This is a genomic window from Bacillus sp. M6-12 (assembly GCF_002860285.1).
Classification (GTDB): Bacteria; Bacillota; Bacilli; order Bacillales; family DSM-1321; genus Peribacillus.
This window is the reverse complement of the sequence record NZ_PGVF01000022.1, coordinates 1-56,399: the sequence shown is the minus strand read 5'-3', so window position 1 is coordinate 56,399 and position 56,399 is coordinate 1. Positions and strand designations below refer to the sequence as shown.

Sequence of the window (56,399 nt, the reverse complement as noted above, 5' to 3'; positions counted from 1 at the left end):
TGTGTTTGGCTTTTTTTATAAAAAATGGCTGGAAGTGAAAGGCATCAAAATACATTCATCATTTTCATGTGTGCTTCAAGATAATCGGGCAGTGAGTGAAAGATTTCTTCCGGGTTGGAGAAATAAAGATAAATAGCGCCCATGCCACAAAGTTCGTTGATTAGGGTTAATAGGTTTAAAAATTGAATACCTTTATAAAAATATCCATGTTAAAATTATGATTATTAAATATTCAGAACGAGGAAGAGTACATAATGTGGGTATTGGCAGCATTGACAACAAGTATAGGTTTTGGAATTAATAATGCTATTTTCAAATGGAGTACATCGGACGGGAAGACATATTCCAAGCTTCATATTCAGTTTTTCTTTTACTTGGCAGCCTTTTTATTGACTGCTGGTTACGGAACATTCAGCGGGAGGGTGCATTTGAGCTTAGTTTCTGTTCTGTTAGGGGCATTGATAGGCATTTTAAACGCAAATGGGAATATCCAAATGTCAATGGCTTTTGAAAAAGGTCCAGCTAGTTTAACGGCACCTTTGATTGCCGCTAATGCTGTTTTTCCTATACTGACAGCTGCCCTGTTCTTCCATGAAAATATTACAGGCCTTCAGCTAATCGGCATAGTTTGCATGCTGGGAGCGGCTTTAGTTATCCAATACACACCTAAATCCAAGCAACTTTCTAAAAACTATTTGCCTTGGATGCTGCGGGTTCTATTCGCGATTTTGTCGTTTGGGATACTTGGTGTGATGATGAAAACGACTTCTTATCTTCATTTGAACTCAATGGATGTTCTGACTTCCATGTACGGAGGAGGAGGACTTTATCTTGGCGTTCGAATGGCTTTTGAGAAAAATAAAATTTCAAGCCCTGAAGTGAAAATAGGAACCTGTGTAGGAATGATCAGCATACTTAGCTACAGCTGTTATTTTTATGCTTTAAATACCGGGATGGCAAGCATCGTTTTCCCGATTGTCAGCTTAAACTGTTTAGTTGTTGTGCTGGCAGGCTGTTATTTATATAAAGAGTCACTAAAAGCCTACCAGATAATCGGAATAGCAACAGCGTTACTTGGAATCGTATTGACAAAGATATGAAGAATAGTCTGCAGCATTAAAAGAAACAGGCCCTTGAGCTAAGTGCAGGCCTGTTTTTTTGAATTACTTTATTTCTCTGCCGTTCCCGGCTTCAACTTTAAGGTTTTTCCGCTGTATTCTTTCATATTTGTTTTGTGAAAAGTACCATCCGCCCAGTCTTCCATCTGGTTATGGTACCAATCACTTTTTACATGGCCAGATTGTCCTGGTCCAACAAGGTGATATCCTTGAGTAAGATTGTCAGCGCCAATGACAAATCTCCAGGAGCCCCCATGATCGACAAGACCATCGTCTGTGAACGAAGCTGCCTGCACTGTGACGCTGCTTCCGCCTACAGGGATGCCACCTTTGCTGTTAAATAAGTAATTTAGCGGCGATACTCTTGAGAGCGGATGATTGAACCGGACTTGGTGAAATTCTCCCCATTGCCATTTTTCTATGTTATCCCCTTGCAGTTCTTCGGCTGCTGTTAAGGTTCGCTTGAGAGATTTCAGCAATAGTACTTTTGTACCTCCCTGTTCCTTAATCCAAGGCCCCGGATTTCCTTCAAGTCCTCTCCTGATAAGCTCATCAACGGCCTGCTTTCTGCCGCCGAACATTTTCATAGCCTCTTCTGAAATTTGATCTTCAAACAGCACTTTTGAAATATTGGCCATCCACAGATTAAAAATGAGCGGTGCAGCCTGTTTCTTAGAATCAATAAAATTCCATTTCTTTAAAACTTCAAGCGCTTTTGCTTCTTTCTTGCCGCCTGAACCTTCTAAAAGCTTAACAAATTGCGGTACAAATTCTTCAGCCTGAAGGTTCTTCTTATCCATCTGCAGTTCCTGCATATCTTTAATTGTTAGCTTATCATTTGATTTCAGGACTTCCTGGATTCTCATTTGCCTGTACGGCTGAGCCCAGTTGTTACTGATATGGTATGGATATTCATCTGAAATTACTTTGTTATTGGCCGTCGATACGAATCCTTCAGCAGGATTTACGGTTTTCGGAAGCTCATCAAACGGGATAAATCCTTTCCACTCATATTCATCTGTCCATCCGGGAACAGGAACCAGACTGTCTCCTTTTTTCCTTATCGGAATTTTCCCGTTTGCCTTATAGGCGATTGTCCCATCTTTAGAAGCAAATACAAAATTTTGAGTTGGCGTTTCAAACTTAAGCAAGGCTTTCTCAAATTCATCCCAATTCTTTGCTTTGTTCATGTTCAGAACAGCTTCAAGCTCAGCGGATGGATCTAAGGCCGTCCAGCGTAAAGCAAGTACCATATCTTTCCCGGATTCTGCCGCAAACTCGGAAATGACAGGACCGTGCCTTGTTTCCGTCACTTCAAAATCAATTGTTTTAGCATCCTTTACCTTGATTCGTTCCTTAATAACTTTAGCTTTTTCCCATTTTCCGTTATAGTGAAATTCCTGCTTATTTTCAGGATTTCTTTTCTCAATATATAAATCCTGAACATCCGGCCCTGTATTGGTTACACCCCAGGCAATATGCTGGTTGTGGCCAAGAATGATTCCCGGTATTCCTGCAAAAATAACACCGCTTACATTTACGGACGGTGCCTCCAAATGCATCTGATACCAAATGGACGGTGTAGCCAAAGATAAATGCGGATCATCGGCAAGGAGCGGTTTACCTGATTTTGTTTTAGAACCGCTCACGACCCAGTTATTGCTTCCGTTAAATTCGTGGGGAACAGCAACTGCTGCAAAGCTTTTTTCGATATTTAGCTCACGCTTGCCAATAATAAAAGGGGCTTCCTTCGGATAGGAAGGAAACAGGTCATAAGCTTTTTCCTTTGGGAATTCCTGAAGTAAATACTGTCTGAATGCCTGGTCCTCCCAGTGCCCTCCTAAATCAAAGGCCATATATTTTCCGATTGTCAGGGAATCTACAGGCGTCCATGGCTCTGGCTTATAGCCTAGGAACGTAAATTCAGCCGGCCACTTACCGCTTTCCTTCAATTCTTCGATATAAAGGTTCACACCAGCGGCATATTGGCTGAGTACTTCTCTTCCGGTGGAGGAATACCTTTGGTATGAAGCTTCAGCCGCCCTCCTTAGTCCGAGGGCACGAAAATACTTATCATTTTCCACAGTGGCATCACCAATAACTTCACTTAGCCTACCAGAAGCCTGGCGCCTGCTTAAGTCCATTTGGAACAGCCGGTCCTGGGCTTGAATATATCCCTGGGCCAGAAATAAATCCTGTTCATTCTCAGCTTTTATATGAGGAACCCCATATGAGTCCCTAACTACCTGAACAGGTTCCTTTAAACCCGGCAGGTTAACCTCACCCTCTGTTTCCGGAAGCCCGCGTGCCAAAAATAGGTTGGCCCCAATTACACCCAACGCTATAAGAACGAGCAGTGTTGCCCCTATCCAAATCAGCCTGCGTTTCCATTTCCCCTGTGTTTTTCTCTGTGCAAGGACTGCTTCCACATTCTAACCCCCTTTTGCTTAACAGCTTTTCCTGCCCTAGTATTAATCCAGCTGTATGCTGCTACCAATATATTCTCTCTTTCCTAATGTCTTTCCTGTATTAGTGACAAAAATGAAACTAGGAATAGGGAATAATTGAAATACCAACCTAGTTTTGGCAAGAAAAAAAGCACTTCCTTTTTTTTTCGGAAATGCTCTACTATTTATGCTGTGGATATTTACCAACGACGTGGATAGCACTGATAATTCTCTTATTAATCCATTTTCGGTTTTCAGTTGTATTGAGCTGCTCAATAATTCTTTCCCGTCCGTCTGCCGTTGTAACATAATGATTCGGAAGCGTATTTAGGCTTAGAGCAATAATATCTTTCCGGCATTTATGACACTTGCAGAAGGTTTGATATTCTGGTCCAGTCATTAAGTAGTTAACGATTGTTTCAACTAGCTCTTCCATTACATTAACATAATCTCTGTCCATGTTACCCTTCTCCCACTCTCCAACAGTCTTGGCGAGTAAATAAAACTGATTAATATATAATAATTATAAACTTTTTTAGAGAGGGATGCCATATCGCAAGCAACATGGGAAAAAGTGGGATGATAGTAAAAGGCGCCCCAGGACATGCTAATGTCTTACATATATAATTCGCGTTCCACAGTTGCATAATATTGAATGCTTTAATTGTTTTGCCAGATTTCCGCATTTAGGACAAGTGACGTTTTTCATAGCCCGGTCTCCTTTCAGCCTTTCCTTTTTTAACTATTCAAGGGTTTGTGAGCTTGGCTTAATTGCCTTGAAATTTAAACCGCAGATAATATTCAATGCAGAAGTGTTCATTATTGTGCTTGATATCAGGTGTTTCATAACATTAATTATACATGTTTTATTTATATAATCAATATTACTTTATAATTATTTTAATTTAAAACATCAAAAACTTTTGATTTTCTCATTTAACTTAAATCTGATGGATGGGTTACCTTTAAAAATTAAGGGAATACATATCGTAAAGCGTTTATTTTTAAAAGAAAGGTGTGAATCTAATGGAAAAAGGCAGACCAAGTTTTATGGACAGCCCATACTTTGTAGATGAACCTGGCAATTGGCATTTAACGCCTGAAGCTCCCGAAGAACTGCGCAAGGAATTCGAAGCATATATGCGGGATGCCGAGGAAGAGAATGCATCCGGTACGATAGATGGTGTCCGGATTCCTTATCCATACTCAGCAAATGAGTGAGAAGGCAAGGCTTATTAATCACACTTATCCCTGCTGATCCAATGTGCGGTCAGGGATTTTTTTTCATGCCTGAATGGCATATTGAAAACTAAGTATTCATACATAATTAGTTACCTTAACGATTTTACTAATTAAGTCACATATTCGGCTGAACTTCTTTATAATTAATAATAGAAAATAAAAACACAGGGGGGAATGATAATGTCAGATATAAAAGCGATGAGCCTGACAGAACAACAGGAGCTGGTTTATCAAAAAGTACAGCATAAAAAGCTGCCTTTCAGCAAGCTCATGCAAAGGATCCTTTTAATTACTGCCGGTGCTGTGCTGATGGGTGTAGGCCTTGAAATCTTCCTCGTGCCAAACAATGTAATTGATGGCGGAATCGTCGGTATTTCAATTATCCTTTCGTATATCACCGGCTGGAAACTGGGTCTCTTTATCTTTTTGCTGAATATTCCCTTCTTCTTTATCGGCTATAAACAAATTGGAAAGACCTTCGCCTTTTCCACTCTTTATGGCATCTCTATTCTTTCGATTACAACAACCCTATTACACCCGGTTCCCCCATTAACTAATGATGTTCTTTTAGCAACTGTATTTGGCGGTATTGTGCTCGGCATTGGTGTCGGGATTGTGATCCGGTATGGCGGATCACTTGACGGAACTGAAATATTGGCAATACTTGCGAATAAAAAGCTGCCTTTTTCGGTAGGTGAAATAATTATGTTTTTTAATTTATTTATTCTTGGATCTGCAGGATTTGTCTTCTCCTGGGACCGGGCAATGTATTCACTGCTGGCTTATTTTGTGGCCTTTAAAACCATCGATATTACAATCACCGGGCTTGATGAGTCTAAATCTGTATGGATCATCAGTGATCACTTTCAGGAAATCGGAGATGCCATAATTAACCGGCTTGGGCGCGGAGTTACATATATGAAGGGAGAAGGCGCCTTTTCAGGAGATGAGAAAAAGGTTATCTTCTGCGTTATAAACCGGCTTGAAGAAGCAAAGCTGAAAGATATCGTAAGCGAAAACGATCCCAACGCTTTTCTGGCGGTAGCGGATATAGCAGAAGTCCGCGGCGGCCGATTTAAAAAGCGTGATATTCATTAAAAGCTGCTTTAAACATTTTATATTTTCAAAAAGGGGCCGATCCAATTTTGGATGTCGATCCCTTTTTTTCCTCATTCTTTTTGCCTTCGGGCAATCATCATAATTTCGTAGCTATTTACCTTCAATGGTGTTTTGCCAAAATTCCCGGCGACACAGCCATATGCGGCATTAACTTCGAACCCTTCGCTTTCAAGTAACAGCTTCAATTCACGATATGTAAAAGCAGTGGTGTATATAGGGACCTTCTTCGTTTTTCCTTCGGGACTAGTAATGGTCTCCTTATCTATAACTGTGCAGGAATATGGATCAAATTCAGCATCCTCGGTTAGATTTCTTGCAAGATTAAGGGCATTTATAACAGTTAATACAAATAGAGAGCCTGGACGGAGGGCTCTATATACCCCTTTTAAAACTTTGCGGTGGTTTTCTTCATTGCCCGCCAGACCGAAAGCTCCCTGACAAAGACAGATTGCTCCATCAAATTCTCTTTGATAATTTAATTCACGGGCATCCGCTGCGAAGAACTCTGCTGGTAAATTTTGATCTTCAGCTTCTTTATTAGCATATTTAATGAATTCAGAAGAAATATCAATACCTACTGGCTGATATCCTCTCCGTGCCAATTCTAGAGAGTGGCGGCCCGTTCCACAGCCAATATCCAGAATACGGGCATCTTTCTGAAGCTCCATCAGTTTCTCTAAAAAATTAACCTCCTGGTCAGTGCCTTTTGTAAAGCCATAGTTAAAATAATTCTCCCGAAGAAAATCACCTATTTCTTCATAAAATCCGCCGTTATATTCAAGTTCATTGGAGGTATTTTTATCTGTGGTCATATTAGTTTCCTCTCTTTGCACTATTTTCACAGTTTATTTCGTTCATTTTTACAAAGAAAGAGGGTAATTCTGACAGGATATTGTTTCCGCATGAAAGAGGGACTGATTAAGATCAGCCCCGGCAGATGTGATTTTTTAGTTCCAGCTCATAAACAAAGTGGCTTTGGCAAACCATGTTCGTTTCACTGCAACTGCTCTTTTAGATTGATAAAACCTTCACTATACGCCAACCTTCTGATTCACATGAAGAATCTCTTCAAAATGCTTTACTGCCAGCATTTCATCATCTACATGTTCAGTAAGCCGCCACGTATCGTTTAAAAAAATGCGTGCTATAATCTCTTTTCTGCTTCCTCCAATAGCCGCATCCTTTAGAGCGATAATGCTTTCATATAGCCTAACCATTAATTTTGCGGCTCGCTTACAGTGATAGGTTTGCATATCTTCATTTCCACTTGAAAGCGCGAGCAGCAGTTTATTAAGCTGGACCAAACCTGTTTCAATCGGGTCAGCATAAGTTTTCAAGTCATCTGGCAGCTTATTGAGCTCATCCTTAATATGCTGCATAAATAGCTGATGCACCCCATACTTTTTGATCAGGCGCAGCACTTCGAGTCCAAGTATATTGGCTGTACCCTCCCAGACGGTCAGCACCTGTGCATCCCGCAATAATCTAGGGGTAACAAAATCCTCAATATAGCCATTGCCGCCATGCAGCTCGATTGCTTCATGGGAAAAATGAATCGCTTGCTCCGCTGTCTCCATCTTTAATAAAGCAATCAGCAGCCGGTTCATAGCTTCTTCTTCCTTTGAACAGATTTCTGAAGCGCTCATTACCTTGTCAAAATCTGAAATCAGTGAAAATACAGCACTTGTCTCCACTTCCTGCTTTGACGCTAGCTTCGCAAGGGTTTCCTTGACCATCGGAAAATCTGCCAGATAACTTCCAAATGTTTGCCGGTTAAAAGCATATTTTTTCGCTTCTGAAAAAGCCCGCTGCATAATGCCGATCGAGGCAACAGCATTGCATACCCGGGATAGATTAAGAGCTTCCATCATATAATAGAACCCCTTATCGGCATCCCCTACCAGGAACGCTTCCGCTCCATGGAAGACTACCTCTCCTGAAGGAACAGCCCGGACACCCAGTTTATCCTTTAATCTGCGAATCTCAAGATTGTTCAGCTCACCACTCTCTTTCCGCCACGGTATGAGAAACAAGCTTAGCCCCTTTGTCCCCGGAATTGCATCCTCCCGCCTTGCCAGCACCATAGCCACCCCGCAGGCACCTGCATTGGAAGCAAAGTATTTTTCACCATAAATCCTATATCCGCCGCTTTCATAGATAGCTTTCACTTCATTTGAGCCAACATCAGAGCCGCCCTGTCTTTCAGTCAGAAAGGTTGCGCCTTCATACAGCTCTGTTTCCCCGGTTGAGATTACATGAGGCAGGTATTTTCGTTTCAGTTCTTCTTCTCCATAACGGTCAAGCAGATAGGCAGTCGCCATTGTCAATGTTACCGGGCAATAGAAACCCGGTTCTGTCTGTGACAACAGGTATCCTTGGGCATAGGAATACATATAGTTTCCTTTTCTTTTTAATTCAGGAATGTCTTTATGGACATAAGCTACAATGCCTGTTTGATAGGTTTGGGCAATCGTTTTTTTATAGCCTTCGTTAAGCCATACATGCGATATGTCATTACCCATTTTGTCATACTTAATCAGACGGGGCTGACCCTCTCTGTCCGTATGCATGGCCCTTTCATCTATCTCTGTGCCGCATAGCGCCCCAAACGTGTCCAATTGCTTTTCTGCGTAGGCAAATAAATCTTCACTTAAATACTGCTTTAGGATAAATCGCAAATTCGGGTCTTCACGATAAAAGTTCATGCTTAAGCGCCACCTCTCAAACTGTTTGATGCTGCTTTCTTAATACTTGCTTTAATATTTTGCCTGTCGCATTCCGCGGCAGCTGATCAATAACCTCATACAATCTGGGAATCTTATAGCTTGCTAATTTATCTGCCAGGAAACTGCCGAATTCCTTTTTCGGGTCTTCCACAGCACCCTTTGCCACGATGAATGCTTTTACCGTTTCTCCCCACTCAGGATGTGGCACTCCCACAACAGCTGTCTCGGCAATTTCTGGATGAAAGGAAAGCACTTCCTCGATCTCTTTTGGAAAAATATTCACTCCGCCTGATATGATCATGTCCTTTTTCCGGTCGACTACCCATACATACCCCTCTTGATCATATTTCGCCATATCCCCTGAATATAGCCAGCCATCTTTCAAAACAGCCTTGGTTGCTTCTTCCCCCTTGTAATACCCTTTCATGACACCTTCACCTTTAAGGACAATTTCCCCTACCTCACCAGGTTCAACCGGTTGACCGCTATCGTTAAAGATGGCTACTTCCGTTCCAAGAGCACCCCTTTTTCCGATACTGCCTGCTTTGGTATCATGTTCCTCAGCGAGCAGCAGAGTTCCGCTTGGTCCGGCCTCCGTTAATCCATATACACAATACAGATTGCTTGTCTTGAATCTTTCTTTTACAAACTTAACCTCCGGTTGGCTAAGGGGTGCACCGCCATAGACCCAGTATTTCATGGAAGTTAAATCATATACTTCAATATTCGGCTGTTTAGCTGTAAATAAGTATGCAACCGGCGCTCCAAAGAAATGGGTAGCTTTTTCCTGATCGACTAATTTCAAAAGCAATTCGGGTGTAAAGGAAGGCGCTAAAATATGGGAAGCCCCCACATAGGTACCGGCTACCAGAAATAAATGAAGCGGGGCTGAATGGCTTAAAGGCATTAAGTGAAGAATTCTGCTTTCCGGCTTCATCGCCATTTCAACGGCCATCATAATGGCAGCAGAAAGGATATTGCGGTATGTGAATAGTACACCCTTAGGATCTCCGGTCGTTCCAGAGGTATATAGAATGGTTGCTTCATCATCTTCAGTCAGCATGCATTCCACTTCCAGGTCATGCCCATTTTTCCATAGCTCATCAAAGCTTTCCCATTCATCCTGCTTTTCCCCAGTTTTATAAAATTGCAAATGGATGGATTCAGGCATTGCTTTTACTTGTCCGAAAAGCCATTCGTCTGCAAATAAAGCCTTTGCATCACAATGATTTAGAATAAATGCCAGTTCTGGGGCTGTTAGCTTGGCATTCACCGGAACGATTATCGCTCCGATTCGCAATACTGCAAAATAGGTAATTACAAATTCGATTGTGTTTGGCATATATAAGACAATCTTGTCTCCTTTAGCCAGTCCTTTTCCTATCAAAGCGTTTGATAATTTATTAACTCTGCAGTTTAGTTCCTTATAATTGATTCTTTCGCCCTCTGTTATAAGTGCTTCCTCTAGCGGGTACTTCCTTGCATTACGGGCAAGCAATTCAGAAATGTTCATAGACTACTCTCCCCTGTTTCAGATAATCGCCGTTCAAAATCACTCAGCATTTGCTCCATTTCTTCCTTGATATCAGTCAGTTCGCCGATCAGGCCTTTCACCTCCTTAAGTTTTTCATTGCCGAATTCAATCGTACGTTCAAGCTGTTTTTTACCGGTGCGGTCCTGGTCAAACAAGTAAATCATTTCCTTAATTTCGGCCAGCTGGAATCCAAAGCGCTTGCCGCGGAAAATGAGTTTAAGCCGGGTTAGGTCTTTATTGGAAAAAATTCTTCTGCCGCTTTTATCCCGTTCTGGATTCAGTAAACCCAGTTCTTCGTAATAACGGATTGTTCTTGTGCTTACCTGAAAAAATTCACTCAGCTGTGAAATGGAGTACATATTAACCACCTGTTTTAATTTTCTGAAAATTATTATACCATTTACGCTAACGTAAACTTCAAGTATGGAAGTAAACTAATAATCTATTTTCTATTCATTACTTTGCCAATTAAGACATACAATGGATGTAGCGTTTAACTGCTTACGGGAGGGAGAAACATGCAGATTCATGTCATTCAGCGGGGGCAATCCTTAACCGGCATCGCCCAGGCATACGGAACAACTGCGGAACGGTTGATCAGCACGAATCAAATACCAAATCCAAACGATTTAGTAGTCGGCCAGACACTGGTCATTCCGATTACCGGGAGTTACTATTGGGTGCGGGCGGGTGATACATTATGGTCTATCTCCAGAAGAGTCGGCATTCCCGTAGAGGAAATTGCCAGAGTGAACCGTATTACAGCCAATCAGACTCTTTCCATCGGACAAAGGCTTTATATACCTCCTCGTCCGAAACGGGATGCTGAATTTAATGCCTATGTGGAACCTAGAGGAACTACTGTTGCCCCTGCTCTCGAACAGAGTGCAAGAGAGGCTGCACCTTACTTAACATACCTTGCCCCTTTTAGCTTTCAGGCTTTAAGAGACGGTTCTCTCAAGGAGCCTCTGCTGAATCAGTTTCCAGCTATCGCAAGAGCCAATAATAATGTATTAATGATGGTCATTACAAACCAGGAGAACGACCAATTTAATGATGAATTAGGCAGAATCCTTTTAAACGATCAGGCAATCCAGACCCGGTTTCTTAATAATATTGTTGCTACCGCTCAACGATACGGTTTCAGGGATATTCACTTTGACTTTGAATATTTGCGCCCTGAGGACCGCGAAGCCTACAACCGCTTCCTTAGAAGAGCAAAACAGCGCTTCTCACAAGAAGGATGGCTATTGTCAACCGCCCTTGCCCCCAAAACAAGCGCTGGTCAAAAAGGACGCTGGTATGAAGCTCATGATTACAAGGCACATGGGGAAATTGTAGATTTCGTCGTAATCATGACCTATGAATGGGGCTACAGCGGTGGCCCAGCAATGGCTGTTTCACCGATTGGTCCTGTCAGGGATGTACTCGAATACGCCATTACCGAAATGCCAGCCTCGAAAATTATGATGGGACAAAATTTGTATGGCTATGATTGGACATTGCCTTTTGTTCAAGGATCAACTGCCAGGGCAATCAGCCCACAGCGGGCAATCATGATTGCAGCCGAAAATGATGTCGCAATCCAATACGATTACAGGGCGCAGGCTCCTTTTTTCAATTATACAGACCGGGCCGGAAAGCGGCATGAAGTCTGGTTTGAAGATGCCCGTTCTATTCAGGCCAAATTTAATCTGATAAAAGAACTAGGCTTAAGAGGAATGAGCTACTGGAAGCTAGGTCTATCCTTCCCGCAAAACTGGCTGCTGATCACTGACAACTTTAACGTAAGAAAAAGGTAAACAGTAAAGCGCAAGCGCCCTGGAGCTAGACATCTGTACTTACTAGAAAAGTTATACTTTCTTATCTTAGAACAAAAATTGAGCAATTAGGCTTAGATTGATAGGTGTTATTCTGGGTATATGAAGCATAATGACCCATTAATTAAATTATTTATTGCTGCCGAGGCTGACCTTTGAAACCTTTCTCCCTACTCATACGTCTATTATGTGAGGAAAAAATTCTGCAACGGAGGAAATCTTACCAATGAAAAAAATCCTGATTATCGTGCTGGCAATTATCTGTATTTCCCCTTCGTTTATGGATGCCGCTCCCGATTCAAAAGCCGATGCTGCGCCTGAACCAAAAGCCGAAAAACACTCAGCCTTTTTTAACAAACTGACAGAAACAAGCAAGGGATTGGCCGTTGAAGCAGACTACATTGAATGGTATTTTGGCGAGCAGGCAAATATAGAAGCAGAAAAAGACAATGATTGCCTCATGGAAGATGATAAATGCATTGCCCCGGATGGTTATTATATTAGAGATACAGATTCAAAAGTTCGTAAGCTTCCAGTTGCAAAAGATGCAAAGGTCATTATGCAAACTTATCAAATTGAAAAGACCAATGAAATCCAGTGGGATCAGGAAGTAACGCTGGAGGAATTTATTAAGGAATTTAAAAAATCGGACCGTTTGCAATATGTTCCTTATCACATTGAAGTAAAAGATGGAACCATTACGAAAATAACAGAGCAATACGTCCCCTAATAGAAAAGTGCAAGCACCTCCTTATCTTATTAACTGAGATTGTCCCAAAAGTGAGCGTAAGGGACAATCTTTTTATATTTGGCCAAATAAAATGAAAAAACGTCCAAATTAATTAGGTTTTTGTTCCAATAAATTTAAATCTGGACAAATTAATTCGATTTTTGGCCAAATAAATTTAGATCTGACCAAATTAATTAGGTTTTGGCCAAATAAATGTAAATTTGGCCAAATTATTCTTCATTCGGTTTTGGGACCATAAATTCTAATCTTAATCCATTATTTCTTGTTCAAGTTCTGTTATAAGCGACTGCCCCAAACTAACAAAATCTTCTGAAACGGGAGCATCTGCATCTGCAGGTTCCTGGAATTGGTTAATGGAAGCTGAGAGATTCCCTACCCTGGCATCATCGTCAAGACTCTCCTGATATTTATGGGCCAGTAAGAATGGTTTGCCAAGCCGGACTGTGACACCCCGTTCATCCAGCTGGCCATCCGCCGCTATAAAAGGTATCCGGAGAAACTGATACCCGTTTTGTTCGTTAATCTTATAATCAAAATAGCCGCTGTCATACTCCCAGCCCCCGCCAATATTGTATCCTTTAGGCTTGAGTATTTGTTCAAGCTTATAAAGCTCCATAACTTTCCCTTCAAACTTTGAAGCAAGTTCAATCATTCAAAGCACCCCTTTTCTGCCAATATTTTTCTTTAGCTTCCCCAAAGCTTTGAAAAAAAACAGCAAACTGGATAGGGAACTTTTGATATAAAAAAATCTATTATTAGGAAAGAATCTGTAAAATAAAAACCAGGCTGGAGATGAAAGACTTTTACAGCAAGCAAAAAGACACTCAATCGAGTGCCTTCCTAACTATTATTATTTTAAACGCTTTTCAAGCTCTGCTTTCTTTTCTTCGAATCCAGGTTTGCCAAGGAGTGCAAACATGTTAACTTTATATGCCTCTACTCCTGGCTGGTCGAATGGATTTACCCCTAAGAGATAACCGCTCATTGCGCATGCTTTCTCAAAGAAATATACCAGGTAGCCGAATGTGTAGGCATCCATAGCTGGAATGCTGACAATCAGGTTTGGCACTCCGCCATCGGTATGGGCAAGCAGTGTTCCTTCAAACGCTTTGTTGTTTACAAAGCTGACTGTCTCGCCTGCCAGGTAGTTCAAACCATCCAGATCATTAGCTTCCTCTTCAATCGTCAAGTCATGACGTGAATTTTCAACTTTGATGACTGTCTCGAACATGTCTCGGCGCCCTTCCTGAACATACTGTCCAAGCGAGTGAAGATCAGTTGAGAAGTTTGCGGACGAAGGATAGATTCCTTTCTGGTCCTTTCCTTCACTTTCCCCAAATAGCTGCTTCCACCATTCTGAAAAATACTGAAGGCCTGGTTCATAGTTGATCAGCATCTCAATCGTTTTGCCTTTGTTGTACAGCACATTTCTGACAGCTGCATATTGATAGGCGGCGTTTTCATCCAGCTCTGAAGCGCTGAAATCTTCCCGTGCCTGTGCTGCGCCCTGCATCATTTTTTCGATATCTGCCCCGCTTGCGGCAATTGGAAGCAAACCAACTGCTGTCAGAACGGAATAGCGTCCGCCGACATCATCTGGAATAACAAAGGTTTCAAAACCTTCTTCAGTTGCAACGGTCTTTAATGCGCCCCTTTCTTTATCCGTAGTTGCGTAGATCCGGTTTTTAGCCTCTTCCCGGCCATACTTTTCTTCGAGGAGCTTACGGAAAATCCGGAATGCCAGTGCAGGCTCGGTTGTTGTGCCTGACTTGGAAATGACATTGATTGAAAAATCCTTGCCATCCAAAAGATCCATTAAGTCTCTCATATATGTAGGGCTAATATTGTTACCGACAAAAAGAATTTGCGGAGTGTTCCGCTTTTCTTTCGGCAAGGCGTTATAAAAGCTGTGCTGCAGCATTTCAATCGCTGCACGGGCGCCCAGATAAGAGCCACCAATTCCGATTACCAGCAGTACATCGGAGTCACTTTTAATTTTTTCCGCAGCTTTCTGAATCCGCGAAAATTCCTCTTTGTCATAATCAGCAGGGAGATCGATCCAGCCCAGATAGTCACTGCCTGCTCCTGTTTTTTCATGTAATGAATGGTGCGCTACTTTTACCGCATCCCGTAAGTATGTAATTTCATGTTCACCAAAAAAAGTTAATGCTTTTGTATAATCGAAACTTACATGTGTCATGTTTGTTCCTCCATCTATTAAAGATTACCCTTCCACTTTAGCGAATGATGCATTGATAATCAAGGATGCACTTGTATGTAAGCGTACCCAGCCAAAAAAAAATTATAAAAGTTAGGAACTGTTTACCTTTGCGGCGGAAACGGAGCTAATTTTGCTATATATCCCTTTACACTTCTTAAGGATATGCCAAACACTTCTGAACAATACAATACTGTCATTTTTCATAAAAAAAGGTGCACTAGGCACCTTTTTCAATAATGTATAATTACAGGGAAGCCCTCAGAATAGCCAGTACATCCTCACGATTCAGCTTTTTGAAGTTACCGAATTCTCCATAAACCATTGCTTTGTCAGCCATTGTTTCAATCTGAGAATCATCGATGTCGTAGTCAGCAAGGCGGCTTGGTGCACCAAGGCTGCTCCAGAATTCACGAAGTTTTTCAATACCCTCCAAAGCAACCGCCTCATCAGTCTTGCCTTCAGGATTTACGTCAAATACCCTAATAGCCATCTGTTTAAATCGATCTGCGTTGACAGGAAGTACATGCTTCATCCAGTTAGGGAACAGGATGGCGAGCCCGCCGGCATGTGGAATATCATAAACAGCCGAAACTGAGTGCTCAATATTATGAGTAGCCCAATCACCGCGATAGCCCATTTGCAGATAACCATTAAGTGCGATGGTACCGGAATAAAGAATCGTCTCACGGTGTTCGTAGCTCTCCAGGTTTTCCAGCAGCTTCGGAGCTGTTTCAATCACTGTACGGAGCAGGGATTCACAGAACCTGTCCTGAAGCGGGGCGTTCGTCGGCTGATGGAAATACTGTTCAAATACATGCGACATCATGTCAACCATTCCATAGATTGTTTGGTCTCTTGGAACTGTGAAAGTATTTTCCGGATCAAGAATGGAGAATTGCGGGAAAGTCAGCGGGCTTCCCCAGCCGTATTTTTCTTTTGTTTCCCAGTTCGTAATAACTGATCCCGAGTTCATTTCAGACCCGGTTGCCGCCAGTGTCAGCACAGTTCCGAAAGGCAACGCGCTTTGAACCTGCGCTTTTTTTGTGACAATGTCCCAAGCATCTCCATCATATTTGGCACCTGCAGCAATTGCTTTCGTACAGTCGATTACACTGCCGCCGCCAACAGCGAGGATAAATTCAATTCCTTGCTCCTTACAGACCTCGACCCCTCTGCGGACGGTTGAAATTCGCGGATTTGGTTCAACGCCTGACAGCTCAAATACATCTGCTTTTATTTCAGAAAGCTGAGAAAGGACACGATCATAAAGACCATTCTTTTTAATGCTTCCTCCCCCGTATACAAGAAGAACCTTTTTTCCATAAACCGGAATTTCCGTTTTCAGCTGCTCCAGCTGCCCTTTTCCAAAAATCAATTTAGTCGGGTTTTTATATGTAAAATTCTCCATTATATTACCTCCTTTATTCTATTTTCTATTATGCCTAATCCATCATTCAAATACAAAACATTCGATTGAAAGATACATTGTATATTTTATTAAAATTAACCCACCTTAAGGAGTGAAAAACAATAAAGGAGGATTTCTTTATGAGTGGAATTCAGCGAATAGCACTGGTTCTTACAATTATTGGGGCAATAAACTGGGGATTAATCGGCTTTTTTCAATTTGACCTGGTAGCCGCAATCTTTGGCGGCGCAGATACCGCTATGGCCCGAATCATTTATGGTCTTGTTGGAATTGCCGGCTTAATCAATCTTGGCCTTCTGTTTACACCAAGCGAAGAGACTTCGAGAGAACCGGAAACTTCTTCTACACGCTAATAAATAGTGCAGGCTCCCCCAATCGCTCTAGTCGGTGAGTCTGGATGGGGAAGGGTGCTTTCTTCCAAAACTTTTACGTATAACTGCAAAAAGCTCTGCCTCTTTGGCAGAGCTTACTTTGATTTCAGTTTGCAGGCTAATCCCTTTATATTAGCTTAATACCTTTTGAATCCTTTCAATTGCCCAGTCGAGTTCTTCCTTGCTAATGACAAGCGGAGGAGCAAAACGGATGACTGTATCATGAGTCTCCTTGCACAAAAGGCCCTCTTCCTTCAATTGCTCACAGTATTTACGGGCAGGTTCATTCAGTTCTACACCAATAAATAAACCTCTTCCGCGTACTTCCTTGATTGCAGGATTGTTGATTTCCTTTAGCTTATTCATAAAATATTCCCCTAGTTCCTGAGAACGTTCGGCCAGTTTTTCATCCACCAAAACATCAAGCGCAGCTACTGATACCGCACAAGCCATCGGATTTCCGCCAAATGTAGATCCGTGGGAACCTGGATTAAACACCCTAAGAATTTCTTCATCAGCAACAACACATGAAATTGGGAAAACGCCTCCGCCCAAAGCCTTGCCTAGAATATACATGTCGGGAACTACTTCCTCCCATTCACATGCAAACATCTTGCCTGAGCGAGCAAGTCCGGCCTGAATTTCATCTGCAATAAATAGTACATTGTTTTCCTTGCACAGTTCATTAGCGGCTTTTAAAAAGCCTTCTTTAGGTATTACAATTCCTGCTTCACCCTGGATCGGTTCAATCAGGAATGCTGCTGTGTTAGCAGTGATAGCACCCTTCAATGCTTCTAAATCACCATACGGGATTAGCTTAATTCCCGGAAGCATTGGACCGAAACCGCGTTTATACTCTTCCTCGGAGGAAAGAGAAACAGCTGTCATTGTCCTGCCATGGAAATTGCCGATACAGGCTATGATTTCCGCCTGATTTTCCGCTACGCCTTTCACATCATATGCCCAGCGGCGCGCTGCTTTAATTGCAGTTTCAACTGCTTCTGCACCTGTATTCATCGGAAGAGCCATTTGTTTATCCGTTAATTTACAAATCTTTTCGTACCACGGACCGAGCTGGTCATTATGGAATGCCCTTGAAGTAAGGGTTACGCGGTCAGCCTGGTCCTTTAACGCTTGAATAATTTTTGGGTGGCGGTGGCCTTGGTTTACAGCAGAGTATGCACTAAGCATGTCCATATATTTATTGCCTTCAGGATCCTTTACCCACACTCCCTCAGCATCTGAAATTACAATTGGCAGCGGATGATAGTTATGTGCTCCGAATTTTTCCGTTTGTTCGATTAGTTCAGCTGATTTAGTTTTAGAATTATTCATACTAGTGTCCCCTTTCAGACGTACATTTCTATTTTTCAAGAGATAACTCTATACGTTTTCGTTTATTATATCATGCAATATCTGTGCCAAATATTTTGATTCAGCTGAACTTTTCTATTTGGTTGTTACATATCATTAAACCAGTGATTTACTATATACTTTCAGCCTTTGCAGGAAAACACTTCATTCCAATCAAAGGAAAAATTACGGTGAAATGCAAAAATATTTTGCGGATGGCAGTGCAAAAACGCAAAAACCCCTTGCGTCCTTTCAGCTTCATTTTTTACAATAGTTATGAAAAACATTAAGGAGCAGCCAATGAAAAGTAATCTTAATGAAATACAACTAATCCAGATTTATCGAAAAATCCTTGATGAGATCGATAATGGGATTCATGTGATCGACGGTGAAGGAAATACGATTATATACAATAAAAAAATGATGGAAATTGAAGGAATGAACATGGAGGATGTCCTCGATAAGAACATTCTTGATGTTTTCTCTTTTAATAAGAAAGATGAAAGTACACTTATTCAGGCTCTTCAAAAAGGAAAGGCCACAGAAAATGTTAAGCAATCTTATTTTAACAATAAAGGCCAGGAAATAACTGCGATCAATAAAACAATTCCTATTACGGATGGCCCTCTCCGGATTGGTGCCATGGAAATTGCCCGTGATGTAACCAGGCTTGAAAAGATTATCCGCGAAAATATCCTGCATAAAGGCAATACCCGATATACATTTGACAGCATTATTGGCAAAAGCCCGGAAATACAGGAAGTCATTGAAGCAAGCAAAAGGGCGACCCGTACAAGCTCATCTGTGCTGATTACAGGCGAGACCGGCACCGGCAAGGAGTTATTTGCCCAAAGCATTCACAATGGCAGCAGCCGGTCTGGGGCCCCCTTTATTTCACAAAACTGCGCAGCACTTCCGGATTCGCTTATTGAGGGTATCCTGTTTGGGACTAAAAAAGGTGCTTTCACCGGCTCAATTGATCGCCCGGGGCTATTTGAACAGGCACAGGGCGGCACACTGCTGCTGGACGAAATTAATGCACTTAATCCATCCCTCCAGGCAAAGCTCCTAAGGGTGATTCAGGAAAAGACTGTCCGCCGCATCGGAGATACAAAGGATCTGGCTATTGATGTAAGAATTATGGCTACGATTAATGAAGATCCCATCGATGCGATTGCTTCAGAACGGTTAAGAAAGGATTTATACTACCGGCTTAGCGTTGTATCACTCTTCATCCCGCCACTGCGTGATCGTCTGGAAGATCTTCCTGCACTTGGGGAGTTCTTTATTAAAAAATACAGCCAGTTATTTGGAATGAATGTTAAGTCAATTGATGCTGATGTGACTGAACGATTTCTTTCGTACGATTGGCCCGGAAATGTGCGGGAACTGGAACACCTTATCGAGGGATCCATGAATCTGGTCGAATATGAATCAGCTATTTCCTTTGCGCACCTCCCAATTTCTTTTCGAAAAAAGTCTCAATTCAAGCATTATGTAACGGAAACGACCGATGTCCCCAATAGCAGTCAAAGCGGCAAATCCCTTGAGGAGTACATGGCGGATGCGGAAAAATACTACATTATAAAAGTTCTTAAGCAGAATGACTATAACATTACGAAAACAGCTGAGTCACTTGGCATGAGCAGGCAGAATCTGCAATACAGGTTAAAAAAATGGCAAATCCATCGTCCTTGATTATGGAGACATTCTTCTAGGATAGCGGGAGTATGCGTGCCTGGGGTTCAACAAATATTGATGAAAACGGACAAGCTTATCGAGAAAAACCAAGAGTTAAACGATAAAATCGGAAAGTTGACCGAAAAAAATTAAAAGTTAAACGATAAAATGGGAAAGTTAACACATACCTATTGGGAAATTGAGATGTACGGGGGGTATAAGAGGAAAGAGCAGACGATAAATACAGAAAGTTGAATGAAAGGCTGGAAAGGATGTTAGATAATTCCGCAAAACACGATGATAAAGTTAAACGCCTAAAAAATGATGTTTAGAGGATTTAATTTTAGCATAGCAATGGACGGATTCTTATAAAAACCACACTAGAATTCCAACATTTATTCAGGTTTGCCGTAAGATACCCCCGCCCGGTAAGGGCAGCTGGTTCTGCATGCTCCAAGTTTACCTGGACCTATCAAAACTGCAAATAAAAAACCAGATACTGCAGCAGCACCTGGTTAAAGCGGGATTATTTTTTGATTAAATCGTCGCGCTGTGATTGGTCGATCCATTCTTGAAGCTTATCTTTTAATGTGTTGAAGCCTTCAGTGGATTCAGTTGTAGCTTTTACAGCAGCCTGGCGCTTTTTAGGAGCTTTTTTCGCCTGTCCAGCTGGACGTTCAGGAGCTTCTTCTGTTGCACGGATTGATAATCCGATTTTCCCTTTTTCTTCATCAACAGAAAGAACTTTAACGTTTACTTCATCTCCAACTTTAAGGTGCTCGTTAATATCCTTTACATATCCGTGAGTGATTTCTGAAATGTGCACTAGTCCTTGTGTAGACTCATCCAAAGCAACAAACGCTCCGTATGGCTGAATGCCTGTAATTTTACCCGTGGTAACTGTTCCAACTTCATATTTTCCTGACATGGTAACACTCCTAATTTAAATGAATTTTTTCGTCTTTTTCACACAATAAAATATTATATCATATTAATGCTTTTTAATCAAAAACCCTTATCACACAGTTCTGCTATTTTTCGCCCTGCTGAAAACGGAAAAAAGAGGAACCATCCCTTAAGATGTTTCCTCCTTCCACCATGTTTTAAACATTAATACTACTTTAGCTCCGGAATTGGCAGCTCTTTAGTATCGGAATCTCTTTCTGCAGTAAATGATGCTTTTTCGAGTTTATTATAGTACTGCTCAATAAACTTTGCGGTTTCTGTATCTGGATAATTCGATAATACGTGCTGCCAGGCCTCCCTTACTTCTATTTTAATTGTCCCTTCCTCAGAAACAACAGGTGTGTTTGGAAGCCCCTGAAGAAATATCCCATAAAACTTTTTATAGTCAGACTTTAACTCTTGTTTTAGCGGGCCATCTTCCATACCTTGCATCAATTGTTCATAATCAATCAGTTGTTCCCCCATTTCTTCCCATGAAGTCAGCAATGCTCCATCTGCGAGTACAGGCTCAGATTTTTTCAGCTCCAAATAGTCCTTTATGTTAGCGGAAGAACTATCTGCTGCTTCCTTGGACAATGTTTCGTAATCTATATCAACACTTAACATTCCTTCTCCTCGATCGACAAAATGATAGCCGTTCTGTTTAATCCCCTGCAAATAACGGTCAAGTTCTTTATTTGATACGGATACGCCACCTTTATTTAGGATGGCCAGCCGCTCATGAAAATCCTGGCTGATATTTTCCCTGGAAATCAATGCTTCCATCTGGCTAATACGATCGTTATAAAGAGGCAAAAACCGCCGCAGCTGCTCTAGGTATTCAACGAATTTGCCTTCAAATTTTTGTTGATTGTCCTGTCCGTACTCTGGTTTATATTTTACCGGCGCGGTTAGGAGCCTATCAATTTCAGCTTTTAATGATGCGATTTTTTGAAGCAAAGGCTCGCCTGTAAGGTTCTCCTGCTTGGCTGTTCCGATCGCTGCCTGAACCCCAGCGGCCAGTTCAGTTCCAGAAAAATTCACAATGCCGGCTAAATTCTCTGTTTCTTGCTCCTTTTTCGAAAAATAAATCTCCAGTTCCTCAAAATTCTTGATCTCATAGGCTGGGGCGGGCTCCGGGTTTTCTTCAACCTGTTTAGGAGGGGTATCACTAGGCTGGCGGCTTTCATTTTCTTTGCTGCTTTCCATGAAAAACATGGCAAGAATAACTGAAATGAGTGCTACCCCCGCTAAGCTTGCTGCGTATGCAATAAATGGGACGGGCCTATATCGCTTCCTGGAGCTTTTCTTGACGGCCGAAATGATTGCTTCCGGATCCGACAATAATGGCATCTTATTATAGGATTGTTTGAGATTTTCCAATTTTTGATCTAGTATTTTGTCATCCAACTTTGTTCCCCCTCCTTTTCTCCAGCTTGCTGCAGCCGTTTTTTCAGCGCTTCCTTTGCTCGCATAATCCTGACTTTAACAGTGGACAGGTTAAGCCCTAAAATATCTGCAATCTCCTCATATTTTTTATCATGGAAGTAGAATAAAATAATTGGAACCTTATATTTTTCATCCAGGTGCTGAATGCATTCATGCAGCCTTTTTTCTTCTTCCCCTTTCAGGGCGTATTGCTCTGAATCAAGTGTCTCAGGAGGACGTTCCTTTTGCAGCCGCAGCAGTTTTTTAAAGTAGCCCGTTTTTTTGCGCGAATAGTCCTTAGAGGTATTTAAGGTTATTTTATAAAGCCATGTCGAAAATTTCGCATGGGAAAATTGGTGAATAAACCGGAAAACTTTAATGAACACTTCCTGTGTAATGTCCTCTACCTCATCCGCAGTATTTCCCATCTGATAGGCAAACCTTTCTACTGCAGGATAATACAGTCCTATCAGATCACTTAAGGCCTGCTTATCCCCAGCCTGAGCTTTGCGAATCAGCTCTTCCTCATTCACTAGACACCCCTCCATTTCCAAACAGAGTTATTATTATTTTTGATTTTGCATATTAAACGAAGCTCTCTTCATAATAGTTTCATAATATCCCGCTTTCAGATCAAAAATAAATGATATGATATGAATATAACGAATCGGAAGGGGGAGGAATCATGTCAAATCTGGCAAAAAACATTAAAGCTTGCCGTGAAAAAAGAAACATGACACAGCAGGAGCTTGCAATAAGAGTGCGCTGTGGAACAAAAACAATCGAAAAGTATGAATCAGGTGAACAAATCCCCGATATGCAAACTGTCATGAAGCTATCTACCGTCCTTGATATCCCCGCATCTGAATTGCTGGAGCAGGAATATCAGCCTGCTGCTTCAGGCATCGACCCTGAAATCGAGAAGCTCGTACAGGAAATCGGAGTAAAAAAGGCTAAGCTGTTCCTGCGAAAAGCGAAGGAATTCAGCGAAGAGGACCTGCTCCGCGTTATGCAAATGCTGTATGAAATTAAGTACGGCGAAGGAGTAAAATAAAGACCGACAAAAAAGGCTGGCTGTATATGCTGTTTTAACCCCCAGCAATACAGCCAGTCCTTTGCTTGTTATCCAATAGATTATTTGGTTATTGCTGCTGCCGTTTACCTTTGGTTTTAGAGAGTTTTTAAATTCAATATTTATCTGAATTCCCGATAAAACCACCAAAAAACAAAAAATTTCAGCAAAAACCGAAACGCCTATTAATTTAACCAAACGAGTAAAAGGAGCAGAATCCTGCTTAAAAACTCACGGACTTATAAATTAAATCATTTCCAGCGCTTTTTTCGTCGAGGCACCGACAATGCCGTCTGCCTTTAGTTTATGGGCAGCCTGAAAACTTTTTACAGCGAAATCCGTTTTGCCTCCAAATATACCGTCCACCGTTCCGATTGAGTAGCCGAGGGAAATGAGCTTTCTTTGCAGTACTTTCACTTCTTCTCCTCTGCTGCCTTTCTTCAATGAAACGGAAGCGGAAGAGCTCACTAATTTCACTTCAGGACCAGTCGCTTTATAACCATTTGCTGCCGCAAGCGAATGGAAAGATTTTTTTACAGAAGTTATAACTACTGGGGTATTTACTTTAATTTTCGAAAACAGCCATTTTACTTCCTCATTATGCATTCTGATACAGCCAGAACTTACATATTTTCCAATTGATGCAGAATTGTTATTGCCGTGAATAGCATAGGTGGTACCCCATGTTCCGCGTGCATTTATACCAAGCCAGCGTGTACCAAGCGGGTTGCGCGGATCTCCGCCTGGAATTTTCCCTTTATAATAAGGCCTGTTGACTATTTTATTAACAATTTTAAACTTTCCTTCTGGTGTGTAGGAAGCCTTTCTTCCCGTAGCCACCCTGAACACCTTGACCATTCTGCTGTTTTCATAGAATGCCAGCTGGTTAGTGGATTTATTGATAATGATTAATTGACCGCCAGAGGCCATTACCGGCTTTGAACTAAACCAGAATAAAGAGAGCAGCGCCAGACAAACTAATATTTTTCTCATTGTATTTCCTTCCCTTTTGCACACGCTTTTTTTTGAATCCTTACATCGTATGCAATTGGGGTAGAAAAACATACCCTCTTTTTGATAGAGAAAAATACTCAATTTTCTTCTGCGAAATTTATCCTTTCTCTTCACTCCTATGTATAAAATGGCAGCGATCTGTCAATGCTGTATGTAAGCTTTCTAGGCAAACCAACCGGGTTGCCTTCTCAAAACGGTATATTTCCATGTTGTGGCACATATCCGTTTTTCGAGTATTCCCCCCTTTTTGGTGGACAAAAACAATCGTTTTTGTCCATTTTTTTTTTGAAAAAGCGGAAGCGCGCTGGAAGAGGAATATCGACTACATCCGCCACGTCCTATGGCATCGATGCCCTGACCCACATTCCACGAAGCTGTCGCTTTGTTTCGTGCGATGTATCGCTGCCGCAGTGTTCCTTGTCCTGTGCGTTGGTGCTGGAGCTAGTCATCTGTACTTGTTAAAAAATTTATACTTCGTATTCAAATAAAAAGCCCAGATCGTCTTTGATCCAGGCATTAGCTCTGAGAACTATTTAGTTACTGCACTAGTATACTTTTCTGCAAATCTGCCTATCTTTTTCACCGCTTCTTGCAGCTGATCGAGTGAAGTGGCGTATGAACAGCGGATATGGCCTTCTCCGCTTTCTCCAAATACATTGCCCGGCACGACCGCAACCCTTTCTTCCATTAGAAGCTTTTCTGCAAATTCCTCTGAAGTTAAACCAGTTGAGCGAATGGATGGAAATGCGTAAAAAGCTCCTCCTGGCACGTGGCAGTCGAGCCCGATTTCATTAAAGGATTTAACGATGTAATTTCGTCTTCGCCTGTAGCTGCTCTTCATTTCTTCCACTTCCGAACTGCCGCTCTTCAGTGCTTCCAAAGCGGCATATTGGGCCATTGTCGAAGCGCACATCATCGTATATTGATGGATCTTAAGCATAGCAGAGGCTATCTCTTCCGGTGCGCAAACGAAGCCAAGGCGCCAGCCAGTCATAGCGAACCCCTTTGAAAACCCATTAATAACAATAGTCCGCTGCCTCATCTCTTCAATCGCTGCAAAGGAGGTATACGCTTCTTCATATGCCAGCTCTGCATAAATTTCGTCAGATATAACGAGCAGATCATGCTTTTTGACAATATGGCTCAGTCTAATCAAATTATCCCTGCTAAGCTGGGTCCCGGTAGGATTGTTTGGTGAACAGAGCATTACCGCTTTTGTTTTAGGCGTAATCGCCTCCTCAAGCTGCTCAGGCATCAGCTTGAATTCGTTTTCCTTAACAGTTTGAATTGTTTTCGGGATTCCGCCTGCCAGCGTTACAATCGGTGCATAGGAAACGAAGCTGGGCTCTACGACCAGCACCTCTTCGCCGGGGTTCACAATTGCTCTTAGTGCAATATCGATTGCCTGGCTTGCACCGACAGTTACGATGATTTCATCCGCTGGATTATATGTTACCTGAAAGGACTTTTGCATATAACCGGCAATTTCCTTCCGAAGTTCAAGAAGCCCTGCATTAGCTGTGTATGAGGTATGCCCCTGCTCGAGTGAAAGGATGGCAGCCTCCCTAACAGCCCATGAGGTTATAAAATCCGGCTCGCCCACCCCTAAAGAAATGACCCCTTCCATATTTGCGGCAAGATCAAAGAATCGCCGGATTCCTGAAGGTTTTAACTCTGAAACCGTTTTTGAAATATAACCTGTTTTGATCATGGGGACACCACAATCCGCTTATCTTCTTCTGCCTGGTCAAAAATCGTGCCGTCGTGCTTATACTTTTTCAAAATAAAATGAGTTGTGGTGGAGATAACGGAGTCCAAAGTAGACAATTTTTCGGAAACAAAACGTGCCAGCTCGTTCATGGAGCTTCCTTCGACGATTATAGATAAGTCATAGGCACCTGACATAAGGTAAACTGACTTTACTTCCTTGAATCTATAAATCCTTTGGGCCACTTCATCAAAGCCCACTCCCCGTTTTGGCGTAACCTTCACATCTATCATCGCTGTAACTCCCTGATGCTCGTCAACCTTGGCCCAGTCAATAATAGTTGCATAACGAACAATAATCTTCATTTCTTGTAGCTTTTGCAGCGTAATTTCAATGTCGTTTTCAGGCAGATCAGCCATTTTTGCCAGGTCTCTGCTGTCTATCCTGCTATTGGATTCTATAATATTCAATATTTCCAATTCTTTTTCATTAAGATGCATACTCTATGTATCCTCCTTATTTACTGTATGATTAAGTGAAACTGTTAACAATCAGCATTCTCCATTTGCCATGGAAGATTAGACTGGCCCGCAGGATTTGGACACTTAAGAACTTTAAACTAAGATTTTTCATTTTCATGGATTGCAGCTTAAAAAAACCATGAGCGTTATCTTGGTTATATGGTTTGTCACAGGAAAATTACCCTGCTGCATTGCATGTAAGTCCTGATAAAAACTCAAATTACCTGAAGGATGAATGATTTTTTCTATTATATCAAATTTACCTTCCGAGAAATAAGAATTTTTAGTAAATTAACACCTCAATAATATTTCACGGGAATTTGGGGTAAAGTATGTATAAAAACAAAGGTGGGATGGCATGTGACTGCGGTTATGTCTGGTCAGAGGATGAATATAGAAGGAAACGAGTTCTATTACGAAGAGTTTCACCACTCCAACACTGCCCCTACGCTGGTCCTGCTGCATGGATTCTTGTCGTCCACTTTCAGCTATAGACGATTAATTCCTTATTTAACTGCCAGCTATAATGTAATTTCAATCGATCTTCCGCCTTTTGGCCAAAGCGGCAAAGAACAACGGTTTATGTATTCGTACGAAAATCTTGCCAAAACGGTAATTTCGCTGCTTGAACGGCTGGGAATAAGGTATTCAGTTCTGGTTGGGCATTCGATGGGGGGACAAATTGCTTTACATATGATTAGACAGCAGCCTGAACTTTTTGGTTCGTGCATTTTATTGTGCAGTTCCGGTTACGCTCCCAAAGTGAATCAAGGAATCATATTATCGAGCTATATCCCCTTTTTTCATATTTATGTAAAAAGATGGCTAGCAAAAACAGGCATTGAAAAGAATCTTCAGAATGTAGTTCACAACCACGATTTAATTGATCAGGAAATGGTGGACGGGTATCTGCAGCCGTTTTTAAAGGATGATATTTTTAGAGGTCTTGCGCGGTTTATCAGGCATCATAAAGGGGATTTATCTGAAGCCGCTTTAAAAAAAATTAAAACTCCGTGTCTGTTAATATGGGGTGAACACGACAAGGTAGTTCCGCTGCAGACAGGAAAGCGCCTGCATGAGGACCTGCCAAACTCTAAACTTATCGTGATAGAAGACACGGGACATCTTCTTCCGGAGGAAAAACCTAAAGAGGTGTTTGGGTATATGCACCAATTTTTGCAGGAAACTATAAAAAATTCTTAGCAAAAAAACAACCATCGATGTGTCCTCCCGCCTCCTGAAGCGAAATAAAATATGCAGTTATCAAAAGCTAAAGAGGCAATGTTAAGGGAAGCTAAACGATACAACTGCCAAGTAATTTTACCTTTTAATTTTAATAGTTTATTTATGCCGAACAATCAAGGCACAGCTCCGCCCTAGACAAAAACACCCGGCCTTTGCCTGGTGTTTTTGTCAGCTAAAAGGAGCAAGAGGCCCGGTTTTTAATAACCAGAAGCTCTGTTGCGATTTTCAGGCAAGCCTGAAGCTCTATCATTTGTTCAAAAGAAAATTCATAAATTCGCTGAATCTCTTCCGCCAATTTGCCAGGCTCATTAAAATCATGGACAGCCATTATTACATCTGCAATCTCCGTATCGTATGCTTCTTCTCCCCAGCCGAACGGATCCCAGTTTTGTAAGGCGATTTTCATTTCTCTATGAACGTCTTGAATTTGCATTGCAATCATCACCCTGTTATATATTTCACTCTACATGTTATCATATGCATAGTACCATAATGAATCCACGATGGGAGGCATAATGCTTTGAGCGAAGATTTATTTGAAACCCTTATTGACAGAAAAAACAGCGGTGCTGTTAAATGGGATAATCTGCTGCAGATATACGGAGAGAAAGATTTGCTGCCAATGTGGGTAGCGGATATGGATTTCCCTTCACCTGCTGCAGTCCAGGAAGCTCTGCTGAACCGGGTTAATCATCCGCTTTATGGATATACAGGCACGGGCCCTGCTGTCTACACTTCAATTCAGGACTGGATGAAATATCGGCACCAATGGGAAGTCAGGAAAAGCTGGATAACCTTCAGCCACGGTGTGGTTACAGCATTGAGCACCGTGATACAGGCTTGCACAGACCCTGGAGATAAAGTACTCCTTCAATCGCCGGTATATACACCGTTTTTTGATTTAATAAAGAGTAATGAGCGAACTGTTGTCAATAGCCAATTGAAAATTGAAAACGGGCGTTTTGAAATTGATTTTACTGACCTTGAAGCAAAGCTGAAGGATGGCGTGAAGTTATTCCTTCTATGCAGTCCCCATAATCCGGGCGGGAGAGTTTGGACTGCGGAGGAGCTTACAAGGATCGGCGACCTTTGTGAAACATACGGCGTAACGATTGTTTCGGATGAAATCCATGCTGATTTATACATAGAACCTGCTAAACATCAGCCGCTTGCAGCATTGGATGACCGGTACGCGAATATTACGATTACATGCATGGCTCCAAGCAAAACCTTTAATATTGCCGGCCTTCAGGCATCCATCTTGATTACGTCGAACAAGGAGCTCCAGGATAAAATTAATATTGTCAATCGCCGCAACGGATTCCATGGTTTAAACCTGATTGGCGTGACTGCAATGGAAGCGGCCTACAAGAATGGAGGAGAATGGCTTGAAAGCCTGATGGCATATATCAAGAAGAATGCCGAAACAGCCATTGAATATGTCAGCAAGGAAGTTCCAGGTGTCTCAGCTATGTCCCCAGATGCATCCTACCTGCTTTGGCTGGATTGCAGGAAGCTAGGTCTCTCGGACGAGGAACTGCGAATAAAGCTGATTCAGGAGGGCAAGCTTGCTCTGGAGCCAGGAATAAAGTACGGACCGGGCGGCGAAGGCTTTGTCCGGATGAACATAGGGTGCCCAAGAAGTATTCTTATGGACGGGCTTGAAAGATTAAAAAAAGCTTTTGCCTGACATTAGATGTTATGCTGTCTTGAACAGTAGGTCAGGCGATCCTCATGGAAAAGATATCTCAAAATTAACTCCCATCCGCGATTTCGCTTAATTCATGGCAGTTTTCGCATAAAAAATTTCATCCCGCTTAATTTGAGGGTGCTTTCGCTTAAATCAAGACCAGTTTCCCTTAAGCGGTCCGTTTTCGGGTACTGGGGGATTGGATCCTTTTAGAAAGACATCTGTACTTGTAAAAGGGTATAAAAAAACGGCGGGAATCCCGCCGTATCACTTTATAGAATGCTGTTTATTCCCGTTTTTTTTCATAATTTCTTCCTCAAGCTGTTTTGTTTTCAGTGCTTCCTTCTTTGAAAAGCGGATAATCAATTTCATAGTTAGGATTGCACCCACAAGGAAGAAAAAAGATGTTATAAAAGCAGGGATATATTCTGATTTATCCTCAGGGAAATAGAGGAAAAGTGCTAATACAAAATTATTTATAAAGGTCATGCCTTACATCCTTTCTTCTCTGACAGAATCACTTCTGCTATTATACCAATTTTCACTAAGGCAATTCTACTTAGAATCCTTTCTTGGAAAATATCAGCAGAAATTAGCTGCCAAATTTTCAAATCAGCATACTTGTTAGGAGAGATTTTTTATGAGTGATAGTCAGTTTCAAATCGGAGATAAAGTTACAGCCATATACAAAACCGGAAAATACATCGGGGAGATTACAGATATCAGGCCAAATGCCATTTTAGTCAGAATGCTGGCAGTGGCTAAGCATCCTATGCAGGGGGATCTGCATAATCCAAAGCAAATTGATGTAGGCTTTTTTCACCAAAGGCGTGCCCTCGCTTTCCGTGAGCAAGCAAATGTTCCTGTAAATATGGTGAAGCCATACGATGGGGATATTCCTGATTATAAGGAATCTCTGAGAGAGGCTGTCGAAAAAATGAAGGAAGACCTCGACGGCGGTGACAGCGAATGGAAAGAAAAAAGCCTTGAAATGATTAGAGGCTTGGAAGAGGATTATTTTAAGTAATAATAAAAGTGCAAGCGCCCTGACAAAAGCAGCGTCGATTATTATTCTTTATAAAGACAAAAGCCAAATCATATTAGGATGATTTGGCTTTTATAATGCTAGCTTATTTAATACCTGGGACAAATCAATCCTGTCACCAATGGTGGTCGACTGATGGTTTGTCATATATTTTTTATCTTTTTCTACCAATTTAAATATATTATATGTGGTTTGAGCATCATCCAATGCCCGATGGTGTTTACCGGTTCCTTCGCTTCCATATTCTTTAACTGCCTTCCAAAGCCCTGTCTGGTTTTGGTCTCCAAAGAAGCGTTTATATTCCATCGAAAGGTCTACCTTTTTGCCGCTTAAAGGAAATTCCAATCCTGCCTGCTGGCAATTTTGGCGAAGCACTTTCATATCCATATTCCCCCAAGTTACCACTGTGCTTGACTGAAGCTTATCATACTCGTTAAGCCAGAATACCAGTTCCTGAAAGGTAATCCCCTTGTCCACCTGTTCCTGGGTAATATTCAGGAATTTTTTGCAGCGGTCGGTTAAAACAGGAAATTTAATAGGAGCCACGAATGAAGAATATTGGTCATAGATACGGTCGCCAATAACTGATACCAATCCCACTTCGATTATTTCCGGATAGAATCCTTCCGGTTTAGCCTTCCCTTCTGGCATTGTAAATTCAAAGTCGATGAAAAGATATTGTTGTTCACCCTCCATTTGCTTTCCTCCTTTCACACTTAGTTTCTTAAAAAACTGATCTACCCGGAAAACATTGCCGGAACTTGCTTTTTCACATTATAGCAGATTTTTCACTTCCATTATTCGTTTTTTTAAATTTTCTGAAGGTCTTCCTGTATACTTATATTTAGACTTGCGAAATATTTACCAAGCAAACAAAAGAGGTGTTTACAATTCAGAAAAAAAGAAATTTGACCATTATGTGGATTTGCAATTTTTTAGTAGCTGGCAGTGCGACCATGATACTTCCTTATTTATCCCTTTACATAGATAGTATGGGATCCTATAGCGGGGACTTTGTGCAGAGATGGGCTGGATATGTGTTTAGTGTTACGTTTCTGACCGCCTTTATTTTTTCCCCTATTTGGGGCAGGTTTGGCGATAAACATGGGTACAAGCCCATTCTTATGATTACTGGCTATGGAATTGCATTAAGCATTTTTCTGATGGGATTTGCTGAATCAGTTTATGCGCTTTTCTTCCTAAGAATGATCATGGGCGTGGTAACGGGCTTTATTCCAACCTCGATGGCACTGATCGCTTCCCAAACTCCTAAAGAGACGGCCGGGAGAACTTTGGGTACTCTGCAAACCGGAACTGTGACAGGCGGTTTGTGCGGTCCCTTGATCGGCGGGCTTCTGGCCGATACATTTGGCTTCGAGTACACCTTTATCCTGACTGCGGCAGGGATTTCGCTTGCTGCCACTGCAGTAGCGCTTGGAGTTCATGAAACGAAAAAAGAAATCCGGAAAGAAAAAGAGAAAACGTATAGCAGACGGCAGGTACTTAGCCATATTTTTAAAAATCCTGTTCTCATATCAGTCATGCTGATTTCCACTTGCATGCAGGCTGCAAACTTTAGTGTACAGCCCCTTTTGGCTCTTTACGTCGGACAGCTGACCCACGCCAATACAATTGCATTCCTGGCCGGACTGGTGTTTTCTTCAGCAGGCTTTGGCAACCTGCTTTCTGCAAGGCATTGGGGTAAGCTTGGCGATCGGATCGGTTACGAAAAAGTAATTATGATGCTGCTGATTTCAGCAGCAATAATAGTAATCCCGCAATCTTTTGTTACTGAGCTTTGGCAGCTTATGCTGCTTCGCTTTTTGCAAGGCATTGCCCTTGGAGGCCTGCTTCCATGTATTACGGCTTATATAAGGCAGGCTGCTCCGTCCTCCATGCAGGGGGAGATCTTAGGATATAACGTCAGCTTCCGGTTTCTTGGTAATGTTCTTGGCCCGGCAGCCGGAGGAATCGTTGCAAGCTTGGCCGGGATATCCTCCGTTTTTTTTCTGACAAGCTCTTTATTCCTGACAGGTTTTGCATTATTATGGTGGAGTAAAAGGAAAGAGGCCCAGTCGGATTAGCCCTATCGAAGCCTGGCTGTCGAATCCGCGAATAATTCTTAATAGATTGGAAGATTAATTGTTGCGAACTCTTATAGGTTTTATGATGATTCTCCTTCTGGTTCCTTTGCTCTCGATGCTTGTCTTCTTTAGCTATAGTGAATGGGCCAATGCTCAAGGCTTCCACCAATTTTTGGACAATAAGATTGCTCTTAAGGAAATAAAGCTGCCTGAATCTAGTTTTATTACAGCTGCAGATGGAACTATCATTTCCGAAATTTCAGCTGATGAAAAACGAATCTATCTTCCGGATGATAAAATACCTGCTTTCCTTAAGGATATTTTCGTAACGATAGAAGATCGGCAATTTTATCAGCATGCCGGGATTGATGCCAGTGCCGTCAGCAGAGCACTTCTCGCCAATTCTCAGAATAATTCTATTGAGCAGGGCGGAAGTACCATAACCCAGCAGCTTGCCCGCAATCTTTATCTGACCCACGAAAAATCGTATAACAGGAAGCTATCAGAGGTACTGTATTCCTACCAGCTTGAACGAAAGCTATCCAAAAAGCAGATTCTTGAACTTTATGTGAATGAGATTTTCTTTCAAAATGGACGATACGGGATTGAAGCGGCTTCCCGCTTCTACTTTAGCAAGGAAACGAAAGACCTGACCAAGGCTGAGCTTGCCTTTATAGCTGCCATTCCGAACAATCCGGCGAAATATGACCCGCTGACCCATTACTCCGACACTAAGCTGCGCCAGGAACGAATTCTCAAGCAGCTTGCCGATCACGGCAAAATATCGGCTGAAGAGTATAAGCAAATCATTAAAGAAACTGTAGTTTTACATGTAAGTAGGCGTGAGGACAAATACCCCGATTATGTTACGTACGTTGAATCTGAACTGGAAGAGCTGGTTGCCCAATCGGAAGGTCTGAATAAGGACTTGTCCAGTCCAGGGAAAGCAACCAGGCAGCAGGCAAAGCAAAGGCTTGCAGAAAAGATTAAACAATTGAAGCAGTCCGGAGTGGTTGTCCAAACAGCACTTGATACCAGCTTGCAGGAAACGGCAGAGCAGACATTGGAACGCCGGCTGAATACAGTTCCAGTGCAGGGTGCCATTGTGGTTTTACAGCATAATACGCACCAGCTTGTCTCTTTGATTGGGGGAAAAGATTATAAATTAAAATCTTTTAACAGAGCTTTCCAGAGCTATAGGCAGCCGGGATCTGCATTCAAGCCTCTTCTCGTTTATGGTCCTTACCTGGAAGCGACGAATGCCGATATTGATCGTAAAATCAGTGCAGCCTCCTTTTGTGAAAATGGTTATTGCCCCAAAAATTATTCCGGCGGAAGCTACGGAATGGTTTCCATCCGGCGAGCCTTTGCCCATTCCTATAACACACCTGCTGTCAGGCTTCTGCAGGAAACAGGTATAGAAGAAAGCTTTCAAAAGCTGGCAGCTTTTCATTTTAAGAAGGTATACGAAAAAGACCATGTCCTTTCCGCTGCTCTCGGCGGGCTGACTGATGGGGTAAGTACGCTCGAGCTGACAAATGCCTACTCCTCTTTTCACAATGGCTACTATCAGCCTGCACGTGCCATCACCCAGGTTCTGGATAAGCAAGGGAACGTGCTATATAAGTGGCAGGATTCGCCTGTACAAGTCTGGTCGGAACCAACAGCAAAGAAAATGAAAGACCTGCTGCATGAAACGGTGACCAGCGGTACTGCACGGAAAGCGTATCTTCCAGGAGGCTATACCGGCGGAAAAACAGGTACAACAAATGATGTGAAAGATCTTTGGTTCGTGGGCCTCACTGAGGATTACACAGCAGGCGTCTGGATTGGAAAGGACCATCCTGCTAGCATGCTGAACATTCAATCCTCTACGCCCCACCTTGCAATTTGGAAGGAAGTTATGGAGCAGGTGAATTGATTATTTGAAAGCCGGGCTGGCAGCAACATTTTGTTGCTGCCAGCCCGGCCTTTTTTCAGATTTAATATAATTGTCGGGAATCCCCGGGGTGACGAAATTTGTCGAAAAATTGATTTTTTGCAAAAGATGATAGATAAAAATCGAAAAGTGAACGATAAAAATCAAGAGTTGTACGATAATTTGGAAAAAGTGGATGATTCACCCCATCCGACCAGATACCCTAGGGAGGTATAAAGCAACCTTGCATCGCAAATTGTTGAAAAAGTTAATAATAACTCAGTCCAATGTTGACGATATTTACTTAAATTTAAACGAAAATGCCCTCCATAGCATAAATTGGCACTTTAGCATAAAAAAGGCTAACTTTTAGCCAGTAATTTGCCACTTTAAAGAGCATTTTTGACTGTTTTTAAAAAACAGGCCAAGATATACCCCCTCAAAGAAAGGAAAATAGCTCGCTCCACTTTAACCTATAGCGGGAACCGTTACCTCGCCAACCCGCACTGAATCCCCAGCCTACAAATCTCCTAGAAGCATAATTCTATAACTACGACTGTGAACTTTCTTTTAATCTCCGAATACAGCAATTAGCAGCCCTCCCCGTAAAGCCTCCTTTTTACACAGGCAAACTGGCCATTATGCTGTTATACAGCTTTAGGAAAGCAAAAACGACTGTGAAAAATAAAGCAGACCAAATGAAGGTATGAAAAAAGATTAGTCCAATCAGTCCAGCGATTGAGAGGCTAGACTGGATTTTATACACAAAGTATATAAATGCGATAATCGTTGAAGCAAGAAAGATTCCGATAATGCCTGGTAAAAAATGAATGCTCAAAAGTGAAAAGGCCCCCCCAATGAAGTATATGACGGATCCAAGCCGGATGCTTTTGAGCCCCTCTCCCTCCGATTCTTTTGAAAAGAAAAGCAGAGACAGTTCAAGCGCAGTATCTGATATCAGTTTTAAGGCGGCAAACAACATGAAAAACAATATAAACAAAACAAGAAGCAGGGACAGTTTTATGCCTGCGTCCGGTACAAATTCAAGCATGCCATTATAGATCCCGACATTTTTGAGTAAAACGACAGCCTGCAATTCCATATATATCGCAAAGGATAAACTGAAAAGCACGATGGCAATCAACGGAAAATAACCAGTTAAATATGTATTTTTCATTATAATCCTCTTCTTTCAAAATGGTACTCTCCCATTATGCAAAACTTTCCTCCTTCCTACAACAAATTCCCTATTATCTTTCCGATCACTCCACTTTTTCCAAATTAAACAGCCTGCTCCTAAAATAATGGAGCAGGCTGTTTGGTTATATTTAAGAGGTTTCTGTTGCTTGCTGCAGCATTTTAGCATAAAGCGCCTTTTTTTCAGCGGCAATAGCTTTAATTGACTTTAATTCAACTATTTGCTGTTCCAATTGGATGATATGCTGATCAAGTATCTCCATACGCTTGCTTAAAATATTTTCGATTTCCGTATCCCGGACTTTTCGTGCAGCAAGACAGCCTCTTCCATGAATTTCCCGATATCTTCCAGCTTCATCCCTGTTCGCTTTAGGCCGTTAATAAACCGGATGAAGGTTAGATCTGCCTCCGTATATTGGCGAATGCCATTTTCCTTTCCATCCTGCCGGCTGGGATTTGGAAGCAGTCCCACTTTTTCATAGTATCTTAATGTATAAGCTGTAATTCCCGTTAATTTTGAGACATCACCTATTGAATACATTGCCAGACAGCCTTTCTTAATTGGTAAGGACTATTTTCCCCGCTGCGGCGGACTGCTACAGGAGTGCTTGTGCAGCTCCAGCCTTATCCAATGGAATCCTGTGAGAAATCAAAGGATTTATTTTCCGTTGTTTTAATAGTGAAAGCAAAAACTCGGCATCCTTTTGGAACCAGTCAGGGTGGTTCCTTTTTAATTCAGTAATGCTGTACAAAGAAATAGTGTTCCCTTTCTCAGTTTTACCTTTTTCTATAAAACTCGTCCAGTCTCTAATCCAATTTTGGTCGTTTTTCTCCTCCAGAATAGTTGTATATCCATATCCAACGAACCTGCCATTTTTGCTTAAGGTCTGGAGGGAACGATTCCAATTCTGTCCGCCGATAGGGTCGAAAACCGCATCTATTCCTTAAGGAATGTTTTTGTTTATCACCTCAACAAAGTCCTCATTCTTATAATCAATTGCATTCGAACCGTATTTAGTGAGGGTATTGTGCTTGGGCCGGGATGCAGTGCCATACATTTTCAATTTATAGAGACTGCCAAGCTCAAGCAAGGCAGTGCCTACTCCTCCACTGGCGCCTTGTATCAGTAAGCTTTCCCCCTCCTTAACCTTCGCCAGGCGATGGAGCATCTGATAGGCAGTCACATAATTCAGGATAACGGCAGCTGCTTTGGGAGAATCAATGCCCTCCGGTACTCTGAACAGCTGATCCTCTGTCGCATATACGTACGCGGCATAACCCCCGGTGCCATTGAAGAATGCTGCTGCCTTTTCTCCTTTTGAAAACAGTTTTACATCATGGCCCACTTCTTCAATGATCCCTACCGCATCATATCCCGGGGTAAAAGGAGGCGTTGGGGAGGAGGGGTAAAGCCCTTCTCTTCTCATAATATCCGCAATCGCCACTCCTGCACTTTCAACTTTTATGAGGACTTCTCCAGCTCCTGGCTTGCGCAGCGGTTCCTCCAAAATCTCAATGACCTCGGGCCCTCCATACCGGTTAATGACCACACGCTTGTTCAACACAGACATCTCTCCTTTTTTAGGAATTAACTGATGCCTGAATTGTACGACTTAGAGTCAACTCTAAGTCAAGGGGCTGAAAATAAATATGTAAAAGGAAGCCAAATAACTGCCAATTATCTGGCTTCCCTTCTCGCTTGGCCAAACAATCTCACTTTGGATGATGAATCGGATTTATCATCGTTTGATTTTTTCTTTTTTGAATCTGATAAATCCTCCCATTTCTTGACCGCTGTCTCAAATTGCTGGTTTGATAGCTGGTTTGAAGCTAGTAATGCACAAAGCATAGCATAGGCTATCGGCCTGGTGTCCACCTCAACGCTTACATGCACATCCACATTTGAATTACCGCTGTGGCCAATCGCTGAGTTGTTTTTTGTATTTTCCAGATTTTCATTTTTGTCATTTGAATCACTTGATGACATGGAACGAAAAAATTTATCCATAATGTTCACTCTCTATCTTTATAGAATAGGCGGAATAGGAGAACCTCCAGATTCCGCCAAGAATAATTAGTCTTCAAATTCCTGTCTTTGATCCTGGTCCTGATCTTGATCGGATTCAGAGTCTGATCTTGAACGAACTCTGGCAATTGAATCAGAATCCACATCGATGTTTAGGTCTATTTTAGAGTTACCGCTGTCAGTGATTTTTGCAATATTAGTATTGCGTGTAGAGTTTTTGACATCATTCTCGCTGTCAACATCACTGTCGCTTCTAACATCGTTATCAATATCAAAATCTACATCAGACCTGCTATCGGAATCTGACTCGGAACGGCTTCTGCCGCCGCGGGAAAACCAATCATTAATTCCCATTACAATCTCTCCCTTCTCCTTAGTTATGAGTAGTATATTCATGATTTAGGAAGGAGAATGGACAAACACACCAGGGCAAACGTGGAATTTATCGAAAAGCGCAGGCTCCCTGACAAAAGGAACTCCGACTAAGATCTGGCAGGGTTGTACATAAAGCCGTTGCAACCTCCGTCCTGAGTCAAACGTCGACGCCAGAACTTCCTGACAGAGAAAGAACGGTTAAGGTCGCCAGTGTCTTAAACCGTATTACAACCTTCGTCCAGTGGCATTTTCTTCAGTGAAAAATTAAACGGAGTATGGGTGGCTTCCCCATGCTCCGCTTTAAAATTAATCTTCAAATCTTTGATCTTGTTCTTGATCCTGTTCTTGATCTGAATCAGATTCAGCACGGGAACGGACTCTCGCTCTGGAATCAGAATCTACATTGATGTCCAGTTCAATTTTGGCGTTGCCGCTGTCTGACAGTTTAGCAACATTGACGTTCCTGGTAGAGTTTTTTACATCATTTTCACTATCAACTTCACTGTCGCTTCTTGTATCGTTGTCTATTTCAAAGTCCACATCGGAGCGGGAATCGCTTTCAGAATCACTTCTGGAAGACCCTCCATTGCCGCCGTTATATCCATTTCCGTAGCCTTTTCCGCCATTTGGAAACCATACTTTACCCATTTATCTTTCTCCCTTCATTTGAGTTATGAGCAGTATATTCAGGGCAGAAAAATAAGCTTAGACAAACTGACTGATGAAACAGCGGATTTTTAGACAGGCTCCATTTGGGCGATATTCACCTTCACATTTCTTTGTCCAGTTTGCGGATTTGGATATATTCCCTTGGTTTGAAGTTCCATTGCGTTGTTTTATCAAGATGTCCTTCTTGTACGGGCCTGATCAGCGGATCTGAGACGTCATATACCGATACTGGCGCTTCTCTATGATTAAAATTGATATATTCTCTTTTACTTCCCTCATTTATTATCCAGGCACCAATGAATAGAAAGAAAAAGATGCCGCTGCAGGCGATTGCTTTTTTCCTGACCATATGATCACCTTCCTTTTTTTAGTCTTTCTGAAAAAAAAGGAAGTCATACCCAGAATATTTTTCTGAAAATATAAAAAATCTCTAATCCAAACCAATGCAAGCAAGTTAAAATTACGTTATAATTTTTTGTAAGGAATCTGTGTATATGTTATCTATTACAAGACTTTTAATGTTTTATGGCTTTTTTTGTTTTGGCATAGTTTTGCATTAATTATTAAAAATAATGATGGGGGGATTACATGTCTTTATTGCACCTGGCTATTTTTTCGCCTTTTCTGCTTGCTATTGCAATTCCAATTTTATATAAGCATATCCGCAGCGTACATACAGGTTGGTTTGTGCTTGGATTGCCTATTATTCTTTTTACATACTTTTTCCGCCTCATGCCTGTTACCCAAAAGGGAGAAACGATTACCAAAAGTTTTGCCTGGATTCCTTCCCTGGATATAAGCTTCGATGTTTATGTCGATGGATTGGGCTTGCTTTTTGCTTTGCTGATTACCGGAATCGGATCCCTTGTCATTCTATATTCCATTTTTTATTTATCAAAGGATAAAGAACAGCTGGGCAGTTTTTATACCTACCTGCTTTTATTCATGGGCGCAATGCTTGGCGTTGTTTTATCTGATAATTTGATTGTACTCTACACATTTTGGGAGTTTACCAGCCTATCCTCCTTTTTGCTGATTGGCTATTGGCATCACCGAGAACGGTCCCGCTACGGTGCACAAAAATCATTGCTCATAACCGTTTTGGGCGGATTAGGGATGCTGGGAGGCTTTGTACTCCTCTTTATCATGGGAGGCACCTTCAGTATTCGCGAACTAATTGGACAAGCTGATACCCTATATGGCCAAGCTTTGTTCCTGCCTGCACTTCTGCTTATCCTTCTTGGTGCTTTTACCAAGTCAGCACAGTTCCCTTTTCATATCTGGCTGCCTGATGCGATGGAAGCCCCTACCCCAGTAAGCGCCTATCTGCATTCTGCAACAATGGTTAAAGCGGGGATATATCTTGTTGCAAGAATGAGCCCTGTATTTGCAGAATCAGGAGTATGGTTATGGCTGATCGCTTCTTTCGGTATTGTCACACTTTTCTGGGGATCCTTCTCTGCAGTAAAGCAAACCGATTTGAAAGGCATTCTGGCTTTCTCCACAGTCAGTCAGCTCGGTTTGATAATGTCGTTGCTGGGAGTAGGTGCTGCTGCCCTTCACTATGATTCGATCGGTGAAAATGTATATATGGTTGCCACTGTAGCCGCCGTATTCCATTTAATTAATCATGCCACCTTTAAGGGAAGCTTGTTTATGGTAGTTGGGATAATTGATCATGAGACCGGTTCAAGGGATATCCGAAAGCTTGGCGGACTGATGGCATTTATGCCGATTACATTTACCATCGCGGCCATTGGCGCATTTTCAATGGCAGGGCTTCCTCCGTTCAATGGATTTTTAAGTAAGGAGATTTTTTTCACAGGCATGGTTAATGTTCTGAACATGGACATTTTTAACCTTGACACTTGGGGAGTCCTGTTTCCTGTCCTTGCCTGGATCGGAAGCATCTTTACTTTTGTTTACAGCATGATTGTTGTATTTAATGTTTTTGGAGGAAAGCATCAGCCGGAGAAATTGGAAAGAACACCGCATGAAGCTCCTTTGGGCATGCTGATTTCTCCAGTTATACTAGCTTCATTGGTCATTATTTTTGGCATCTTCCCTAACCTTTTGTCGGGAACACTTATTGAGCCCGCAGTAGCTTCCATTGTTCCCTCCCTGCTTAATGGGGAATTTCATGTTCACATCGGTTTCTGGCATGGATTTACGCCCGAACTGTTTATGACAATTGGAGTAATTACGCTTGGCATCCTGCTCTATGTAACGCTTCTCAGATGGAAAAAAGTTTATTCTTTATTGCCTGAGTCGATGTCATTAAATCATTTATACGATAAATCGGTTGACCTGGCTGAACAGGCTTCAAGATGGATTACCCGTTTGTTCATGACTGGCTTTATCCGAAGCTATCTGGTTTATATCTTTTTGTTCTTCATTATTTCACTGGGCTTTACGCTGTATTGGCTGGATGCGTTTAAGCTTAATCTTGGCAATACTGCTCCAATTCGTATGTACGAGCTGATTCTCGCCATTATCATAGCGATTGGCTCAGTGTTTATTTTGTTTGTTAAGTCCCGGTTAACCTCAATAATCCTGCTTGGGGCAGTGGGCTATACGGTGTCATTATTTTATGTTTTTTTCCGGGCACCCGATCTTGCGTTAACCCAGCTGATTATTGAAACCATATCAGTAGCGTTATTCCTGCTGTGTTTCTATCACTTGCCGAAAATGAACCTAAAAGAAGAGCGGCTGAGGTTTAAGTTTAACAATGCTTTGGTTTCGATAGGCGTGGGTACAATTGTGGCATTAATTGCCCTTTCAGCCCACAGCAATAAACTGTTTGATTCTATTGCAAGTTACTATATTGAGAATGCCTACGAGGAAGCTGGCGGAAAAAATGTTGTCAATGTCATCCTGGTGGACTTCCGCGGATTGGATACAATGTTTGAAATCACGGTGCTGGGAATAGCAGCAATCGGCATTTATTCGTTGATTAAGCTTCGTATGACAAGGGGGGAGGAAGCGGATGAAAACAAATGATTTAATCCTTCAAACCGTAACCAAGGTTGCTGCCTTCGTAATCATCCTGTTTTCCATTTCGATATTTTTGGGAGGGCATTATTCACCCGGTGGCGGCTTTGTTGGCGGATTGATGACATCCTGCGCGGTAGTGCTGCTGCTGCTGGCTTATGATTTAAAAACGGTAGCCGGCCTGCTGCCGATCGATTACAAAATAATGATCGCTTGCGGATTGCTGATATCCGTATCAACCGTTGCCGGGTCATGGCTGTTTGATGCTCCTCTTATGACGCACGCCTTCAGTGATTTTAATTTTCCTGTTCTTGGAAAAACAACATTGCATACAGCTGTCTTATTTGATTTAGGAGTTTATCTGGTGGTTATTGGCGTCACGATGACCATTATTCAGACGATAGGGGAGAGTGAATAATGGAAATACTAATGGCCATTGTTATTGGAATCTTATTTACCTGTGCTACATATCTTATGCTTTCAAAAAGTATTTTGCGGATAATCATCGGAACAGGCTTATTAAGCCATGGGGCACATCTGCTCATATTGACGATGGGCGGTTTAAAAAGAGGCGCAGTTCCATTGCTTGGAGAACATGCTGAATCATATGTTGATCCATTGCCTCAGGCTTTGATCCTTACAGCGATCGTTATCAGTTTTGGGGTTACTTCCTTATTCCTGGTTCTTGCCTATAGAACATACCAGGAATTGGGGACAGACAACATGGATCATTTGAGAGGAAACGAAGCTAATGAATAATATTGTCTTCCTGCCTGTTCTACTGCCTCTAATAACAGGTGTAGTTTTGATATTCTTTGCTAAAAAAACGGGGATTCAAAAAGGAATTTCACTCTTATCTTCCTTGTGCGGAGTTGCAGCAGCATTATTTTTGGTACAATACATATCTAAAACTGGCATTCAGGCCCTTCAAGTAGGCAGCTGGAAAGCACCCTTTGGAATTGTCATCGTCGCTGACATGCTAGCGGCCCTTTTGGTGCTTACGACAAGCCTGGTAGGGACTGCTGTATTGCTGTACTCCTTCCGCGGAATCGGCCAGGAGCGGGAAAAGTTTTATTTCTATTCCATTTTTCAATTTTTATTGGTTGGGGTAAATGGAGCCTTTCTGACAGGTGATATCTTCAACTTGTTTGTATTTTTCGAAGTAATGCTGATGGCATCCTATGTGCTTTTGGTATTAGGCGGCACGAAAGCGCAGCTGCAGGAATCTTTAAAATATATATTGGTCAATGTGATTTCTTCAGCATTGTTCGTAATCACCGTTGCCTATTTATATTCTATTGTCGGCACACTAAACATGGCGGACATTGGAAGAAGGATCAGTGAAGCGGGCCAGCCAGGGATCCTCACTGTTATTGCCGTGCTGTTCCTTGTCGTTTTTGGATTAAAAGGAGCCATCTTTCCGCTGTTTTATTGGCTGCCAGGTTCGTATTATGCTGCTCCGATACCGGTTCTCGCCTTATTTGGGGCGTTGCTAACCAAGGTGGGCATTTATTCCATCCTGAGGACTTATACACTTATGTTTCCTCATAAGCAGGGCTATACACATGAGCTGCTGGCAATCCTGGCGATTCTCACTATTATAGTTGGAGTGATAGGGGCTATCGCTTACTGGGATATTAAAAAAATCATTATTTACAATATCGTCATTGCAGTAGGTGTCATTGCATTTGGAATTTCTTTGATGAATCAGGATGGTTTGTCCGGTTCCCTGTTCTATTTAATCCACGATATGATTATTAAAGCAGCGCTATTTCTCCTCGTCGGCATCATGATGAAGATAACCGGAACCAGCAGCTTGCGGGAGATGGGCGGGCTAATTAGAATATATCCTGTACTTGGCTGGACCTTTTTTCTGGCAGCCATTTCGCTTGCCGGTATTCCCCCATTTAGCGGATTTGCAGGAAAGCTGCTAATCTTGCAGGGAGCCGCAGAAAAAGGAGCTTTTATCGGAATGGCAGTTGTTCTAGTTTCCAGTTTGCTGGTTTTATATTCAATCATACGGATTTTCATTTACGGGTTCTGGGGAAAAGAAAAAACTTACTCCCCGCCTTCTCACATCCATGTAACAAAACTTTTAACTCCTGCTATATTATTGGTTGCTGTTTCAATTTTGTATGGTATTGGAACCGAATTTGTATATCCTTTTATCATCCAGGGAACAGAACCCCTTCTTGACCCGCAAATTTATATTGATGCAGTGCTAAAGGAGGAGGGATAATGGCTTTTCAGATTTTGTTAAACGTTATTCTCGCTTATACGTGGATGTTCCTGAAGACCTCCTACTCTAGTTCGGCTTTCTTTGTCGGCTATTTTCTAGGCCTTTTAATTTTATTTGCCTTCAGGAACTACTTTAGCGGCAGATTTTATTTATTTCGGGTTTATGCGATTATCAGGCTCATCGTGATCTTTCACAGGGAACTGTTTTTATCGAATATCGCTGTTTTAAAAGTTGTATTAAAGCCAAAATTAGATATTCGGCCCGGAATCTTCGCCATGCAGACCGTCCTGGAGAAGGATTGGGAAATAACAGTTCTGGCGAATTTAATCACGCTTACCCCCGGCACTCTGGTTGTTGATGTTTCGGATGATAATAAAACTCTCTATATTCACGCCATGGATATAGAGGATGCAGAAGATGTGATTCAAGGTATTAAAGATAGTTTTGAAAATGCGATCCTGGAGGTGAGCCGCTGATGTTCGAGATGATCGTGCGAATTAGTCTACTTTGTATTTCGCTCTCCATGTTCGGCCTTATTTACCGGGTAATCAAAGGACCTTCAACAGCGGATCGTGTTATCGCCCTGGATGCGATGGGAATCAATTTAGTAGCAATTGTAGCCCTTATTTCGATTCTCCTTGATACAAGTGCCTTTCTGGAAGTTATCCTGCTCGTTGGAATATTAGCCTTTATCGGTACAGTAGCCTTCTCAAAATTTATAGAGAAAGGGGAAATAATCGAGCATGACCGAAATCGTTAAAGGTATAGCCGCAATCTTGATTTTATTTGGAGCCTTCCTAAGCCTTGTTACCGCATTTGGCCTGATCAGGCTGCCCGATGTTTACACTAGGAATCATGCTGCCTCCAAAAGTGCTACGCTTGGGGTGATGAGTATCCTGCTAGGAGCTTTCCTTTACTTTTGGGCCGAACATGGGCACTTTAACTCCCGAGTTATCTTAGGCATTGTATTCATCTTTATGACCGCCCCAGTTGCCGGACATTTGATAAGCAGGGCCGCCTATAATAACGGAGTAGCACTGTGGGAGAAAAGCGTTCAGGATGATTTAAAAGGCAAAAATTCACAGCGCCAAATCGAAAAGTAAAAACTGTTTATGGGTTATAGTTTTATATTTATTTTAGCTGCTGGCCTACGGGCTGGCAGTTTTTCTTTTGTCATTCCCTTCAAACTGCCTGCAGGAGATCTGTAAAGTGTTACAAAATATAAATTAACTTATGCTTATTTTAGAAAGTAAAATTCATGAACATTTCACTTTTTGGACTTTGCAAAACGAGTATAGTAGAAGTAGATATGCACATATTTTTACCATAAATATTAAATTTTCAGATCGAAAGAAAGTCTATTTCAGATAAAAACGCCAGCCGGGAAGGTACTATATCGAACTAATTACTATAATTAATTGCCTGCATAAGGGGGGACACGTTGTGAAGGAGCACATTTCGATAATCGGCGGAGGAATTGGCGGCCTGTGTACGGCCGTAGCATTGCAGCAAAGAGGAATTAAAGTCAGGGTATTTGAAAGAAATCCCGAAACAATTACAGCGGGGGCTGGGATCGTAATCAGTGCAAATGCCCTGAAATCTCTAGAGTTTCTTGGCCTGAAAGAATCTGTCCAAGCTTCTGGATTTGCCCAGGATGATTGTACGGTCTTTTCGGAAGCCGGAAAAGTTTTAACCAGCCTGAATTATCAGGAATCACAATTACCCAATTACACTTTTATACTTCGTTCCCAGCTTTCCGAGATACTTGCCTCAGCTTTACATCCCGATACAATAATTTATAGTAGGAAGCTGGTTGACTTTTCTCATAACAGTGAAAATGCAATTATGCATTTTGAGGATGGGACGAGCGAAGAAACCGACTATATGATTGGCAGCGACGGGATTTTTTCAGCGGTTAGACGAAAGCTTCTTCCACATAAACAGCTCCGTTATGCAGGCTATACCTGCTGGAGGGGAATATCTGACCCATGTCCATATTATAAAAAATCAAATTCGAATGAAATTGCCTTCATGGAGTATGAGAAACAAAGGCTCCATAGGACAAGAAAAGTTGTGCAGGAATCCTGGGCTCTTGGAAAGGTTGCTCAAATCGATATCCCCCTGCTTTGTTCCCTAAGAAATCAGGTGCTAAAGCTAACCCCAAATGCAATAAGGCAAAATCACCTAAAAAGTCTGTTTGAACTAGATGCTGAGTTCTAATTAACAAAAGCGCAGGCACCCTGGTCAGAGAAAGAACGGCTAAGATCACCAGTGTTGTAACTAAAACCATGTTACAACCTTCGTCCTTTGGCGTCGCCGGCACTAGCAAGTCCTCCACAAAGCTGACGCTTTGTTTCGTGCGATGTATCGCTGCCGTAGCGTTCCTTATCCTGTGCGTCGGGGCTGGGCGCTGGAGCTAGACATCTGTACTCGTTAAAAAAGTTATACTTACTAATCTTGAAACGAAAAGAGCCATCCACCTTTAGATGACTCTTTCAAATAAAGTTTTCCTTTCCTTCCTTTATTTAATTTGTAAGACCGAAAGCGTGCATTTGGAAACAGAAATGAGCTTCCCTTGTTCGTCCCTGATTTGGATATCCCATACCATCGTTTTTCTGCCATGGTGAAGAACTTTTGCTTCGGCAAAAACATAGCCGTCTTTCTTCCCGGGGACATGATTGGCGTTGATCTCAACACCTACAACTGCTTCCTTTTCTTTATTAACTAGTTCATAACCGCCCATGCTGGAAACAGTCTCAGCCAACGCTACCGAAGCACTTCCATGAAGCAAGCCAAACGGCTGAGCGTCCTTTCATCTACAGGCATTTTTGCGGTTACCAGCCCCTTTTCCAACTCCATAATTTCTATGCCTAGCGCTTCCATTAATGTATTCTTCATCTTCAATATAATCCCCCTTAGGGCCTGCTAAGCCCGCTTTTCCTGTTTCAATGAATGCTTGCCTGTTTCTTTAACTGCATCCTTCCCCCGAATTCCAGCTCTTTTGTACAGCTGAAAAAAGACATAAAGAGCAGAAAGTACAAGCAAGACAAGTAAAGCTTCTTTCTCGTACATTAAGATTCTGTCAAATTCATCACCTAGTTGATATCCAAGGAAAAAAGTCAGGCTGAGCCAAACAAGGGCTCCTGTATAGGAAAAAAGGGCAAAGGTAAGAAAAGAAAGCTTGCTGAATCCGTAAATAAATGGCAGGAATAAACGCATACCGGGGATAAAATAACTGATCGAGAGCGAGAAGGCATGATATTTATTCAGAAGTCTCTTGGACCGATAAATGAGTCTTTTGAATTTTTTTTTTCGGTTAAAATAACCCATTAAATGGGCTCCCGTAAACCTCCCCATGAAATAGATGGAGGTAATCGCAAACAAAATACCTGCATAAGCAGTTATAAAGGCAAATCCCGGATTTAGGAGGCCTTGCTCAGCTGCTATAGATACAGACATTATTATGACTTCATTTGGGATTGGAATAATAAAGATGCCGACCCATAGGTAAATAAACAGGCCGGGATACCCATACTGCCCAAGGATATGTAAAAATGATTCCCATTCCATATCTACACCTCCTCCATCCCTCAATAGCCTTTCCCCTAATTTTTGTAACATAATTCCTATACCCTGATACATACTTTTTTAAAAACAAAAAGGATGTGAAACATTTGAATTATCCTCGACACCTATATTCTTTCAACAATAACCGCTTCCCCGGCCATACGTCCCTTTATCCTGGATACCACCATGTATATGGTTTCCCTTTCTATCGCCAATTTCCTCCTGTAAGTGCTGCTTTTTTAATAAAATCTGCTCAGTCAGCAAATGTTTTACTGAATGATGTTCAGAGAATTACCAATGCGATTGTTCATTCTAAGGAATTTCCCGAAAAACTGATGAGTGCCGCTCAAGCTTCAAAAACAAGCCAGGTTAATGAGATGATCCGTTTAACAGGAGTCCGCAAAGTACCTAAATTCCACTTCAATCCTGATGGAATTATATTAGATTTCGCTGGAGATGAGAACAACAATGAAATTAGCCATATTAGGGTTTTCCTCAAATGGAAAAGCTCTTAATCTCTTGTTTAAAGGAATTGCTTAACCGGTTGAAGAACAAGCACCACCCAGACAATAAGTTTTAGATAAAGATAAATATTGGTTAAATAAGGGTTCATCCTATAAAGACACCTCTGCTTTTTAGGCAGAGGTGTCTTGGCATGCAGCCGATTAAACTATAATCAATAATAGTAACCGTAAGGGTAAGGGTAGTAATATGGAGGGTAGTAATATGGTTGATAGTAAGGCCTTGGTGCTAAGACAGCTGTAGTGAGCAGCCCTCCAAGCAATCCTCCAACAAATGGACTGGCAAACAAAAATGGATTTCGGCCATAGCCTCCGTAATATTGTCTCTGATAATTGTTCATTAGGAATCCTCCTGTCATTATATTTGCCTCCCTATTTTATATGCGGAAATGCAAATAATTGTATGGGTAGGCAGCCTACCCTTGAGACAGGAGAACAAAATTAATTTTGATCTATTTGAAACCGTTCAACCAGCAGGGCTAGTGTACGTGTCATTGCACCTGTAGCTCCTGCTGGACCTAAGTCAGACGCTTTTTTTGTATCTGCTGTTCCTGCTATATCCAAATGGACCCAAGGAGTATTTTCAGCGAATTCTCCAATGAATGCACCGCCCATAATAGCATGGCCTTCCCGGCCAGGGGAGTTGTTCAAATCAGCAATCGGGCTGTTCCGAACCCGCTCCTTATCCTTCTCCGTAATCGGAAGGCGCCACACGGGTTCACCTGCTTCATATGAAGCTTCAAGAACCTGTTCGAAAAGAGCTTCATTATTGGTCATTGCCCCTGTCATTTCTGTGCCCAGGGCGATGACAACTCCACCTGTCAGCGTAGCTACATCGACTAGATATTCAGCTCCATGATGCTTAGCATATGTCACAGCGTCTGCCAGCACCAGACGGCCTTCAGCATCTGTATTCAGCACTTCAATAGTCTTTCCGCTCATAGAAGTAATAACGTCATCCGGCTTGAATGCAGTTCCGCTTACCATATTGTCGGTAGAAGGGATTACGGCAACCACATTTTGTTCAGGCCTTAATTCACCGATAATTTCCATTGCGCCAAGAACCGCTGCTGCTCCGCCCATATCAGTTTTCATCCCGACAATTCCATCCTTCGGCTTTATAGAATAGCCTCCGGTATCAAATGTCACGCCTTTTCCTACAAGCCCGATAACGTCTTTCCACTCATCCTTGCCCTGATACTTAAGTACGATCATTCTTGGCTCCTCATGAGATCCTTGATTTACTGCAAGGAGTGCTCCCATACCAAGCTCCAGCATATCCTCTTTCACAAGAATTTCCGCTTCAAAACCGTACCGGTCAGCAAGCTCAGAAGCATATGAAGCCATGTCTGAAGCAGTTAACATATTCCCGGGAAGGTTAACCAGCGTACGCGCGGAATTTGTGCCGCGGCCATGAATATACCCGACCGTCAAGGAAGCCTTAATTTCTTCACTTTCAATATTGCTTACTACTGTAATTGATTCTATATTTTTTTCTGTTTCATTCGATTTTTGCTTATAACCCTCAAATTTGTAGGTTGCCAGGGAAAATGCCTCAGCTAATGCATGAGCTGCGTCAGTAGCCTCAACCGACTCTGTAACAAAGGAATTCAGCATTACCGTTACGGAAACTGCTTTTGAATCCTGGAGACTCTTAAACACCTTGCCAAACGCTTCTCGCAAAGTGTCAAACGTTAATTGCTTTTCTTTTCCAAGGCCTAAAAAAATAAGTCTCTTAGGTCCCATTTGTCCTAAAGTATGTATCTTGTGAACCATCTTTTTCTTTGATGAAATTTCTCCATCCTTTAATAGCTCAGTTAACTGGCCGCCAAGTATCTCATCCGCCTCTGCTGCAAAGCCTTCCAGCCTGCCGCCTTTTTCAAATACACCCGACAGTACATATTCATGTTTTTCATCAAAGTTTAATTGACCTGTTACAGTGAACAATAAAATTCCTCCTTCTGCATTCCTTACTTATATTATAACAGACTGACTATTCTTTTTTAAACTTCGATATTTAAATAAATACTCGGAAGCTTTGGAAGCGTGCCGATTTCATTAAAAGGCACTTGATCTAACGAAGGAAGAAGAATTTGAGCATATTCAATATAAGAAAGCACTGGTTCCAGCTGCAGGCCCCAGTGCACAGGGCTGTATGGGGTCAAATAGCGGCGTGCAGCCTCCAGCATCGCCCTTGCTCCTTTTACATTCCCATATTCATAATGGTATATTGCCACACTAAGCTGCAGCAGACCTTTTAAAAATAAATTGCCCTTGTCTGTCATCCACATCTCCTCAAGCAAATCGTGGCAGGTGTAATAATCACCTTCGTTGAAGGAAATAAAGAATGTGTAATACTCTATTGGGTACTCTTCCATTTCCTCACATCCTTTTTTTATGTTTAACTACCCTTCATTTGGTTTAATAACATGGTAACAGAGATTTTTTCTAATCTTATATCATCTTTTTAGCTTTTAGACTCTGAAAAACTTGGATGTTGTTTTCCATTCCAGGAGATCGCTCCAATCAACATAGTGGCAATCAGCAATGAGCTTTAATATAGCAACTTTTTAAGAAAAATATTATCTAAAAAACAAGATTGAGACATAATGATTATATAGAAAAGCGCTGCAGAGAATTTGAAAGGCATAATAATCTTTAAGACGAAGACAATTAACTTTCCTTGCTGTCACATACACCCGTACAGCGGATATCCTTTTACTACGCCGGCTATAATGCGCCGGGGCTTAATTAAAAAAAGTTGACGGGTGCTGGGGCTAGACATCTGTGCGTATTGAAATAATCATACTGTGTTTTTATTTTACAAGAAAGGTGGCCCCTCCATGGAATTATGGTTTAACTTTCCCCTAATTGCTTCATTAACAGCCATTTTTTTCGCTCAGTTTGTGAAAGTCCCTATTCAGTACATCGCTATCCGAAAATTGGACTGGTCACTTATCCACTCCACTGGCGGCATGCCCAGCTCTCATTCAGCTGCTGTAACTGCACTGGCAACCGGAGTAGCCCTGGAGTCAGGCTTCAACTCCACCGTTTTTGCAGTAGCAACGGTCTTTGCGATTATAACGATGTTTGACGCGACTGGTGTCAGAAGGCAGGCAGGAGAGCAAGCTGCAGTTTTGAATAAGCTTGTTGCAGATTTTAATACATTCGTTGCTGAGGCGAAAAAGTGGCAGAAGAAGGAAGAAAAGCAAAAACAAAGAGAGCTGAAGGAGTTGCTTGGCCACAAACCAGTTGAAGTATTCTTCGGAGGCCTCACAGGAATTATTTTGACGCTGCTGCTTCATTTCTTATTGTTTCAGCATTAGGGGAATTCAGCCACTCCTTTGTTTTCCGGATAAGCCGAAAATCGCCATATAATTTGTATTAAGGTCTAAGATATTAGCTTACTAGTAGTCCTTGAAAATCATCCTAATACTTAAAAATAGACTAGTTCTTAGCCTATAAAGATTTATCAAACAGAACAGCCCGTACACTTTTTTGGTGTACGGGCTGTTCCATTAAAAAACTTCTTTTTGGCCTGTATTTGCTGCAGTGCCGTTACTGTATGGTATATGTACTTCTTTAAAATACTGTTATTATATGTATGTACTGCACTATCTTATTTCTTTAATTTTCCTTTAAACTGCTGGCGGAATACCTGCAATTCTTTATCCTCATTCAACTCAGTCAGTTCATTTTCAGTTAATTTCCCATTTCCCTCTTTGACCACGTAAACTTCTAGCGTTTTCTTGCCCCAATTCTCAAATACCTCATCAACCGTATTATAATAAAGATCCAGCTCGTTTCCTTTGATGGCCCCGCCCTTATCTGCGACTACTCCATAGCCATACCCTGGAATATAGAGGATTGTCCCAATCGGGAAAACATGTAAATCAGCTGCCACCGTGGAAAATAAATCTCTTTTTACCTTTACGCCAGAATATGTGATCCCATACGATGGATTATCTGGATTCTTGCCGGTCGATTCAAATCCTGCTGTATAACCGGTAGCTACTACTTCTTTAGTGGGATACTTTGTAAAATCCACTGCTTCCTCAATCGTTTTGGGAGCGGTTATCGGTTCAGAAGAAGATATTTCTGTCTTTGCTGGCACGGTGCCATTCAAATACTTATAACCAAGTCCTATCGCCCTTGTATTCTGGTCAGAAATGAAGTGTGAACGAAATTCCTCCCCATTCATCGGCGCCTGTGCCGAAACCCCAGTCACATGGCAGAAGGTGGATTGAACTGCAAAAACTAATAGGAGGGCAATTATGGCCCTTTTGATTAAGTTTTTCATAATATTCATTAAAAATCTTTCACTCCTCTCTGTCATATTACTTTCCCAAAAAAAGAAAGAATATTCATAAAGAGTGAAAATATTTGTTCAATAGAACGAAGGCAAACAAAAAAACCCCATCAGAGTGACAGAGTTTTGAAGTTATGGCGTATGTTAAAACATTCTATATCCTTTGTTTCTGAGAGTTTTAATAACTACTCCTGCAAGGATGGCGCCGGCTAATCCGCTTGTCAGAATAATAATATCCGCAGGAGCCAGGGCAGACAGCTTTCCCCCCAGCTGGCCAAATGAATCTGCCGGGCTTCTGAAATACTCTATTAATTTTTTATTATTAACAATGAACAGAGCAACTAACGGAAAAATCACAACCATAATCCAAGAAGATCGAAATAGCATGTTCAGCAAAAATCCGATCCCGAAAAATAAGACAAAAAATAAGACTACAGAAATAATCAAAACTGGTAAAGACATTGGCATTTTTCTAAAGACCCTCCCTAGAAGCACTAATTCTAGTGTACTTAATCAGGAAAGACCCGTCAATCATCTATTTAACAGGGTAATTTTGATCAAAACTCAGTTATGATCCCCTTATTTTTCTTCCTTCTTACCACTGCCTCCACAGCAAGAACAAGTTTCAGAACCTCCAAGCAATAGCTGAAAATACCCTTTTCCAGAACAATATAAACATTCAAGAGCTTTACCCGTCACTTTCATCATATTAGCCACCCCTCCGGTAAGTATAAAATTAATTAAATTTTCTGATAATATATCAATAAATTCTTATTTTGAAAACCTTCAATTTAGGCGAAAAAGACTCAAGAAAGCGTATACATACTAAATTTCCTCTTCATTTCTCTCTTTTTTAAATAATTTCAGAAAATTTAAACTTTTTATCTAAATGAGTTTCCACAACTAAAAAGGCTGTCCAGGAAATTTTCCTTGGACAGCCTTTTCTTTATAGCTATGCTTACAAAAATTTAAACTTTCCTTTTTTCAAAACTAATGAAGGGCCGCCAATCATAAGAAGTGCGCGGTTATCGATCATTTTCTTCATAAAGGATGCTTTTGTGCCAACAAGTTTCTTGCCATAAACAACACCAATTGCATCATCTTCACCCAGTGAACATACAGTACCTTTAATATCCGGCTTGAATGACTCCAGGTTTTGGTCGTTTCGGATAAGAGACACAAGATTCTTAGCAACGACTTCCCCCTGCTGCATAGCAATTTGAGCAGTTGGAGGATAAGGGCGGTTAATCTCTTCATTGATAACAAGGGAAGAGTCACCGATTACGAAAATATTATCATGGCCAGGAGCACGCAGATCCGGCTGAACCTTCACACGTCCGCGCATGGCCTCGATTCCAGACTTTTCGATTACAGAGTTGCCGCGTACACCAGCAGCCCAAACGACCGTGCCAGCTTTGATTTCTTCTGTTTCGTCTTCACCTTTTGCTACGATAATTCCCTCAGGGGTGCATTCCTTGATCGCTGTGCCGATTTTGAACTCAACACCCTTTTTCTCCAAGTGTGAAACGGCATAAGCAACCAGTTCAGGATCGAAGCCAGGCAATGCTGTTGGAGCAGCTTCTACACAGATAACACGTACTTTTTGGAAATCAACATCAAATTCCTTGCAAAGCTCTGGAATCCGGTTAGCCAATTCACCAAGGAATTCAATTCCTGTAAAACCTGCTCCCCCAACTACAATCGTCAATCTTTCGTCTTTCTTTTCCGCTTCCGTTTGGTAAGTTGCAAATTGATATTCAATATGCCCGCGGATTTGGCGCGCAGAATTTACATTGGAAATGGAGAAGGCATACTCCTTTAAACCTTTGATACCGAATGTCTCCGATTCTCCTCCAAGAGCGATAACTAAATAATCATAGGAAATTTCCCCGTTTTCCAAAATAACCATCTGTTCAGATGTTTTAACTTCAACAACTGAATCCTGAATAAAACCGACTTTATGGCTATCAATAACCGAACGGATATCATAGCGCACCCGATCATGATGCAAAGTTCCCGCTGATGCCTCATGCAGCCAAGTTGTTTCATAGTGATAATCGTTTTTATTAACAAGAACGATTTCGGCTTCATTTACCCCAATAGCTTTTTGTAAACGAGTAGCTGTCATCAGTCCGCCGTATCCTGCACCCAGGATCACAATTTTCTTAGTTCTCAATGGTATCCGAACCACCTTTACAGAATTTTTCTGGAGATGTTAAGCTTATTTCTTATCATTTCACCGCATGTTAAAAAAATTATAAAATAAAAACAAAAGTTTGTGATGTACTTCACGAACTCATTCAAAAAAATGTACTAATTTTGTCAAAGAAAAGTAACAGTATAAGGTCTAAATAAATATTATGCGAAATCGTATACTTTTTCAAGTAACAAATAGTATTTTAATACTGTAAAAATGGAAAAGGTCAAGGTTCACTTCTGCATTTTTAGTCAAAATAACTAAGAAATACCCTATTGGCAAACGGATTGCCAGGATAGTCTGAATAGCAAAGCCCTATAATTAAGGAAGGTCGGATGCTTGTTAATGTAAAAACGCACACGAAGTCGTTTAAAAATGATTTTTTATTCTAAAAATTCTTCCATTAAAGTAGAATACATCTCTTTCCGGTTTAATTTATGTTAAAATGTACATTGGATTGTTACTATCGATGGGGGGATTTGTATAGTGAACGAGGATCAAAAATTATATGATATTACGATAATAGGCGGCGGTCCAGCCGGACTATTTACAGCCTTTTACGGCGGTATGAGACAAGCATCAGTTAAGATTATTGAAAGTCTTCCGCAGTTAGGCGGCCAGCTTTCTGCCCTTTACCCGGAAAAGTATATATATGATGTTGCCGGATTTCCAAAGGTGCGAGCACAGGAGCTTGTTAATAATTTAAAAGACCAAATGGCTAAATTCGAGCCAGCAGTTGCTCTGGAGCAATCAGTTGAGAAGCTTGAAAAGCAGGAAGATGGTAATTTCAAGCTTACAACCGATAAAGAAGTGCATTATTCCAAGACAGTTATCATTACTGCAGGGAACGGTGCTTTCCAGCCACGCCGCATCGAGCTTAAAGAAGGTGCAAAATATGAAGGCAAAAACCTTCATTATTTTATCGATGACTTGAATCAATTTGCCGGCCAAAAGGTTGTAGTTTTTGGCGGCGGCGATTCAGCTGTTGACTGGGCGCTAATGCTTGAGCCAATCGCAGAAAAAGTTACGATTGTGCACCGCCGGGATAAATTCCGTGCGCATGAACACAGTGTGGAAAATTTACAGAACAGTAAAGTTGAAATAAAGACTCCTTTTATTCCTGCTGAGTTTATTGGGGACGAAAACCAAATAAACCAGGTTGTGATAAAGGGTGCTAATAGCGAAGAGCAGGAAGTCATCGATGTAGATGCAGTTATTGTCAATTACGGCTTCGTTTCCTCCCTTGGCCCGATCAAGGAATGGGGACTTGATATTGAGAAAAACTCAATCATAGTTAACTCTAAAATGGAGACAAACGTTCCTGGCATTTATGCAGCAGGCGATATCTGCACATATGACGGCAAGGTTAAGCTTATTGCTACTGGTTTCGGTGAAGCACCAACAGCTGTCAACAATGCTAAAGCTTACATGGATCCAAAGGCGAAGACTCAGCCGCTTCACAGTTCTTCCCTTTTTTCTGAATAAGGAAAAGCGGAAGGGCCCCGGGTAAAGGAAGAAGGGCTTAGTTCGCCACGTCCTGTGGCAACGCCCTCCTGAGCCACATCCTGTGGCCCTCCGACAAGCATAAGACAAGCGCTGACAGAAGGCGCTTTTTGCCTTCGGAAGTGATTTGGCTTATGACCTCGAGGCCGGCTTAGGTCGCCACGTCCTGTGGCGGCGCCGGCACTAGCACGTCCTGTGTGTCGGGGCTGGGCGCTGGAGCTAGACATCAGAGAAAAGCGGAAGCGCCCTGGTCAGCCCCGACAAGCATAAGACGAGCGCTGACAGAAGGCGCTTTTTGCCTTCGGAAGTGATTGGCTTATGACC

The 56,399-nt window shown here is 41.8% G+C and carries 60 protein-coding genes and 1 pseudogene; 24 read left to right on the top strand and 37 right to left on the bottom strand.

The features are described from left to right. Nucleotides 1-254 precede the first annotated feature (254 nt). Nucleotides 255-1,100, top strand: a complete 846-nt coding sequence (locus tag CVD28_RS21395; RefSeq protein WP_101596365.1) for an EamA family transporter — start codon at nt 255-257, stop codon at nt 1,098-1,100. 68 nt (nt 1,101-1,168) lie between these two features. On the opposite strand, the gene CVD28_RS21390 is transcribed toward CVD28_RS21395, so the two are convergent. Together CVD28_RS21390 and CVD28_RS21385 are read right to left on the bottom strand one after the other, a co-directional pair. Beyond that, nucleotides 1,169-3,547: a penicillin acylase family protein gene (locus CVD28_RS21390; RefSeq protein WP_101596363.1), complete on the bottom strand. Its 2,379-nt coding sequence runs from the start codon at nt 3,545-3,547 to the stop codon at nt 1,169-1,171. A 199-nt stretch (nt 3,548-3,746) separates the two neighbouring features. Beyond that, nucleotides 3,747-4,025: a late competence development ComFB family protein gene (locus tag CVD28_RS21385; RefSeq protein ID WP_257985946.1), complete on the bottom strand. Its 279-nt coding sequence runs from the start codon at nt 4,023-4,025 to the stop codon at nt 3,747-3,749. Nucleotides 4,026-4,591: 566 nt separating this feature from the next. On the opposite strand from CVD28_RS21385, the gene CVD28_RS21380 reads away from it, so the two are divergent. After that, the gene (locus CVD28_RS21380; RefSeq protein ID WP_101596361.1) at nt 4,592-4,786 is read left to right on the top strand and encodes a hypothetical protein; all 195 of its coding nucleotides are present in this window, start codon (nt 4,592-4,594) and stop codon (nt 4,784-4,786) included. Nucleotides 4,787-5,077: 291 nt separating this feature from the next. Continuing rightward, on the top strand, nt 5,078-5,905 hold the full coding sequence (locus CVD28_RS21375; protein ID WP_374702559.1) for a YitT family protein: 828 nt from the start codon (nt 5,078-5,080) through the stop codon (nt 5,903-5,905). A gap of 71 nt (nt 5,906-5,976) precedes the next feature. On the opposite strand, the gene CVD28_RS21370 is transcribed toward CVD28_RS21375, so the two are convergent. The 4 genes from CVD28_RS21370 to CVD28_RS21355 form a co-directional block, all read right to left on the bottom strand. After that, nucleotides 5,977-6,738, bottom strand: a complete 762-nt coding sequence (locus CVD28_RS21370; RefSeq protein ID WP_101596359.1) for a class I SAM-dependent methyltransferase — start codon at nt 6,736-6,738, stop codon at nt 5,977-5,979. Nucleotides 6,739-6,957: 219 nt separating this feature from the next. After that, entirely contained in the window at nt 6,958-8,631 is a 1,674-nt protein-coding gene (locus CVD28_RS21365; RefSeq protein WP_101596356.1) for an acyl-CoA dehydrogenase family protein, read from the bottom strand. A 16-nt stretch (nt 8,632-8,647) separates the two neighbouring features. Beyond that, on the bottom strand, nt 8,648-10,165 hold the full coding sequence (locus CVD28_RS21360) for a class I adenylate-forming enzyme family protein (RefSeq protein WP_101596354.1): 1,518 nt from the start codon (nt 10,163-10,165) through the stop codon (nt 8,648-8,650). Next, nucleotides 10,162-10,545, bottom strand: coding sequence for a MerR family transcriptional regulator (locus CVD28_RS21355; RefSeq protein WP_101596352.1), 384 nt, complete (start codon nt 10,543-10,545; stop codon nt 10,162-10,164). Before CVD28_RS21355 ends, CVD28_RS21360 begins: the two co-directional genes overlap by 4 nt. Nucleotides 10,546-10,704: 159 nt before the next feature. Between CVD28_RS21355 and CVD28_RS21350 the strand changes: the two genes are divergently transcribed. Together CVD28_RS21350 and CVD28_RS21345 are read left to right on the top strand one after the other, a co-directional pair. Then, entirely contained in the window at nt 10,705-11,988 is a 1,284-nt protein-coding gene (locus CVD28_RS21350; RefSeq protein ID WP_101596350.1) for a LysM peptidoglycan-binding domain-containing protein, read from the top strand. 244 nt (nt 11,989-12,232) lie between these two features. After that, nucleotides 12,233-12,736 (top strand): hypothetical protein, encoded by a 504-nt coding sequence (locus tag CVD28_RS21345; RefSeq protein WP_101596347.1) that lies wholly within the window; start codon nt 12,233-12,235, stop codon nt 12,734-12,736. A gap of 268 nt (nt 12,737-13,004) precedes the next feature. On the opposite strand, the gene CVD28_RS21340 is transcribed toward CVD28_RS21345, so the two are convergent. The 3 genes from CVD28_RS21340 to CVD28_RS21330 form a co-directional block, all read right to left on the bottom strand. Next, nucleotides 13,005-13,409: a YugN-like family protein gene (locus CVD28_RS21340; RefSeq protein ID WP_101596343.1), complete on the bottom strand. Its 405-nt coding sequence runs from the start codon at nt 13,407-13,409 to the stop codon at nt 13,005-13,007. Between the two features lie 198 nt (nt 13,410-13,607). Next, nucleotides 13,608-14,957, bottom strand: a complete 1,350-nt coding sequence (locus CVD28_RS21335; RefSeq protein ID WP_101596340.1) for a glucose-6-phosphate isomerase — start codon at nt 14,955-14,957, stop codon at nt 13,608-13,610. 265 nt (nt 14,958-15,222) lie between these two features. After that, the gene (locus CVD28_RS21330) at nt 15,223-16,386 is read right to left on the bottom strand and encodes an iron-containing alcohol dehydrogenase (RefSeq protein ID WP_101596338.1); all 1,164 of its coding nucleotides are present in this window, start codon (nt 16,384-16,386) and stop codon (nt 15,223-15,225) included. Between the two features lie 140 nt (nt 16,387-16,526). Between CVD28_RS21330 and CVD28_RS21325 the strand changes: the two genes are divergently transcribed. Beyond that, nucleotides 16,527-16,760 carry a DUF378 domain-containing protein gene (locus CVD28_RS21325; RefSeq protein WP_101596336.1) on the top strand — a complete coding sequence of 78 codons (234 nt, stop codon included), beginning with the start codon at nt 16,527-16,529 and terminating at the stop codon, nt 16,758-16,760. A gap of 150 nt (nt 16,761-16,910) precedes the next feature. Here the strand turns inward: CVD28_RS21325 and CVD28_RS21320 are convergent, their stop codons facing one another. Next, the gene (locus CVD28_RS21320) at nt 16,911-18,113 is read right to left on the bottom strand and encodes an ornithine--oxo-acid transaminase (RefSeq protein ID WP_101596334.1); all 1,203 of its coding nucleotides are present in this window, start codon (nt 18,111-18,113) and stop codon (nt 16,911-16,913) included. Nucleotides 18,114-18,431: 318 nt separating this feature from the next. On the opposite strand from CVD28_RS21320, the gene CVD28_RS21315 reads away from it, so the two are divergent. Continuing rightward, nucleotides 18,432-19,829, top strand: coding sequence for a sigma-54 interaction domain-containing protein (locus CVD28_RS21315; RefSeq protein WP_101596331.1), 1,398 nt, complete (start codon nt 18,432-18,434; stop codon nt 19,827-19,829). A 508-nt stretch (nt 19,830-20,337) separates the two neighbouring features. Here the strand turns inward: CVD28_RS21315 and yugI are convergent. The 3 genes from yugI to CVD28_RS21300 form a co-directional block, all read right to left on the bottom strand. Next, a complete protein-coding gene (gene yugI / locus CVD28_RS21310; protein ID WP_101596329.1) occupies nt 20,338-20,739 on the bottom strand; it encodes a S1 domain-containing post-transcriptional regulator GSP13 in 402 nt (133 codons plus the stop codon). A gap of 188 nt (nt 20,740-20,927) precedes the next feature. After that, nucleotides 20,928-22,166, bottom strand: coding sequence for a hypothetical protein (locus CVD28_RS21305; protein ID WP_101596327.1), 1,239 nt, complete (start codon nt 22,164-22,166; stop codon nt 20,928-20,930). Continuing rightward, complete coding sequence (locus CVD28_RS21300) at nt 22,148-22,717, bottom strand: RNA polymerase sigma factor (RefSeq protein ID WP_101596324.1); 570 nt, start codon at nt 22,715-22,717, stop codon at nt 22,148-22,150. Before CVD28_RS21300 ends, CVD28_RS21305 begins: the two co-directional genes overlap by 19 nt. A 152-nt stretch (nt 22,718-22,869) precedes the next feature. Between CVD28_RS21300 and CVD28_RS21295 the strand changes: the two genes are divergently transcribed. Continuing rightward, on the top strand, nt 22,870-23,238 hold the full coding sequence (locus CVD28_RS21295) for a helix-turn-helix domain-containing protein (RefSeq protein ID WP_101596323.1): 369 nt from the start codon (nt 22,870-22,872) through the stop codon (nt 23,236-23,238). Between the two features lie 264 nt (nt 23,239-23,502). Here CVD28_RS21295 and CVD28_RS21290 read toward each other — a convergent pair whose 3' ends face one another. From CVD28_RS21290 to CVD28_RS21280, 3 genes are all read right to left on the bottom strand, one after another. Continuing rightward, nucleotides 23,503-24,249 carry a L,D-transpeptidase family protein gene (locus CVD28_RS21290; protein ID WP_101596321.1) on the bottom strand — a complete coding sequence of 249 codons (747 nt, stop codon included), beginning with the start codon at nt 24,247-24,249 and terminating at the stop codon, nt 23,503-23,505. 550 nt (nt 24,250-24,799) lie between these two features. Beyond that, a complete protein-coding gene (locus tag CVD28_RS21285; RefSeq protein ID WP_101596319.1) occupies nt 24,800-25,981 on the bottom strand; it encodes an aminotransferase in 1,182 nt (393 codons plus the stop codon). Further along, complete coding sequence (locus CVD28_RS21280; protein ID WP_101596317.1) at nt 25,978-26,478, bottom strand: Lrp/AsnC family transcriptional regulator; 501 nt, start codon at nt 26,476-26,478, stop codon at nt 25,978-25,980. Before CVD28_RS21280 ends, CVD28_RS21285 begins: the two co-directional genes overlap by 4 nt. 381 nt (nt 26,479-26,859) lie before the next feature. Here CVD28_RS21280 and CVD28_RS21275 point away from each other — a divergent pair, with 381 nt between their 5' ends. Beyond that, nucleotides 26,860-27,702: an alpha/beta fold hydrolase gene (locus tag CVD28_RS21275; protein WP_308315115.1), complete on the top strand. Its 843-nt coding sequence runs from the start codon at nt 26,860-26,862 to the stop codon at nt 27,700-27,702. Between the two features lie 214 nt (nt 27,703-27,916). Here CVD28_RS21275 and CVD28_RS21270 read toward each other — a convergent pair whose 3' ends face one another. Beyond that, nucleotides 27,917-28,177, bottom strand: coding sequence for a DUF1871 family protein (locus tag CVD28_RS21270; protein ID WP_101596314.1), 261 nt, complete (start codon nt 28,175-28,177; stop codon nt 27,917-27,919). Between the two features lie 87 nt (nt 28,178-28,264). Between CVD28_RS21270 and CVD28_RS21265 the strand changes: the two genes are divergently transcribed. Further along, nucleotides 28,265-29,434: a MalY/PatB family protein gene (locus CVD28_RS21265; protein WP_101596312.1), complete on the top strand. Its 1,170-nt coding sequence runs from the start codon at nt 28,265-28,267 to the stop codon at nt 29,432-29,434. A 267-nt stretch (nt 29,435-29,701) separates the two neighbouring features. Here CVD28_RS21265 and CVD28_RS21260 read toward each other — a convergent pair whose 3' ends face one another. Further along, entirely contained in the window at nt 29,702-29,923 is a 222-nt protein-coding gene (locus CVD28_RS21260; RefSeq protein WP_101596309.1) for a hypothetical protein, read from the bottom strand. A gap of 151 nt (nt 29,924-30,074) precedes the next feature. Here CVD28_RS21260 and CVD28_RS21255 point away from each other — a divergent pair, with 151 nt between their 5' ends. Continuing rightward, the gene (locus CVD28_RS21255; protein ID WP_101596306.1) at nt 30,075-30,461 is read left to right on the top strand and encodes a kinase-associated lipoprotein B; all 387 of its coding nucleotides are present in this window, start codon (nt 30,075-30,077) and stop codon (nt 30,459-30,461) included. A gap of 90 nt (nt 30,462-30,551) precedes the next feature. Here the strand turns inward: CVD28_RS21255 and kapD are convergent, their stop codons facing one another. Beyond that, nucleotides 30,552-31,175 carry a 3'-5' exonuclease KapD gene (gene kapD / locus CVD28_RS21250; protein ID WP_101596303.1) on the bottom strand — a complete coding sequence of 208 codons (624 nt, stop codon included), beginning with the start codon at nt 31,173-31,175 and terminating at the stop codon, nt 30,552-30,554. A 221-nt stretch (nt 31,176-31,396) separates the two neighbouring features. Here kapD and CVD28_RS21245 point away from each other — a divergent pair, with 221 nt between their 5' ends. Next, nucleotides 31,397-32,563, top strand: a complete 1,167-nt coding sequence (locus CVD28_RS21245) for an MFS transporter (RefSeq protein ID WP_101596377.1) — start codon at nt 31,397-31,399, stop codon at nt 32,561-32,563. Nucleotides 32,564-32,624: 61 nt separating this feature from the next. After that, nucleotides 32,625-34,484 carry a transglycosylase domain-containing protein gene (locus CVD28_RS21240; RefSeq protein WP_101596301.1) on the top strand — a complete coding sequence of 620 codons (1,860 nt, stop codon included), beginning with the start codon at nt 32,625-32,627 and terminating at the stop codon, nt 34,482-34,484. Between the two features lie 616 nt (nt 34,485-35,100). Here the strand turns inward: CVD28_RS21240 and CVD28_RS21235 are convergent. The 9 genes from CVD28_RS21235 to CVD28_RS21205 form a co-directional block, all read right to left on the bottom strand. Beyond that, nucleotides 35,101-35,658 (bottom strand): DUF5366 family protein, encoded by a 558-nt coding sequence (locus tag CVD28_RS21235; RefSeq protein ID WP_101596298.1) that lies wholly within the window; start codon nt 35,656-35,658, stop codon nt 35,101-35,103. 151 nt (nt 35,659-35,809) lie between these two features. Then, nucleotides 35,810-35,941: a hypothetical protein gene (locus CVD28_RS28930; RefSeq protein WP_257985945.1), complete on the bottom strand. Its 132-nt coding sequence runs from the start codon at nt 35,939-35,941 to the stop codon at nt 35,810-35,812. 8 nt (nt 35,942-35,949) lie between these two features. Continuing rightward, nucleotides 35,950-36,219, bottom strand: a complete 270-nt coding sequence (locus CVD28_RS21230; RefSeq protein ID WP_101596296.1) for a MerR family transcriptional regulator — start codon at nt 36,217-36,219, stop codon at nt 35,950-35,952. Between the two features lie 55 nt (nt 36,220-36,274). Then, nucleotides 36,275-36,619: a zinc-binding dehydrogenase gene (locus tag CVD28_RS28925; RefSeq protein WP_257985948.1), complete on the bottom strand. Its 345-nt coding sequence runs from the start codon at nt 36,617-36,619 to the stop codon at nt 36,275-36,277. Nucleotides 36,620-36,622: 3 nt separating this feature from the next. Continuing rightward, nucleotides 36,623-37,243: an alcohol dehydrogenase catalytic domain-containing protein gene (locus tag CVD28_RS28920; RefSeq protein ID WP_257985944.1), complete on the bottom strand. Its 621-nt coding sequence runs from the start codon at nt 37,241-37,243 to the stop codon at nt 36,623-36,625. 113 nt (nt 37,244-37,356) lie between these two features. Next, nucleotides 37,357-37,686, bottom strand: coding sequence for a hypothetical protein (locus CVD28_RS21220; protein ID WP_142384809.1), 330 nt, complete (start codon nt 37,684-37,686; stop codon nt 37,357-37,359). 66 nt (nt 37,687-37,752) lie between these two features. Continuing rightward, entirely contained in the window at nt 37,753-38,058 is a 306-nt protein-coding gene (locus CVD28_RS21215) for a hypothetical protein (protein ID WP_101596291.1), read from the bottom strand. A gap of 327 nt (nt 38,059-38,385) precedes the next feature. Beyond that, nucleotides 38,386-38,727 carry a hypothetical protein gene (locus tag CVD28_RS21210; protein ID WP_101596289.1) on the bottom strand — a complete coding sequence of 114 codons (342 nt, stop codon included), beginning with the start codon at nt 38,725-38,727 and terminating at the stop codon, nt 38,386-38,388. Nucleotides 38,728-38,848: 121 nt separating this feature from the next. Continuing rightward, the gene (locus CVD28_RS21205) at nt 38,849-39,097 is read right to left on the bottom strand and encodes a hypothetical protein (protein ID WP_101596286.1); all 249 of its coding nucleotides are present in this window, start codon (nt 39,095-39,097) and stop codon (nt 38,849-38,851) included. Between the two features lie 239 nt (nt 39,098-39,336). Here CVD28_RS21205 and CVD28_RS21200 point away from each other — a divergent pair, with 239 nt between their 5' ends. From CVD28_RS21200 to CVD28_RS21165, 8 genes are all read left to right on the top strand, one after another. Next, entirely contained in the window at nt 39,337-41,748 is a 2,412-nt protein-coding gene (locus CVD28_RS21200) for a Na+/H+ antiporter subunit A (protein WP_101596284.1), read from the top strand. Next, complete coding sequence (locus CVD28_RS21195; RefSeq protein WP_101596282.1) at nt 41,735-42,157, top strand: Na(+)/H(+) antiporter subunit B; 423 nt, start codon at nt 41,735-41,737, stop codon at nt 42,155-42,157. Before CVD28_RS21200 ends, CVD28_RS21195 begins: the two co-directional genes overlap by 14 nt. Then, complete coding sequence (locus tag CVD28_RS21190) at nt 42,157-42,498, top strand: Na(+)/H(+) antiporter subunit C (RefSeq protein ID WP_101596279.1); 342 nt, start codon at nt 42,157-42,159, stop codon at nt 42,496-42,498. Before CVD28_RS21195 ends, CVD28_RS21190 begins: the two co-directional genes overlap by 1 nt. Next, a complete protein-coding gene (locus CVD28_RS21185; protein WP_101596275.1) occupies nt 42,491-43,978 on the top strand; it encodes a Na+/H+ antiporter subunit D in 1,488 nt (495 codons plus the stop codon). Before CVD28_RS21190 ends, CVD28_RS21185 begins: the two co-directional genes overlap by 8 nt. Further along, entirely contained in the window at nt 43,978-44,454 is a 477-nt protein-coding gene (locus CVD28_RS21180; RefSeq protein ID WP_101596272.1) for a Na+/H+ antiporter subunit E, read from the top strand. The genes CVD28_RS21185 and CVD28_RS21180 overlap by 1 nt, the downstream gene beginning before the upstream one ends. Continuing rightward, nucleotides 44,454-44,738: a Na(+)/H(+) antiporter subunit F1 gene (locus tag CVD28_RS21175; protein WP_101596269.1), complete on the top strand. Its 285-nt coding sequence runs from the start codon at nt 44,454-44,456 to the stop codon at nt 44,736-44,738. Before CVD28_RS21180 ends, CVD28_RS21175 begins: the two co-directional genes overlap by 1 nt. After that, complete coding sequence (gene mnhG / locus CVD28_RS21170; RefSeq protein WP_101596266.1) at nt 44,722-45,081, top strand: monovalent cation/H(+) antiporter subunit G; 360 nt, start codon at nt 44,722-44,724, stop codon at nt 45,079-45,081. Before CVD28_RS21175 ends, mnhG begins: the two co-directional genes overlap by 17 nt. Before the next feature lie 340 nt (nt 45,082-45,421). Then, nucleotides 45,422-46,198, top strand: coding sequence for an FAD-dependent oxidoreductase (locus tag CVD28_RS21165; protein WP_180954262.1), 777 nt, complete (start codon nt 45,422-45,424; stop codon nt 46,196-46,198). 301 nt (nt 46,199-46,499) lie between these two features. Here the strand turns inward: CVD28_RS21165 and CVD28_RS21160 are convergent. Together CVD28_RS21160 and CVD28_RS21155 are read right to left on the bottom strand one after the other, a co-directional pair. Continuing rightward, nucleotides 46,500-46,876, bottom strand: a pseudogene (locus CVD28_RS21160) (hotdog fold thioesterase). A gap of 27 nt (nt 46,877-46,903) precedes the next feature. Next, a complete protein-coding gene (locus CVD28_RS21155) occupies nt 46,904-47,548 on the bottom strand; it encodes a DedA family protein (protein WP_101596262.1) in 645 nt (214 codons plus the stop codon). Between the two features lie 104 nt (nt 47,549-47,652). On the opposite strand from CVD28_RS21155, the gene CVD28_RS21150 reads away from it, so the two are divergent. Next, the gene (locus tag CVD28_RS21150; protein ID WP_101596260.1) at nt 47,653-48,060 is read left to right on the top strand and encodes a hypothetical protein; all 408 of its coding nucleotides are present in this window, start codon (nt 47,653-47,655) and stop codon (nt 48,058-48,060) included. 161 nt (nt 48,061-48,221) lie between these two features. Here the strand turns inward: CVD28_RS21150 and CVD28_RS21145 are convergent, their stop codons facing one another. The 3 genes from CVD28_RS21145 to CVD28_RS21135 all read right to left on the bottom strand — a co-directional run bounded on the left by CVD28_RS21145 (nt 48,222) and on the right by CVD28_RS21135 (nt 50,444). Further along, a complete protein-coding gene (locus tag CVD28_RS21145; RefSeq protein WP_101596374.1) occupies nt 48,222-48,407 on the bottom strand; it encodes a hypothetical protein in 186 nt (61 codons plus the stop codon). A gap of 100 nt (nt 48,408-48,507) precedes the next feature. Beyond that, complete coding sequence (locus CVD28_RS21140) at nt 48,508-50,013, bottom strand: leucyl aminopeptidase (RefSeq protein WP_101596258.1); 1,506 nt, start codon at nt 50,011-50,013, stop codon at nt 48,508-48,510. A 56-nt stretch (nt 50,014-50,069) separates the two neighbouring features. Further along, nucleotides 50,070-50,444 (bottom strand): DUF309 domain-containing protein, encoded by a 375-nt coding sequence (locus CVD28_RS21135; RefSeq protein ID WP_101596256.1) that lies wholly within the window; start codon nt 50,442-50,444, stop codon nt 50,070-50,072. A gap of 465 nt (nt 50,445-50,909) precedes the next feature. Between CVD28_RS21135 and CVD28_RS21130 the strand changes: the two genes are divergently transcribed. After that, nucleotides 50,910-51,392 (top strand): divergent PAP2 family protein, encoded by a 483-nt coding sequence (locus CVD28_RS21130; protein ID WP_101596255.1) that lies wholly within the window; start codon nt 50,910-50,912, stop codon nt 51,390-51,392. A gap of 293 nt (nt 51,393-51,685) precedes the next feature. Here the strand turns inward: CVD28_RS21130 and CVD28_RS21125 are convergent, their stop codons facing one another. The 4 genes from CVD28_RS21125 to CVD28_RS21115 form a co-directional block, all read right to left on the bottom strand. Then, on the bottom strand, nt 51,686-52,375 hold the full coding sequence (locus CVD28_RS21125) for a 3D domain-containing protein (RefSeq protein ID WP_101596253.1): 690 nt from the start codon (nt 52,373-52,375) through the stop codon (nt 51,686-51,688). Between the two features lie 144 nt (nt 52,376-52,519). Continuing rightward, the gene (locus CVD28_RS21120; protein ID WP_101596251.1) at nt 52,520-52,843 is read right to left on the bottom strand and encodes a YuiB family protein; all 324 of its coding nucleotides are present in this window, start codon (nt 52,841-52,843) and stop codon (nt 52,520-52,522) included. A gap of 111 nt (nt 52,844-52,954) precedes the next feature. Next, nucleotides 52,955-53,080 carry a YuiA family protein gene (locus tag CVD28_RS28285; protein WP_180954264.1) on the bottom strand — a complete coding sequence of 42 codons (126 nt, stop codon included), beginning with the start codon at nt 53,078-53,080 and terminating at the stop codon, nt 52,955-52,957. A gap of 253 nt (nt 53,081-53,333) precedes the next feature. Next, nucleotides 53,334-54,551, bottom strand: coding sequence for an NAD(P)/FAD-dependent oxidoreductase (locus tag CVD28_RS21115; protein ID WP_101596249.1), 1,218 nt, complete (start codon nt 54,549-54,551; stop codon nt 53,334-53,336). A 507-nt stretch (nt 54,552-55,058) separates the two neighbouring features. Here CVD28_RS21115 and CVD28_RS21110 point away from each other — a divergent pair. After that, a complete protein-coding gene (locus tag CVD28_RS21110) occupies nt 55,059-56,057 on the top strand; it encodes an NAD(P)/FAD-dependent oxidoreductase (RefSeq protein WP_101596247.1) in 999 nt (332 codons plus the stop codon). Nucleotides 56,058-56,399: the final 342 nt, after the last annotated feature.

What these genes read in the sequence shown, in the direction of transcription:
- CVD28_RS21395 (WP_101596365.1), top strand. Translation starts at nt 255, where the DNA reads ATGTGGGTATTGGCAGCATTGACAACAAGTATAGGTTTTGGAATTAAT.
- CVD28_RS21385 (WP_257985946.1), bottom strand. Translation starts at nt 4,025, where the DNA reads ATGGACAGAGATTATGTTAATGTAATGGAAGAGCTAGTTGAAACAATC.
- CVD28_RS21380 (WP_101596361.1), top strand. Translation starts at nt 4,592, where the DNA reads ATGGAAAAAGGCAGACCAAGTTTTATGGACAGCCCATACTTTGTAGAT.
- CVD28_RS21375 (WP_374702559.1), top strand. Translation starts at nt 5,078, where the DNA reads ATGCAAAGGATCCTTTTAATTACTGCCGGTGCTGTGCTGATGGGTGTA.
- CVD28_RS21370 (WP_101596359.1), bottom strand. Translation starts at nt 6,738, where the DNA reads ATGACCACAGATAAAAATACCTCCAATGAACTTGAATATAACGGCGGA.
- CVD28_RS21365 (WP_101596356.1), bottom strand. Translation starts at nt 8,631, where the DNA reads ATGAACTTTTATCGTGAAGACCCGAATTTGCGATTTATCCTAAAGCAG.
- CVD28_RS21360 (WP_101596354.1), bottom strand. Translation starts at nt 10,165, where the DNA reads ATGAACATTTCTGAATTGCTTGCCCGTAATGCAAGGAAGTACCCGCTA.
- CVD28_RS21355 (WP_101596352.1), bottom strand. Translation starts at nt 10,545, where the DNA reads ATGTACTCCATTTCACAGCTGAGTGAATTTTTTCAGGTAAGCACAAGA.
- CVD28_RS21350 (WP_101596350.1), top strand. Translation starts at nt 10,705, where the DNA reads ATGCAGATTCATGTCATTCAGCGGGGGCAATCCTTAACCGGCATCGCC.
- CVD28_RS21345 (WP_101596347.1), top strand. Translation starts at nt 12,233, where the DNA reads ATGAAAAAAATCCTGATTATCGTGCTGGCAATTATCTGTATTTCCCCT.
- CVD28_RS21340 (WP_101596343.1), bottom strand. Translation starts at nt 13,409, where the DNA reads ATGATTGAACTTGCTTCAAAGTTTGAAGGGAAAGTTATGGAGCTTTAT.
- CVD28_RS21335 (WP_101596340.1), bottom strand. Translation starts at nt 14,957, where the DNA reads ATGACACATGTAAGTTTCGATTATACAAAAGCATTAACTTTTTTTGGT.
- CVD28_RS21330 (WP_101596338.1), bottom strand. Translation starts at nt 16,386, where the DNA reads ATGGAGAATTTTACATATAAAAACCCGACTAAATTGATTTTTGGAAAA.
- CVD28_RS21325 (WP_101596336.1), top strand. Translation starts at nt 16,527, where the DNA reads ATGAGTGGAATTCAGCGAATAGCACTGGTTCTTACAATTATTGGGGCA.
- CVD28_RS21320 (WP_101596334.1), bottom strand. Translation starts at nt 18,113, where the DNA reads ATGAATAATTCTAAAACTAAATCAGCTGAACTAATCGAACAAACGGAA.
- CVD28_RS21315 (WP_101596331.1), top strand. Translation starts at nt 18,432, where the DNA reads ATGAAAAGTAATCTTAATGAAATACAACTAATCCAGATTTATCGAAAA.
- yugI (WP_101596329.1), bottom strand. Translation starts at nt 20,739, where the DNA reads ATGTCAGGAAAATATGAAGTTGGAACAGTTACCACGGGTAAAATTACA.
- CVD28_RS21295 (WP_101596323.1), top strand. Translation starts at nt 22,870, where the DNA reads ATGTCAAATCTGGCAAAAAACATTAAAGCTTGCCGTGAAAAAAGAAAC.
- CVD28_RS21290 (WP_101596321.1), bottom strand. Translation starts at nt 24,249, where the DNA reads ATGAGAAAAATATTAGTTTGTCTGGCGCTGCTCTCTTTATTCTGGTTT.
- CVD28_RS21285 (WP_101596319.1), bottom strand. Translation starts at nt 25,981, where the DNA reads ATGATCAAAACAGGTTATATTTCAAAAACGGTTTCAGAGTTAAAACCT.
- CVD28_RS21280 (WP_101596317.1), bottom strand. Translation starts at nt 26,478, where the DNA reads ATGCATCTTAATGAAAAAGAATTGGAAATATTGAATATTATAGAATCC.
- CVD28_RS21270 (WP_101596314.1), bottom strand. Translation starts at nt 28,177, where the DNA reads ATGCAAATTCAAGACGTTCATAGAGAAATGAAAATCGCCTTACAAAAC.
- CVD28_RS21260 (WP_101596309.1), bottom strand. Translation starts at nt 29,923, where the DNA reads ATGACCTTTATAAATAATTTTGTATTAGCACTTTTCCTCTATTTCCCT.
- CVD28_RS21255 (WP_101596306.1), top strand. Translation starts at nt 30,075, where the DNA reads ATGAGTGATAGTCAGTTTCAAATCGGAGATAAAGTTACAGCCATATAC.
- kapD (WP_101596303.1), bottom strand. Translation starts at nt 31,175, where the DNA reads ATGGAGGGTGAACAACAATATCTTTTCATCGACTTTGAATTTACAATG.
- CVD28_RS21245 (WP_101596377.1), top strand. Translation starts at nt 31,397, where the DNA reads ATGTGGATTTGCAATTTTTTAGTAGCTGGCAGTGCGACCATGATACTT.
- CVD28_RS21235 (WP_101596298.1), bottom strand. Translation starts at nt 35,658, where the DNA reads ATGAAAAATACATATTTAACTGGTTATTTTCCGTTGATTGCCATCGTG.
- CVD28_RS28930 (WP_257985945.1), bottom strand. Translation starts at nt 35,941, where the DNA reads ATGGAGATACTTGATCAGCATATCATCCAATTGGAACAGCAAATAGTT.
- CVD28_RS21230 (WP_101596296.1), bottom strand. Translation starts at nt 36,219, where the DNA reads ATGTATTCAATAGGTGATGTCTCAAAATTAACGGGAATTACAGCTTAT.
- CVD28_RS21220 (WP_142384809.1), bottom strand. Translation starts at nt 37,686, where the DNA reads ATGGATAAATTTTTTCGTTCCATGTCATCAAGTGATTCAAATGACAAA.
- CVD28_RS21215 (WP_101596291.1), bottom strand. Translation starts at nt 38,058, where the DNA reads ATGGGAATTAATGATTGGTTTTCCCGCGGCGGCAGAAGCCGTTCCGAG.
- CVD28_RS21210 (WP_101596289.1), bottom strand. Translation starts at nt 38,727, where the DNA reads ATGGGTAAAGTATGGTTTCCAAATGGCGGAAAAGGCTACGGAAATGGA.
- CVD28_RS21205 (WP_101596286.1), bottom strand. Translation starts at nt 39,097, where the DNA reads ATGGTCAGGAAAAAAGCAATCGCCTGCAGCGGCATCTTTTTCTTTCTA.
- CVD28_RS21200 (WP_101596284.1), top strand. Translation starts at nt 39,337, where the DNA reads ATGTCTTTATTGCACCTGGCTATTTTTTCGCCTTTTCTGCTTGCTATT.
- CVD28_RS21195 (WP_101596282.1), top strand. Translation starts at nt 41,735, where the DNA reads ATGAAAACAAATGATTTAATCCTTCAAACCGTAACCAAGGTTGCTGCC.
- CVD28_RS21190 (WP_101596279.1), top strand. Translation starts at nt 42,157, where the DNA reads ATGGAAATACTAATGGCCATTGTTATTGGAATCTTATTTACCTGTGCT.
- CVD28_RS21185 (WP_101596275.1), top strand. Translation starts at nt 42,491, where the DNA reads ATGAATAATATTGTCTTCCTGCCTGTTCTACTGCCTCTAATAACAGGT.
- CVD28_RS21180 (WP_101596272.1), top strand. Translation starts at nt 43,978, where the DNA reads ATGGCTTTTCAGATTTTGTTAAACGTTATTCTCGCTTATACGTGGATG.
- CVD28_RS21175 (WP_101596269.1), top strand. Translation starts at nt 44,454, where the DNA reads ATGTTCGAGATGATCGTGCGAATTAGTCTACTTTGTATTTCGCTCTCC.
- mnhG (WP_101596266.1), top strand. Translation starts at nt 44,722, where the DNA reads ATGACCGAAATCGTTAAAGGTATAGCCGCAATCTTGATTTTATTTGGA.
- CVD28_RS21155 (WP_101596262.1), bottom strand. Translation starts at nt 47,548, where the DNA reads ATGGAATGGGAATCATTTTTACATATCCTTGGGCAGTATGGGTATCCC.
- CVD28_RS21145 (WP_101596374.1), bottom strand. Translation starts at nt 48,407, where the DNA reads ATGAACAATTATCAGAGACAATATTACGGAGGCTATGGCCGAAATCCA.
- CVD28_RS21135 (WP_101596256.1), bottom strand. Translation starts at nt 50,444, where the DNA reads ATGGAAGAGTACCCAATAGAGTATTACACATTCTTTATTTCCTTCAAC.
- CVD28_RS21130 (WP_101596255.1), top strand. Translation starts at nt 50,910, where the DNA reads ATGGAATTATGGTTTAACTTTCCCCTAATTGCTTCATTAACAGCCATT.
- CVD28_RS21125 (WP_101596253.1), bottom strand. Translation starts at nt 52,375, where the DNA reads ATGAATATTATGAAAAACTTAATCAAAAGGGCCATAATTGCCCTCCTA.
- CVD28_RS21120 (WP_101596251.1), bottom strand. Translation starts at nt 52,843, where the DNA reads ATGCCAATGTCTTTACCAGTTTTGATTATTTCTGTAGTCTTATTTTTT.
- CVD28_RS28285 (WP_180954264.1), bottom strand. Translation starts at nt 53,080, where the DNA reads ATGAAAGTGACGGGTAAAGCTCTTGAATGTTTATATTGTTCTGGAAAA.